Annotated in this window: 48 protein-coding genes and 1 pseudogene (1 of these 49 running past the window's edge); 25 read left to right on the forward strand and 24 right to left on the reverse strand. The window is 72.5% G+C overall.

The features are described 5' to 3' along the window. Positions 1–149: 149 nt before the first annotated feature. Positions 150–1808, reverse strand: coding sequence for an FAD-dependent oxidoreductase (locus tag ACIPFH_RS38600; protein WP_401834294.1), 1659 nt, complete (start codon positions 1806–1808; stop codon positions 150–152). Between the two features lie 248 nt (positions 1809–2056). Between ACIPFH_RS38600 and ACIPFH_RS38605 the strand changes: the two genes are divergently transcribed. Beyond that, a complete protein-coding gene (locus tag ACIPFH_RS38605; RefSeq protein ID WP_401834027.1) occupies positions 2057–3853 on the forward strand; it encodes a protein kinase in 1797 nt (598 codons plus the stop codon). A 79-nt stretch (positions 3854–3932) separates the two neighbouring features. Here the strand turns inward: ACIPFH_RS38605 and ACIPFH_RS38610 are convergent, their stop codons facing one another. Both ACIPFH_RS38610 and ACIPFH_RS38615 read right to left on the reverse strand, forming a co-directional pair. Next, entirely contained in the window at positions 3933–4865 is a 933-nt protein-coding gene (locus ACIPFH_RS38610) for an anti-sigma factor RsbA family regulatory protein (protein ID WP_401834028.1), read from the reverse strand. Next, entirely contained in the window at positions 4862–5215 is a 354-nt protein-coding gene (locus tag ACIPFH_RS38615) for an STAS domain-containing protein (RefSeq protein ID WP_401834031.1), read from the reverse strand. Before ACIPFH_RS38615 ends, ACIPFH_RS38610 begins: the two co-directional genes overlap by 4 nt. 285 nt (positions 5216–5500) lie before the next feature. On the opposite strand from ACIPFH_RS38615, the gene ACIPFH_RS38620 reads away from it, so the two are divergent. Beyond that, positions 5501–6160 carry a DUF6629 family protein gene (locus ACIPFH_RS38620; protein ID WP_401834296.1) on the forward strand — a complete coding sequence of 220 codons (660 nt, stop codon included), beginning with the start codon at positions 5501–5503 and terminating at the stop codon, positions 6158–6160. A gap of 25 nt (positions 6161–6185) precedes the next feature. On the opposite strand, the gene ACIPFH_RS38625 is transcribed toward ACIPFH_RS38620, so the two are convergent. Beyond that, positions 6186–6875: a polysaccharide lyase family 7 protein gene (locus tag ACIPFH_RS38625; protein WP_401834033.1), complete on the reverse strand. Its 690-nt coding sequence runs from the start codon at positions 6873–6875 to the stop codon at positions 6186–6188. Between the two features lie 173 nt (positions 6876–7048). Between ACIPFH_RS38625 and ACIPFH_RS38630 the strand changes: the two genes are divergently transcribed. Together ACIPFH_RS38630 and ACIPFH_RS38635 are read left to right on the forward strand one after the other, a co-directional pair. Beyond that, positions 7049–9385, forward strand: coding sequence for a glycosyl hydrolase family 95 catalytic domain-containing protein (locus ACIPFH_RS38630; protein ID WP_401834299.1), 2337 nt, complete (start codon positions 7049–7051; stop codon positions 9383–9385). Between the two features lie 36 nt (positions 9386–9421). After that, on the forward strand, positions 9422–11323 hold the full coding sequence (locus ACIPFH_RS38635; RefSeq protein WP_401834035.1) for a glycoside hydrolase family 97 catalytic domain-containing protein: 1902 nt from the start codon (positions 9422–9424) through the stop codon (positions 11321–11323). Between the two features lie 204 nt (positions 11324–11527). Here ACIPFH_RS38635 and ACIPFH_RS38640 read toward each other — a convergent pair whose 3' ends face one another. The 3 genes and pseudogenes from ACIPFH_RS38640 to ACIPFH_RS38650 form a co-directional block, all read right to left on the reverse strand. Beyond that, positions 11528–13864 (reverse strand): PQQ-binding-like beta-propeller repeat protein, encoded by a 2337-nt coding sequence (locus tag ACIPFH_RS38640; protein WP_401834036.1) that lies wholly within the window; start codon positions 13862–13864, stop codon positions 11528–11530. A 400-nt stretch (positions 13865–14264) separates the two neighbouring features. Beyond that, a complete protein-coding gene (locus ACIPFH_RS38645) occupies positions 14265–15974 on the reverse strand; it encodes a VanW family protein (protein WP_401834038.1) in 1710 nt (569 codons plus the stop codon). Between the two features lie 350 nt (positions 15975–16324). Beyond that, positions 16325–17226: pseudogene (locus ACIPFH_RS38650) on the reverse strand (PucR family transcriptional regulator); the annotation flags it as partial. A gap of 574 nt (positions 17227–17800) precedes the next feature. Between ACIPFH_RS38650 and ACIPFH_RS38655 the strand changes: the two are divergent. From ACIPFH_RS38655 to ACIPFH_RS38670, 4 genes are all read left to right on the forward strand, one after another. Further along, positions 17801–19081: a YhgE/Pip domain-containing protein gene (locus ACIPFH_RS38655; RefSeq protein WP_401834041.1), complete on the forward strand. Its 1281-nt coding sequence runs from the start codon at positions 17801–17803 to the stop codon at positions 19079–19081. Between the two features lie 131 nt (positions 19082–19212). Further along, positions 19213–19662 carry a carboxymuconolactone decarboxylase family protein gene (locus ACIPFH_RS38660; protein WP_401834042.1) on the forward strand — a complete coding sequence of 150 codons (450 nt, stop codon included), beginning with the start codon at positions 19213–19215 and terminating at the stop codon, positions 19660–19662. Between the two features lie 468 nt (positions 19663–20130). Further along, complete coding sequence (locus ACIPFH_RS38665; RefSeq protein ID WP_401834044.1) at positions 20131–21324, forward strand: bifunctional class I SAM-dependent methyltransferase/NUDIX hydrolase; 1194 nt, start codon at positions 20131–20133, stop codon at positions 21322–21324. Positions 21325–21622: 298 nt separating this feature from the next. Beyond that, a complete protein-coding gene (locus ACIPFH_RS38670; RefSeq protein WP_401834045.1) occupies positions 21623–22825 on the forward strand; it encodes a phosphodiester glycosidase family protein in 1203 nt (400 codons plus the stop codon). A 32-nt stretch (positions 22826–22857) separates the two neighbouring features. Here ACIPFH_RS38670 and ACIPFH_RS38675 read toward each other — a convergent pair whose 3' ends face one another. The 6 genes from ACIPFH_RS38675 to ACIPFH_RS38700 form a co-directional block, all read right to left on the reverse strand. Continuing rightward, entirely contained in the window at positions 22858–23052 is a 195-nt protein-coding gene (locus ACIPFH_RS38675) for a hypothetical protein (RefSeq protein ID WP_401834047.1), read from the reverse strand. 139 nt (positions 23053–23191) lie between these two features. Further along, positions 23192–24052 (reverse strand): phosphatidylinositol-specific phospholipase C/glycerophosphodiester phosphodiesterase family protein, encoded by an 861-nt coding sequence (locus tag ACIPFH_RS38680; RefSeq protein ID WP_401834049.1) that lies wholly within the window; start codon positions 24050–24052, stop codon positions 23192–23194. Positions 24053–24222: 170 nt separating this feature from the next. Beyond that, the gene (locus ACIPFH_RS38685; RefSeq protein WP_401834051.1) at positions 24223–25305 is read right to left on the reverse strand and encodes an acyl-CoA dehydrogenase family protein; all 1083 of its coding nucleotides are present in this window, start codon (positions 25303–25305) and stop codon (positions 24223–24225) included. Further along, positions 25302–26486 (reverse strand): acyl-CoA dehydrogenase family protein, encoded by a 1185-nt coding sequence (locus ACIPFH_RS38690; RefSeq protein WP_401834052.1) that lies wholly within the window; start codon positions 26484–26486, stop codon positions 25302–25304. Before ACIPFH_RS38690 ends, ACIPFH_RS38685 begins: the two co-directional genes overlap by 4 nt. Further along, a complete protein-coding gene (locus ACIPFH_RS38695) occupies positions 26483–27454 on the reverse strand; it encodes an NADPH:quinone oxidoreductase family protein (RefSeq protein WP_401834055.1) in 972 nt (323 codons plus the stop codon). Before ACIPFH_RS38695 ends, ACIPFH_RS38690 begins: the two co-directional genes overlap by 4 nt. A gap of 110 nt (positions 27455–27564) precedes the next feature. Further along, positions 27565–28137, reverse strand: coding sequence for an XRE family transcriptional regulator (locus ACIPFH_RS38700; protein WP_356248219.1), 573 nt, complete (start codon positions 28135–28137; stop codon positions 27565–27567). A 79-nt stretch (positions 28138–28216) separates the two neighbouring features. Between ACIPFH_RS38700 and ACIPFH_RS38705 the strand changes: the two genes are divergently transcribed. From ACIPFH_RS38705 to ACIPFH_RS38725, 5 genes are all read left to right on the forward strand, one after another. Further along, positions 28217–29203 carry an NAD(P)/FAD-dependent oxidoreductase gene (locus ACIPFH_RS38705; protein ID WP_401834058.1) on the forward strand — a complete coding sequence of 329 codons (987 nt, stop codon included), beginning with the start codon at positions 28217–28219 and terminating at the stop codon, positions 29201–29203. A 76-nt stretch (positions 29204–29279) separates the two neighbouring features. After that, on the forward strand, positions 29280–30818 hold the full coding sequence (locus ACIPFH_RS38710; protein ID WP_401834060.1) for an ATP-dependent DNA ligase: 1539 nt from the start codon (positions 29280–29282) through the stop codon (positions 30816–30818). Then, complete coding sequence (locus ACIPFH_RS38715) at positions 30815–31288, forward strand: NUDIX domain-containing protein (RefSeq protein WP_401834062.1); 474 nt, start codon at positions 30815–30817, stop codon at positions 31286–31288. The genes ACIPFH_RS38710 and ACIPFH_RS38715 overlap by 4 nt, the downstream gene beginning before the upstream one ends. 118 nt (positions 31289–31406) lie before the next feature. Further along, positions 31407–32792, forward strand: coding sequence for an NADP-dependent succinic semialdehyde dehydrogenase (locus ACIPFH_RS38720; RefSeq protein WP_401834064.1), 1386 nt, complete (start codon positions 31407–31409; stop codon positions 32790–32792). 25 nt (positions 32793–32817) lie between these two features. Next, the gene (locus ACIPFH_RS38725) at positions 32818–33054 is read left to right on the forward strand and encodes a DUF6213 family protein (RefSeq protein WP_054240463.1); all 237 of its coding nucleotides are present in this window, start codon (positions 32818–32820) and stop codon (positions 33052–33054) included. A 108-nt stretch (positions 33055–33162) separates the two neighbouring features. Here ACIPFH_RS38725 and ACIPFH_RS38730 read toward each other — a convergent pair whose 3' ends face one another. Then, a complete protein-coding gene (locus tag ACIPFH_RS38730; protein ID WP_054240462.1) occupies positions 33163–34389 on the reverse strand; it encodes an acyl-CoA dehydrogenase family protein in 1227 nt (408 codons plus the stop codon). A gap of 178 nt (positions 34390–34567) precedes the next feature. Here ACIPFH_RS38730 and ACIPFH_RS38735 point away from each other — a divergent pair, with 178 nt between their 5' ends. Continuing rightward, complete coding sequence (locus ACIPFH_RS38735) at positions 34568–35209, forward strand: TetR family transcriptional regulator (protein ID WP_356248230.1); 642 nt, start codon at positions 34568–34570, stop codon at positions 35207–35209. Between the two features lie 207 nt (positions 35210–35416). On the opposite strand, the gene def is transcribed toward ACIPFH_RS38735, so the two are convergent. Beyond that, on the reverse strand, positions 35417–35971 hold the full coding sequence (gene def, locus ACIPFH_RS38740; RefSeq protein WP_401834067.1) for a peptide deformylase: 555 nt from the start codon (positions 35969–35971) through the stop codon (positions 35417–35419). Positions 35972–36129: 158 nt separating this feature from the next. Here def and ACIPFH_RS38745 point away from each other — a divergent pair, with 158 nt between their 5' ends. The 5 genes from ACIPFH_RS38745 to ACIPFH_RS38765 all read left to right on the forward strand — a co-directional run bounded on the left by ACIPFH_RS38745 (position 36130) and on the right by ACIPFH_RS38765 (position 40850). After that, positions 36130–37368 carry a MurT ligase domain-containing protein gene (locus tag ACIPFH_RS38745; RefSeq protein ID WP_356248234.1) on the forward strand — a complete coding sequence of 413 codons (1239 nt, stop codon included), beginning with the start codon at positions 36130–36132 and terminating at the stop codon, positions 37366–37368. A 17-nt stretch (positions 37369–37385) separates the two neighbouring features. Continuing rightward, on the forward strand, positions 37386–38114 hold the full coding sequence (locus tag ACIPFH_RS38750) for a glutamine amidotransferase (protein ID WP_356248236.1): 729 nt from the start codon (positions 37386–37388) through the stop codon (positions 38112–38114). A 240-nt stretch (positions 38115–38354) separates the two neighbouring features. After that, positions 38355–39380, forward strand: a complete 1026-nt coding sequence (locus ACIPFH_RS38755) for a 6-phosphofructokinase (protein ID WP_401834069.1) — start codon at positions 38355–38357, stop codon at positions 39378–39380. 288 nt (positions 39381–39668) lie between these two features. Further along, positions 39669–40619: a cytochrome c oxidase assembly protein gene (locus ACIPFH_RS38760; protein ID WP_401834071.1), complete on the forward strand. Its 951-nt coding sequence runs from the start codon at positions 39669–39671 to the stop codon at positions 40617–40619. 60 nt (positions 40620–40679) lie between these two features. Further along, a complete protein-coding gene (locus ACIPFH_RS38765; RefSeq protein WP_356248242.1) occupies positions 40680–40850 on the forward strand; it encodes a hypothetical protein in 171 nt (56 codons plus the stop codon). A gap of 28 nt (positions 40851–40878) precedes the next feature. On the opposite strand, the gene ACIPFH_RS38770 is transcribed toward ACIPFH_RS38765, so the two are convergent. The 4 genes from ACIPFH_RS38770 to ACIPFH_RS38785 are packed head-to-tail and all read right to left on the reverse strand — an operon-like array spanning position 40879 to position 44937. Beyond that, the gene (locus ACIPFH_RS38770) at positions 40879–42084 is read right to left on the reverse strand and encodes a histidine kinase (RefSeq protein WP_356248244.1); all 1206 of its coding nucleotides are present in this window, start codon (positions 42082–42084) and stop codon (positions 40879–40881) included. Then, positions 42081–43811 (reverse strand): cation acetate symporter, encoded by a 1731-nt coding sequence (locus ACIPFH_RS38775; RefSeq protein WP_401834074.1) that lies wholly within the window; start codon positions 43809–43811, stop codon positions 42081–42083. The genes ACIPFH_RS38770 and ACIPFH_RS38775 overlap by 4 nt, the downstream gene beginning before the upstream one ends. Continuing rightward, positions 43808–44170 carry a hypothetical protein gene (locus ACIPFH_RS38780; protein ID WP_356248248.1) on the reverse strand — a complete coding sequence of 121 codons (363 nt, stop codon included), beginning with the start codon at positions 44168–44170 and terminating at the stop codon, positions 43808–43810. The genes ACIPFH_RS38775 and ACIPFH_RS38780 overlap by 4 nt, the downstream gene beginning before the upstream one ends. Positions 44171–44172: 2 nt before the next feature. Further along, positions 44173–44937 carry a LytTR family transcriptional regulator DNA-binding domain-containing protein gene (locus tag ACIPFH_RS38785; RefSeq protein WP_356248250.1) on the reverse strand — a complete coding sequence of 255 codons (765 nt, stop codon included), beginning with the start codon at positions 44935–44937 and terminating at the stop codon, positions 44173–44175. Positions 44938–45015: 78 nt separating this feature from the next. On the opposite strand from ACIPFH_RS38785, the gene ACIPFH_RS38790 reads away from it, so the two are divergent. From ACIPFH_RS38790 to ACIPFH_RS38815, 6 genes are all read left to right on the forward strand, one after another. Beyond that, positions 45016–45501, forward strand: a complete 486-nt coding sequence (locus ACIPFH_RS38790; RefSeq protein ID WP_356248252.1) for an Lrp/AsnC family transcriptional regulator — start codon at positions 45016–45018, stop codon at positions 45499–45501. Positions 45502–45666: 165 nt separating this feature from the next. Further along, positions 45667–46479 carry a dimethylargininase gene (gene ddaH / locus ACIPFH_RS38795; protein ID WP_401834078.1) on the forward strand — a complete coding sequence of 271 codons (813 nt, stop codon included), beginning with the start codon at positions 45667–45669 and terminating at the stop codon, positions 46477–46479. Next, a complete protein-coding gene (rocD, locus tag ACIPFH_RS38800; protein WP_401834080.1) occupies positions 46476–47705 on the forward strand; it encodes an ornithine--oxo-acid transaminase in 1230 nt (409 codons plus the stop codon). Before ddaH ends, rocD begins: the two co-directional genes overlap by 4 nt. Positions 47706–47839: 134 nt before the next feature. Continuing rightward, on the forward strand, positions 47840–50299 hold the full coding sequence (locus tag ACIPFH_RS38805; RefSeq protein WP_401834081.1) for a SpoIIE family protein phosphatase: 2460 nt from the start codon (positions 47840–47842) through the stop codon (positions 50297–50299). 82 nt (positions 50300–50381) lie between these two features. After that, positions 50382–51629, forward strand: coding sequence for a PP2C family protein-serine/threonine phosphatase (locus tag ACIPFH_RS38810; RefSeq protein WP_401834082.1), 1248 nt, complete (start codon positions 50382–50384; stop codon positions 51627–51629). Positions 51630–51769: 140 nt separating this feature from the next. Continuing rightward, positions 51770–52507 (forward strand): lysophospholipid acyltransferase family protein, encoded by a 738-nt coding sequence (locus ACIPFH_RS38815; protein WP_356248262.1) that lies wholly within the window; start codon positions 51770–51772, stop codon positions 52505–52507. Between the two features lie 103 nt (positions 52508–52610). On the opposite strand, the gene ACIPFH_RS38820 is transcribed toward ACIPFH_RS38815, so the two are convergent. From ACIPFH_RS38820 to ACIPFH_RS38840, 5 genes are all read right to left on the reverse strand, one after another. After that, positions 52611–54143 carry an alpha/beta hydrolase gene (locus ACIPFH_RS38820; protein ID WP_401834302.1) on the reverse strand — a complete coding sequence of 511 codons (1533 nt, stop codon included), beginning with the start codon at positions 54141–54143 and terminating at the stop codon, positions 52611–52613. Between the two features lie 186 nt (positions 54144–54329). Beyond that, positions 54330–55088 (reverse strand): urease accessory protein UreD, encoded by a 759-nt coding sequence (locus ACIPFH_RS38825; protein WP_401834085.1) that lies wholly within the window; start codon positions 55086–55088, stop codon positions 54330–54332. Between the two features lies 1 nt (position 55089). Beyond that, the gene (ureG, locus tag ACIPFH_RS38830) at positions 55090–55767 is read right to left on the reverse strand and encodes an urease accessory protein UreG (protein WP_356248268.1); all 678 of its coding nucleotides are present in this window, start codon (positions 55765–55767) and stop codon (positions 55090–55092) included. A gap of 255 nt (positions 55768–56022) precedes the next feature. Beyond that, on the reverse strand, positions 56023–56697 hold the full coding sequence (locus tag ACIPFH_RS38835; protein ID WP_401834087.1) for an urease accessory protein UreF: 675 nt from the start codon (positions 56695–56697) through the stop codon (positions 56023–56025). A gap of 32 nt (positions 56698–56729) precedes the next feature. Beyond that, on the reverse strand, positions 56730–57074 hold the end of the coding sequence (locus tag ACIPFH_RS38840; RefSeq protein WP_356248272.1) for an urease subunit alpha. 1377 nt of this gene lie beyond the right edge of the window; 345 of the gene's 1722 nt are visible here — the last part of the coding sequence; the start codon falls outside the window, past its right edge; the stop codon is at positions 56730–56732.

The following is a 57074-nucleotide window of genomic DNA, read 5'->3' on the forward strand; positions in this document are numbered from 1 at the left end:
TGCGAGCAGAACGCATCTGATGGTCCTTCCGTCACGACCGGGCAGCCGACACCTCGTCAGCTGACACGACCCGGCCCGACGTGATCCACCGTCAGCCGATCGTCGCCGCAGCACCACTCGGGGCGTTCACACGGGTGAAGCCGCTGGGGTCAGGCCACCGCCAGCCCGGTCTTCAGGACCCGGCGCAGCGCCGCCTCGGCATCCGCGTCGGGACCCGGCGACCGCCATACGACGAACCCGTCGGGGCGGACGAGTACGGCGCCCCCGCGTCCCGTGCCGTGGCGCTCCGCCCAGTCGACGTCGCCCTCCGGCACCAGGTCGGCCCCGGCGCCGGTGCCCACCCGGTACGACCTGAGCGGGAGGGTCAGCTTGTCGGCGAGGCGGGCGGCGGCCTCGTGCCATCCGTTGGGCTCACCGGCGTCGCTGAGCAGGACCAGGGACCGCTCGTAGAGGTCGAGGGTCGACAGCCGCCGGCCCCCCTGCCGGACCCAGAGGTGAGGCGCCCTGCTGCCGGGTGCTCCGGTCAGCTCGAGGCCCTCGGGCACGACCGGGACCTCGGGGTCGGCGCCGACGACGGCGCCCTTCGGGTAGCGGTAGCCGAGGGCCACGTTGAGGATGCCCCGCTGGGGACCGCCGCCGCCCGCTGCGGGCGGCGCGGCGAATCCGGGGTGGCTGTGCTCGGCCGACCGGACGGCGGCCCGCGCGCTGGTGGCCTCGGCGACCGGGCGGCGCTCGGCGTCGTAGGTGTCCAGCAGCCCCTCCCCCGCCCAGCCGTCGATCACCGCGGCGAGCTTCCAGGCGAGGTTGTGCGCGTCCTGGATACCGGTGTTGGAACCGAAGGCCCCGGTCGGGGACATCTCGTGGGCCGAGTCACCGGCCAGGAACACCCGTCCCGACCGGTAGCTGCGGGCGACCCGCTGAGCCGCGTGCCAGGGCGCCTTGCCGGTGATCTCCACGTCGAGGTCGGCTACCCCGACCGCCCGCCGGATGTGCTCGACGCACCGCTCGTCGGTGAACTCCTCCAGGGTTTCCCCGTGTTCGGGGTGCCAGGGGGCGTGGAAGACCCAGTTCTCGCGGTTGTCCACCGGCAGCAGGGCGCCGTCGGCTTCCGGGCTGGTCAGGTAGCAGACGATGAAGCGGCGGTCGCCCACGACGTCGGCGAGCCGGCGGGAGCGGAAGGTGAGGCTGACGTTGTGGAACAGGTCGCCGGGTCCGCTCTGGCCGATGCCGAGCTGCTCACGGACGGGACTGCGGGGGCCGTCGGCGGCGACCAGGTAGTCCGCGCGGATGGTGGTGTGCTCACCCGTCTCACGGCTCTTGACCACCACGGTGACGCCGGTGGCGTCGCTGTCGAACGACATCATCTCGGTGTGGAAGCGCAGGTCGCCGCCGTGCCTCCTGGCGTGGTCGAGGAGAACCGGCTCGAGGTCGTTCTGGCTGCACAGGCACCAGGAGCTGGGGCTGAAGCGGGCCAGTCCGCCGCCCGGGTCGATGTCCCTGAACAGCCACTCGCCCGCGTCGCCGACCAGGGTGGGCGCCTGGAGGATGCCGTGGTTGTCGGCCAGGGTGGCGGCGGCCTCCTGGATCGCCTTCTCGACACCCGCCACCCGGAACAGCTCCATCGTGCGGACGTTGTTGCCGCGGCCCCGCGGGTGGATGGAGGTGCCGGAGTGGCGCTCCACCAGTACGTGCGGTACCCCCAGCCGTCCCAGGAACAGCGAGGTCGCCAGGCCGACCAGGGAGCCGCCGACGATGAGGACCGGGACCCTGATGGTGTGGGGTCCGCTCTCTTCGGCTCTTCTGTTCATCACTCTCGCCTCCAGCGCGTCGATTCCGCCGACCCGGCCGGATGCGGCGGAGATCCTCATGCATGCCCCGTGAAGGTGACGGCGGCTCAGGCTTCACCCGCCTGCGTCGCGGTGCCGACGGGCCCGTCCCGGGCCCATGGCCGCAGGACGGAACCCGTGGAAACCCTGAGCACGGGCCGCGGCTCGGCTAGATTCGGTGTCCTGTTCAGGGCGAACTGACTTACGACGAACATCACTTCGGGAGCTACGTGTCCGACCACCTGCCGCCCCCACCGAACTCCGCGGACTCCGCGGCGGCCGAGGCCGCCGCGCTCCGGCAGACCGGGGCCGCACCACTGCGGGTCGGCGACCCGGCCCGCGTCGGCCCCTTCGTGCCGGTGGCGCTGCTCGGCAGCGGCGGGATGGGGCGGGTCTATCTGGCACGGGCCGCCGACGACGGTCCCGGGCTGTTCGCCGTGAAGGTGATCCGGCCGGAGTACGCCGAGGACGTCCGGTTCCAGCGCCGGTTCGTGCACGAGGCCCATGTGCACGCCCGGCTCGGTCCGCCGCACGCGCCGAGGTTATGCGGCACCGGCTGGGACGACCAACTGCTGTGGATGGCCACCGAGTACATACCGGGGCTCGACCTGGCCGACGTGGTACGCGAGGACGGGGCCCTGTCGACGGTCACCGTGTGGCGGCTGGTGGAGGAGCTGGGGCGGGCGCTCACCGCCCTCGCCGCCGCGGAGATCGTGCACCGGGACCTGAAGCCGTCCAACGTGCTGTTGTCGCTCCAGGGCGCTCATGTGATCGACTTCGGGATCTCGCAGGCCGCGGACGCCAGCGCGATCACCGGCACCGGCAACCGGGTCGGCACTCCGGCCTACATGTCACCGGAGTATCTGCGAACGGGCCACTGCGACACGGCCTCCGACGTCTTCTCGCTGGCCGGCACGCTGCTCTACGCGGCCACCGGACGGGCCCCGTTCGGCGACGGCACCGGCGTCGACGTGATGCACCGGGTGGCGTTCGAGGAGCCCAACCCGGAGGTCATGGGCTCGGTCTCGGCGGCCGACGCGGAGCTCGGGGCACTGCTGACGGCCTGCCTGGCCAAGGAGCCCGAACGGCGCCCCACCCCCGGTGAACTCATCGACACCGCCGGCCCGCGTGCCGGTACGCCCGGCTGGCCGGAGCCGCTGCACGGCAGGGTGCTGGCCCGGCAGCGGGCGTACGAGACACTGCACCGCCTCCCCGTCGAACGGGCGGCCCGGCTGCGCCCCTCGGACAACCGGGTGAGACCGGTGCCGCCCTCCCCGCCCGGGTGGAGCCCGGAGCAGGCGAGCCCGGCACCCGCCGGACCCGTGGCCGCGGCTCCCGCCGCCGAGGCGGCCTCGACGGCCCCCTCACGACCGGCGGCCGCCCGGCCCTGGGCGCGCCAGAAACGGGTTCTGGCCGTCGCCGCCGGTACGGCCCTGTGCGCGGTCGCCGCGGGCGTCTTCGTGTTCATGCGCGCCGACGGCTCCGTGGCCTCCGCCTCGCCACGGCCTGACCCCGTCACGCCGACGGTCGGCGCCGGGCCCGGCGCCACTTCGGCCACACCGGGCGCCTGGGACAAGGCCTCCGCGGCGGGCTCGGCCGACGGTCCCGCCGACGTCACCGACGACGAGGGCGCCCCGCCGCCCGCAACCGCCGTGTCCGCCTCCGCCTCCACTTCCCCGGGCGGATCGGAGGCCACCGTCTCCCCCGTCGGCGACACCAGTGCCTCCGCCGTGCCGAGCCAGTCCTCCGACGCCACACCGCCCACGTCGGCCGACCCGCCCTGGGTCACCGACTGCGCCTACTACGCGGGCAAGGCCCGCACCAGCCTGGGAGACAGCGGCAAGCGGGTACGGCAAGTGCAGTGCATGCTCGTCAAACGCGGTTACGACGTGGGCGCTTCCGGCGTGAGCGGCGACTTCGGCACGGACACGGAGACGGCGGTCGGCGGCTTCCAGAGCGTCAGAGGGCTGGCGGCCAACGGCATCGTCAACAAAGCCACCTGGGCGGCACTGCGCGACACCGTCTGACACCCCGGTCGTGGGGTGCGACGCCGTCGGTCCCCACACCCCTCCGGGTGAACGGGGACGGTTCGGCTCGGGCGGGCTCTCAGCGGCCGAGGTAGAAGCGGACGGTCGTGCCCTCGTCGCAGGTGTGCAGCCGCACCAGGTCGGCCACGTAGTGGACCAGCATCAGACCGCGGCCGCCGATCTGCCCGCGCGCCGGCGGCCTGCGGCCGGCCAGCGGATCGGACAGCCGGCCCGCGTCCCGGACCTCGCACACGACCTGGCCCGCCTGGGCCCAGACGGCGAGCGTTCCCCATCCGGCCCCGTGCACCACGCTGTTGGTCGTCAGCTCCGCCACCGCGAGTTCGGCGTCGTCCAGCCGCTGCCCCGCGAGGCCCAGCCGTTCGGCCTCCGCGACCGCGAAGGCGCGCGCCGCGTAGAGCTCGTCGGCGCCGAAGGAGAACACGGCGGCATCCGGCGCGGGGACCAGCACCTCGTTGTAGCGGGCGACGACGGAACGCCAGTCGTAGGCGTCGCTGACCCGCTCCCCGTCGCGGGCCACGACGGTCGGGTGGGTGAGCCTCGCGTCGGCCAGGACCTCCTCGTCCAAGCCCGCTTCGTCGTACGGGCACAGGATGGTCACCGGACGGCCCTCGAAGGCCGCGTTGATCAACGCCTCGTGCTGCGCGCACGCCGGGTACTCGACCGCGCTGCGGCCCGCCCAGATCGGCTCGCCGATGATCCGGACCCGCCCTCGCCGATGGGCGTCGGCGAACGCGCGTAGCACTCCGGGGATGATCCGGCCCGGGTTGCGGCCGGCCACGGTCATGTCCAGCAGGTGAACCGCCTGGGCGTCCTGGCCGAGGCCGGCCCTGATCAGCTCCAGGTTGGGGCCGGGCACCGCCACCGCCACCGGCTCGCCGAGGTCCAGGCCCTCCTGCACGAAGGACACGGTGTGGTCCACGTACTCCTGTTCGGTGCGGTAGAACAGCGCGGGGTGCTCGAACGCCTCGTGGGTCGCCACCGTGTTCGTCACGGCGCCACCTCGATTCTGCCCAGGCCGGGCCAGAACAGGCCCAGTACGCGCGGTACCTGGGGTGGCGGATGCTCGACCACCATCCGTCCGCCGGGCAGCGCCAGTGCCGTGACGGCGAGCGCCGCGACCCCGGCCACGTCCACGAACCCCACCTCCGACAGTTCCACATAGGAAACATCGGAGTGCCGCCGCGCCAGACCCGCCAGGGCCTCTTCCCAGGGCGAACGAGTGTCCTCGCTGATCTCGCCCCTGGCACGAATGCCGGGCCTACCGGACAACGGGCCCACCTCCAGCACGGCCACGCCGTGCACCAGCCCGAAGCCCTCGACTCCGTGCGAGGCGTCCACCACCCGCGGCCTCCTTCGATCCCTGCCGGTCACCCGCCGCCGAACGACTCGGGGCAGTCCACAGGCAGCCTTCCACTCACCGCGAACAGCCTAACGCGACCCCTCGCACGACCGGTGCGCCACTCGGACGGACGCCGGTGGGCGACCAGGACGGCGGAGCCGTTCGCCCTCCGCACGACGCCTCCGCCCCCCGGCCCGGCGGCCGGTGGATCCCCGGAGCGGGACGTAGCCTGGCACGCACAGCGCGGCGAGACGGATCCGGACGACGGTAGAACCCTTGGTGACGTGATGTGTTGGAGTGCGACGGCCGACCTGGTGGCGGGCGCCGGGGTGGCGGCGGTCGGGGTGGCCTGTGTGACGCGGGTGCGCGGCAGCCGGGATCTTCCCCTCGCGGCGCTGCCGCTGCTGCTCGGGGCTCATCAGATCGTGGAGGCGGCCGTCTGGGACGCGGGCGGGGGCGATGGACCCGCCACCGTCCTCTGGGCCGTGATCGCGCTGCCGCTGGTGGCCGTGTGGGTACCGGCCGGCGTGTGGTGTGCCGCCCCGTCACCGGCCCGGCGAAGACTGGCGTTCCCCCTCGCGCTCGGCGTCGCCACCGCCGCGGCGCTCGCGTCCGGCATCGCCGACGGGCCGGTGACGGCCGAGATCCGCGGCCACACGGTCGGGTACTCGGTGGACCTCACTCACCCGACCGTGCTGGTCGCGGGTTACCTCCTGGCCACCGTCGGCTCGCTGCTGCTCTCCGGCGACCGGCGGCTGCTGGCTTTGGGGGTGGTGGCCGGCGTGGGCGCGTCGGCCTGCTTCGCGCTGTGGCGGCTCGAGTTCGTCTCGACCTGGTGCGCGTTCGCCGCGGTGTGCTCGGTGATGCTGCTCGACTGGGTACGCCGGCGCCCGGGCTCCGCACGACCGCGGCGGGGCCGGACGCGGAACTCCGACGCCGCCCGGTGAGCCTGCGGCACCGCGGTGGTACGGGTCAGCGCGTCCAGTAGGCGATGTTGCGGAAACGGGCCTCGACGCGGCCGGAACCGTGGTTGTAGACGCCGTTCTTGAAGTAGCGCGTGGCGGGGCCCCGGTCGGCGACCGTCAGGACCAGGGAGTCGTCGAAGTAGACCTTGACGGTCCCGGTCCCGCTGCTCGCCCGGTGGGCGATCTTGACGTTGAACCAGGTGTCGTACGCGTTCGTTCTGAGCACGGTGCCGTCGTAGCGCCGCACGGTGCCGCCGCCCGTGTCGTAGACGTTGAGCATGATGTCGGTGGCCGGGGTGCCCGAGGGGTGGACGCTGCGCAGGATCTGGACGAAGGACGCGCCGTCGGTGCCCGACGGAAGGTAGACGTCGGCGTCCCACATGCGGTCACCCGTTTGGTAGTCGACCTTCCAGCGCATCTCGGTGCGCGGGTCGGTGGAGCTGCCCTCCTCGAACGGCTCGTCGGTGTCGTACACCCACATGCGGTGGACGCCGCCGCTGTAACTGTGCCGGTCGGCGAGGCCGAGGTTCCAGGGCTTCTGCCAGCTGTACGCGAACGAGGTCTGTGTCCAGCCGTCGGTCGGATCGGCGGCCCGCGCCGCCGTCGCGGCACCGGCCGACGGAGCCGGCGGCAGGGTGAGCGCGGCGCCGCCGGCCAGCAGGCCGGCCCCTGCCCGTAAGACGGATCTCCTGTTCATCACGTGTTTCCCTCCGGTGGGGGATGGACTTCAGAGAGTCAGGAACATGCCAGCAGGCAATCTCAATACATCGGAGGAGTCAAGGGTCATGCTCCATTGACAGGCACACAGCACCTGCCTAAGTTCCCGATACACCCGATGTATCGATGACCCGTCAGTTCTGGAGGACGATGATGACCTCGCAGTCGGGGAAGCGCTCCCCCCTGCCCCGCAGAGCCGTGATCGGCACCGCGCTGGGTGGTGCGGCAGCCGCGGCCCTGCCCGGAACGGCCCACGCGGAAGAGTCCTTACCGGCGGTGCGGTCCGCCGACGCCGGTGCGGCGACGGCCGCCCGGCCAAGCCCGTGGAAGCTCCGCTCCGACATGACCACCGACCGCGCCTGGTCCGGATTCCTGCGCGCCCAGGACCTGCTGTGGACGAGGCTGCCCACCCGCTGGTACGAGGGTCCGTTCCTCGGTGACGGGCTGCTCGGCAGCATGATCTACCAGGAGCCGGGCGCCAACCGGATCCGCTTCACCGTCCAGCACGGCCGGGTCCAGGACCACCGGCCCGAGTTCGGCAGCGGCTGGGGCACCTGCCGCCTGCCCGTCGGACACCTCACGCTCGAACCGGTCGGCGCCATCACCGCCGTCGACTGGCGGCTGAGCCTGTGGAACGCCGAACTCACCGGCACCGTCACCACGACCGCCGGGACCCTCACCCTCTCCGCCCTCATCGAGGACGAGGTCCTGGCCACCCGCGTGACGGCCACCGGCGGCGAGAAGGCCGCCTGGACCTTCCACCCCGAGGAGGCCCTCAGCCCCCGCCGCATCCAGGAGGCGCCGCCCGCCGACTACACCGCCAACCCGCCCTGGACCACCAAGGTCGCCGCCGACGGCACGAAGCAGGTGCTCCAGCCCCTCACCGGCGGTGGCCTGACCGCCACCGCGTACCGCCGCACCGGCGACGAGCTGCTGCTCAGCGTCGGACACAGCTTCCCCTCCGACACCGCCGCCGAGTCCGACTCGCTGCGCAACCTGCGGCGCGCGTCCTCGTACGCGACCCTCAGGCGACGCCATACCGACTGGTGGCACGCGTTCTACCCGAAGAGCTTCGTCTCGTTCCCCGACCAGCGGCTGCAGAGTTTCCACTGGATCCAGCTCTACAAGGTCGCCTCCGCCAGCCGCGCCGGCGGCCCCGTCATGGCCACCTCGGGCCCCTGGCTGGAGCCGACGCCCTGGCCCGCGGTGTGGTGGAACCTCAACGTCCAGCTGGAGTACTGGCTCATCCACGGGTTCAACCACCCGGAACTCGACTCGCTCGCCACGACGCTGCGCCAGAACCAGGAACAGCTCACCGCCAACGTGCCCGCCGCCTTCCGCGCGGACAGCTCCGGCGTCGGCCGCAGTTCCGACATGTTCGCCAACCGGACCGTGGGCCGGCCCGGCACCGGCGCCGAGACCGGCGACCTGACCTGGGCGCTGCACAACGTGTGGCTGTCCTACCGGCATTCCATGGACAAGGCCCTGCTGCGCGACACGGTCTACCCGGTGCTGCGCCGGGCGATCAACTACTACCTGCACTTCCTCACGCCGGGCAGCGACGGCAAGCTCCATCTGCCGAGCACGCTCTCACCCGAGTACCCCGTCGTGCCGCCGCAGGACACCAACTACGACCTGGCCCTCATCCGCTGGGGCTGCCAGACCCTCCTCGAGTCCGCGGAACTCCTGGGGTTCGACGACGAGTTGGCCCCGCGCTGGCACGAGGTGCTGGCCAAGCTCACGCCGTACCCGGTGGACGGCAACGGCTTCATGATCGGCGCCGACACCCCGTACGCGCAGTCCCACCGGCACTACTCACACCTGCTGATGGTGTACCCGCTGTACCTCGTCAACTGGGACCAGCCCGAGAGCCGCGACCTGATCACGAAGTCCCTCGTCCACTGGCACGCGCTGACCGGCGCCCACCGGGGCTACAGCTACACCGGGGCCGCCTCGATGTACGCGATGTCCGGCGACGGCGAGACCGCGATCACGTATCTGCGGAAGTTCTTCGACCCCACCACCCGCTTCCCCTGCCAGGCCAACACGCACTACACCGAGGCCGGTCCGGTCATCGAGACGCCGCTGTCCGCCTCGCAGTCCCTGCACGACATGTTCTGCCAGAGCTGGAACGGCGTGATCCGCGTCTTCCCGGCCGTCCCGGCCTCCTGGGCGGACGTCACCCTGCACGACTTCCGCACCCAGGGCGCCTTCCTGGTCAGCGCCGTCCGCAAGGCGGGGGCGACCCGCTTCATCCGGATCAGGAGTCTGGCGGGCGAGCCGCTGAAGCTGCGGCACGGTCTGAGCGGCCGGCTCACCGTGCTCCTCGACGACGGCAGCCCCGCCCGCACCCGGGACCTGGGCGGCGGCGTGCTCTCCATCGACCTGCCCCGGGGCCGCGAGGTGCTGATCCACTCCGGCTCCCGCCCCGACCTCGTCATCGCGCCGGTGGCCGTCAGCGAACCGGGCGCGGCCTGGGGCCTGCCGTAACGACCGCCCGCCCGGATCCCGACAGGAAAGGCTCACATGGCTGTTCCGATCAGAACCGCGGTCGCCACGCTCTGCGCCGGGCTGGTGGCCACACTCCTCACGACCGTGCCCGCGCGGGCCGAGCAGGACCTCGGCTCCCCCGACCGCGTCTGGGCCGTCTCGGCGGCGGCCCACGCGCCCCGTGCGCGGATCTCCCTGGACGACACCACCGGCACGCTGAGCCTCGCCGTGTCCCGCGACGGCCGTACGGTCGTCGAGCCGTCGCCCGTCGGCATCGTCACCGAACGGGCCGACTTCTCCAAGGACCTGCGCTTCCTGCGCCGCAAGGACCGGCTGGTCGACGAGCGGTACCGGGCGAAGTCCGGCAAACGGCTGGACCGCCGGGTCCGTATGAACGAGACCCGGCTGTCGTTCGCCACCGCCGCCGGCGCCCGGCTCGACCTCGTCGTCCGCGCCTCCGCCGACGGCGTCGCCTACCGGTACGTCCTGCCCGCCGGACAGGGCGACGTGCTCGGCGAGACCTCCGCCTTCAACCTGCCGCCGGACGCGGGCGTGTGGCTCAGCACCTACCGGGTCGACAACGAGGGCCAGTTCGCCCAGTACACCGCGGCGACCGCGCCCACCAACGCCTACTCTCCGCAGGCGCTCTTCTCCACCCCCGGCGGCTACACCCTGCTGGCCGAGTCCGACCTCACCGGCAGCTACTCGGGGGCCCGGCTCGCCCACACCCAGGGCAGCGGCACCTACCGCATCCAGCTCGCCGACGAACGGGTCCGCACCGACGGCCCGCTCGCCACCTCCTGGCGGGCCATGGTGACCGGCGACCTCGCCACCGTCACCAGGTCCACCTTCACCGACGACCTCGCCCCCGCCTCCAAGGTCGCCGACCCGCGGTGGATCCGGCCCGGCACCGTGCTGTGGACCTGGCTCGCCGGCGGCCGAGCGGCCGGCCAGAGTCTCGCGGCCCAGAAGGCCTACGTCGACTACGCCGCCGAACGGGACTGGCCCTACGAGGCCGTCGACTCGGGGTGGTACTTCAAGAAGGACGAGTGGGACGTCACCGACCCCGACTGGCAGACCAACAGCTGGATGCCGGAACTCGTCGAGTACGCGCGGGCCAAGGGCGTCGGGATCATCGTCTGGATCCATCAGCGCGACCTCGACACACCCGGAGAACGCGCGCAGTGGCTGCCCACCCTGGAGCGGTGGGGCGTCAAGGGCGTCAAGATCGACTTCATGAACTCCGAGGCGCAGTCCATGCTCCGGTGGTACGACGCCATCCTCCCGGAGACCGCCGCCCACCACCTCCTGGTCGACTTCCACGGCTCCACGATCCCCAAGGGCATCCAGCGCACCTGGCCGCAGGTGATGACCCTGGAGGGAGTCGGCGGTGAGGAGAAGCGGACGAACACCGCCGCCCACCTCACCACCCTGCCGTTCACCCGCAATGTCATCGGCTCCATGGACTTCACCCCGGGAGCCTTCCAGCGCGTCGGCCTGCGGCCCAACTCCGACGCGGCCGAGGTCGGGCTGACCGTCGCCTACGAGTCGGGGCTCCAGATGTTCGCCGGCACACCCGAGTCGTACGAGGTACGGCCGCTCGCGCGGGCCTACCTCGACCAGGTGCCGGCGGCATGGGACGACACCCGGCTGCTGGCCGGACAACCCGGGCAGGAGGCGGTGCTCGCCCGCCGCAGCGGCGACCGCTGGTTCGTGGGCGGGGTGTACGCCGGCCCGGCCCGCACGGCCGGGGTGCCGCTGTCCCTCGGGCCGGGTCGCTGGCTGGTGGAGACGGTCGGGGACGGCGCCGACGGCCTCGTCCAGGACCGGCGGGTGCTGCGCGGCGGGGACACGCTCACCGTCGACGTCGTCGCCAACGGCGGTTTCGCCGCCCTCGCCTGCCCCTGGCGGCCGGGCGTCACCACCTGCTACCGCTGAGCGCTCCGCCCTCACCGGGCGGCCGGGCGGCGCGCGTTCGGGGCCCCGACCGCGCGCCGTGCCGGTGGTGGTGCGGCCTCGCGCTCGAACGGCCGTGTCGGTCCTCGTCCGGAGGGCGGCGTGCGGCGATCGGCGCGCCGAAGGGCGCGCTGCCCGAGGACCGGGACCCGGCTGTCCGGGACCCGGCTGTCCGGATCACGGTCCTCAGGTGACGGGCAGTCCGTAGGCCCGGTCGAAGTGCTGGGCCACGAGGTGTCCGGCCCCGTCGCAGGAGAGCTGCCAGTCGTTGACGCCGGTCTCCCGGCCGTCGGTGAAGTTCCACAGCAGACGGCCGGAGGCGGCGTCGATCGCGTAGAAGCCGTTCCGGTTCTCGAAGGCCGGCACGTGGACGGCGTGCGCCCCCACCGCGATCGGGTGGTCGACGTTGAGGCGGGGGGTCTCGCAGAACCAGCGCCGGGCGCCGGTCGCCGCGTTGAAGGCGTGGACGCCGTAGGGATCGGTGCCCGTGGCGTAGATCGTGTTGCCGCCCGCCCCGAGGGAGGCGAACATGCCGCGTTCCGCCTTCGCCTTCCAGCGGAGCTTTCCGGTGGCGAGGTCCAGGGCGATGAACTCGGAGCCGATGGCGAAGACGGTTGCGCCGAGCACCGCGAGACCCGGCCGCAGGTCGTAGCCCACCGGGTGCCGCCAGCGCAGGCCACCGCCGTCGCGGGTGCTGCGGACCGTGACATTGCGCAGTCCGTCGGCGTAGACGAAGTAGTCGGACGTGATGACGGGTTTGAGGGGGACGCCGACGTCCTCGGGGTCGATCGGTATGACGACGGCCCGGCGGGCCCTGAGGTCGACGCCGAAGACCGCGCTGGTGGAGGTCGCGACGCCCTGCTCCTCCGACCGGCGTTCCAGCCTGGCGCCGAGGACCGAGACGACGTGGCCGTCGTAGCCGCCGAGGAGTTGGTCGAACTGGAAGTCCTGGCCGAAGTCGAGGGTGAACTTCTCGGCGCCGCCTGCCAGGTCGACGCCGATCAGAGTCGCTCCGGTGCCGAGGGCGACCGCGGCGTCGTTGGCCAGCAGGACGGGGCTGGGCGAGAGGCTGATGCCCTCGTAGACCCATGCGGGCTGGGAGCCGTTCTTCAGGTCGAGGCAGATCATGTTGCCCGGGCGGGCCTTCATCAGGGCCGTGCCGTCGTTGAAGACGGCCGGGGTCTGGAGCAGCGGGCCGCCGCGGTAGACCCAGGTCGGCTCGGGGGCGGGGCCGGGCCGACGCGCCCGCTGCCCGCCGTTCCTTCCTCGGGCGACGAGGGCCGCGCCCCCGACGAGGGCCGCGCCCGCGGTCACGGCGAGGAGGGTGCGCCGGCCGACACGGGAACGCTCGGGGGCACGGCGGTGCGCGGGCGCGGCGGAACGTTCCGCCGCCGGTTCCGCCGATGCGGCCGCGGCCGCCGGGGGTCTCCGCTCCGGCGGCTCGGCGGTGGGCGGCGCTCCACCGGGAGCGCCGGCTCCACAGGCGTCTTCGGCTCCGCCGGCGGCGCGGTTGTCGGCGTCCGCGGCCGGGAGGACGCGGTCGGGATCCGCGGCACCGTCTCCACCGTCGGTCCCGTGCGACGACGGTCCCACCGGCGTCCGGCCCGACCCGTACCCGCCGGACGCGGTGGGCGCCTCGGCGGCGTCGGCCGCGGGCCGTGCGGGGGTCAGGGTCCGCGCGAGGCGGTCGAGGTCCGTCGCGGCCGCCCGGCGGTCGTCGACCATGGCGGCCACCCGCGCGGGCAGCCAGCCTTCCGTCAGGACCTGCTCGGCGCCGCCGGGCGCGCAGGCCGCGGAGAGCCGGTCGGGGCTGATGCGAAGGGCCGGGTCCTTGGCGTGACAGAGGCTGATGATCTTGTCCAGCGGCTCGGGCACCAGGGTCAGATCGGCCGAACCGTGGACCACCTGGTAGAGCAGGGCGGCCGCGGCGGCCCCGCTGAACGGCGCGTGTCCCGACGCCGCGAACGCGAGCACCGAGCCGAGGCAGAAGACGTCTCCCTCCGGTCCCACCGGATCGCCGGTGGCCTGTTCGGGACAGACGTAGTCGAGCGAGCCGAAGAGACCGCCGGAGCCGGTGAGCTGGTAGCCGTCCCGGGCCCGGACGATGCCGAAGTCGATGACGCGCGGACCGTCCGCGGCGAGCAGCACGTTGGACGGCTTGAGGTCGCGGTGCACCAGCCCCTCGGCGTGAACCGCGATCAGCGCCTCGGCGATGCCCGCGCCCAGCGCGAGGACCGTCTCCACCGGCAGCGGCCCGTGTGCGGCGACCGCCTCGGCCAGTGTGGGGCCGGGTACGTAGGCGGTGGCGAGCCATGGCGTCTCGTCGTCCGGCGCGGCGTCCACCACGGATGCCGTGTACACGCCGCCGACCGCCGCCGCGGCCGCCACCTCGCGCCGGAAACGGATCCGGAAGTTCTTGTCCTCGGCCATCTCGGGACGGATGACCTTGACCGCGACGGTGCGGCCGGCCGGCGAGGTGGCCAGATAGACCCGGCCCATCCCGCCTGCTCCGAGGCGGGCCACCGGACGGTAGGGCCCTAGCTGCTCGGGATCTTCTGGGTGCAGTGGTTGCATGCCCTCGGCCGCCTGTTCTCGGTGGTACGGGCGGGAGTCCCGCCCACGCCGCGGGGGAAGGCCCTGTGGGGGGTCTGGCAGCAGACTAGAGCCTGAAACGGCCCATGAGCGTGCTTGCCGGCAACCGTCGCCGCTCACCCGGACGAAGGCGTTCCGCCCTACTCATGCCCGGGAACACCGATTTGACGTGGCGTCAGAGATCGGGTGACACGTGCCCGCGCTGCGGGAACAGTGCGCAGGGAGCAACAGACGGGGAACAAGTGCAGGATGAAACCACCGGCCCCGCGGAAGACCTCCGATGTGCCGAAGGTCACCCCCACGCTCTGGCCGTTCCCGCTCGCGCTTCCGCTCACTCGCCCGTTTCGCAGGTGATCTCGTCCCGCGGGGTGTAGTGGGTGCGGAACGGCTCCCGTCGCACTTCCCTGCCGTCGTCGAGGAAGACCCGGTCGACGGTGACGTCGAAGCCCTCGAGCGGGGTCTGCGGCACGCACTTCTCGTCCGTGCTCACCTTGCGCTCCGGCTGTTTCACCTGGGTGCGGGGCCCGGTGACGGACTTGATCTCGTCGTACTTCCTGGTGCCGAGGAAGCTGACGGTCACCGAGGTGTCGGTGGCCTCGGCCTGGATGTAGAGGGCGTGCCCGGAGTCGTTGGCGAACTTCAGGTCGAGGCTGCCCCAGGCGACCGTCGCCTCACGGCCCTCCGGGTAGCGCTCGATGTAGAAGGAGTGGGCGCCGTACTCCACGGGCTTGACGCCGGCGAAGAACATCGCGTTGAACATGGTCGTGGCCACGGTGGAGACGCCGCCGCCGGGGGCCTTGGTGAACTCGCCGTCGAGGATCATGATGCCCTCGCCGAACCCGTTGGCCTCGGTGCGCTGCCCCACGGTCCGGTTGAAGCTCCAGGTTTCGCCGGGCATCACGACGGAGCCGTTGATGAGCCGCGCGGCCCGCCCGATGTTCTGCGTGCGGTAGGCGGCCGGTTCGAAGTGGACGGTGAAGGAGGACATCTTCTCCGTCAGTCCCAGCCGGGCGGCACTGGCGCGGGTCACCTCCGGCTGGGTCCGGTGCGCGGCCACCTCACCGGTGCGGGCTCCGCCGGAGCGGGTCAGCAGCGGCAGCACGGCCTTGCCCAGTTCCTTGCCCGTGACCTGTACGCCGGTCCGGGCGTCGTGGGCCACCACGACCCGGTCGCCGTCCAGCCGCAGTGCGGCGTTCTCGGGGCTGGTGGTGACGCCGGCCAGGGGGCGGGCCACCGAGGGGGCGGCGCGCAGTCCCTTGCCGTCCAGTTGCGGGACCAGCCTGCCGGCGTCGTCCGGCCGCATCGTCAGGTGCTCGCCGAGAACGGTCCGGCCGATGGTGAACCGCTTGCCGCCCGCGGTGAGCGTGACGGGCTCCGACACGGCCGGCCGCGCGAAGTCGCGCACCGCCCGCCGCACCTCGTCCGCCGTGACCTTCGGCTGCGTCTCGCGGGCGGGCAGGTCCGTGACCTCGCCCGTCTCGCCGCGCAGGAAGGAGGTGCGCAGGGTTTCGACGGCGGCATCCACGTCCAGCGTGTAACCACGCCGGGGCTCGACCTGCTCGACCCGGCCGTCCACGAAGCCGACGGCGCCCTCGCGGACCTTCTGGTCGAGTGTCTTCGCCAGCTTCCCCAGAGCGGCGCGGGCCTTGGTCCCGTCGAGGCGGACGACCGGCTCCTGATCGCCTCCCGAGCGGAAGAAGCCGCGGAGCACGCCCGCCGGGTCGGAGCCGTTGCGGGTCGCCCGGTCGACCGTGCGCTCGGCGTCGAAGGACAGTCCGGCCCGGCGCGGGTCGACGCTCGCGCTGCGGTCACCGACCCGCACGGTCAGCTCCCGTGAGCCGGCCGCCGTCAGCCGCTTGTCCAGCTTGTGGATGGCCTCCGTACGGCTGAGGCCCCCGATGTCCACACCGCGCACCGTCGTGCCCGACTCGATCTCACCGCCCGTGATCAGCAGCCCGGTCAGATACAGAGCGCCGACGCCGACGGTCAGCGCACCGCCCGCCAGGGCGAGGGGCGGCACGGAGGCTGTTCGAGAGCGCATGGGTCTCCTGGACGGACGATCGGTGGGTGGCGTGCCCCGACACGCGACACCGCATACAGGGCAAGCACCCCAAGTTACCCATAGCGCGTGATGAGCTCATATGTCCCAGAACACGTGTGTTCCGGATCACGTCGGGGCGTCCGGCCCGGAGCCGCTGTCGGCGACGACGCCGGACTGCGGGCCCGGTCGCCGGGCAGGCCCGCAGTCCGGCGACCGGGCCCGCGTCCGCCTCCACTCGCGGGATGCGGGCCACCGTCCCCCCGTGTTCCGCGGGAGGCGCGGCGCTCGACCCGCCACCACTCCCGGTCGAGGAACGCCGCGGCCACCGGCCAGGCCCGCGCCGCCTACCGCCGGATCGCGGCAGAGGCGCCGATCCCGCCGGTGAGGGTGTCGAGCAGGGGCCGTGCCCCGCCGCGCGCCCGCTCCAGCGGCCCCAGGGCGCCCTGCACGAGGTCCACCAGTGCCTGCCGGTCCCGGGCCAGGACGGGGAAGACCAGCAGGTCGGAGGCGCGCAGCAACGGCTCGTCGAGGCCCATGCGCTGGGCCACGTCCAGGGTGTTCAGGGCCTCCTCGTAGCTGTGCCCGATCCCCACCGGGCCCGTCCTCGGCCGGCCGATGGCGACCTGGGCCCGGCCGGTGGCCGCGCCGACGTGCCGGGCGAAGAGGGTGAGGACCTCGTCCTGGTCGGCGGGGGCGATGCACACCATCCGGCCGTCCTTGGTGGTGAACAGGATGCGCCGGTTCTCGAAGCGGCCGAACAGCTCGTCCGCCACCTGCCGGGGAACGGGGTCGGTCTCGTCGTACTTCTCCGGCCCCTCGGCCACCGCGACCGCGTGGGCGCGGGACAGCCGTAACCCGAACCGCTCGGAACGCGCGGCGAGTTGACCCGCGGCCCCGCGCCCGTGCAGCAGGTCGTCGATGAACTCGCGGCGGGCCGCCTCCTCTTTGCGGATCAGGAGCCGCTGCGCGCGCTCGTAGCCGTCGGCGAAGGCGTCCACGGCCTGTTCGACGACGGATCGACGACGGAGAGCACGCTGTCGGGATCGGCCGCTCGTGGACGGCCCTCCCGGCCGGCCGCGATATGCGCGCGGCCGAGGCCGCGCCAGCCGCGGCCCGCCTCGGCCGCCTGTGCGCCGAGCGCCCGGCGGGACTCGACCTCGTCGCGGGTCAGCCGGCGGCCCGTGCTCGCGGCGTCCGCCAGGGTGCGGTCGAATCCGTCGAGGAACGGGTCGGACGGGTGCTGGCCGCTCATCGTCTCCCTGCTCGCGTCGGGCGCCGTCGGACACTCGTTCCCTCCGAACAGTACGACGACGACCATGGAGTGCGCCGGACATCTCCGGTGCGGCTCGCACGCACCGGTCCTCAGCGGCCGGCGTGGACGGCCTCGGCGGGCTCCGTCCGCGTCGTGGGCCGGACGACGAGCGCCGCGGGCGCCCCCCGGCGAGGCGGCGGGCCCGGGGGCCGGTCCGGCGGGCGGCGGGCGGCCCCGGACGACCGGTGTTCGACTCCGTCACCGAGCCGGCCCGCCATGCCGGGGCCCCACCGCGGCCGGGTACCGCGCGACCGTCGATCCCGATGACGAGCCGCCCGCAGATCCACTACTGAGGGATCATCAGGTGCGGTCCGCCGGCGCCTCATGAGGGGTGGGACGATGACCCCATCCGGCTGGTGCCGCGCCACCGAGCAGGCTTCCTGCGTTCCCTCCGGCCCTGAGTACGGCGAGACTTGGGAGTGCTCGCGCACCTCCCCCTCCCGACCGGCGACCCGCCGGCGACCGGCCCCGGAGCGGACACCCACCCGCCAGGTACCAGACACGACGGAGAACCATGACCGCCGACGGCACGACCCCCGACTCCGGCCCGCAGACACGCGCCGCCACGCTCCTGCGCCGCCCCAAGCTGTGGCTGATGCCCACCGTCCTCACCGGACTGCTCGCGCTCCTGCTGTCGCTGCTCTACATGGGCGGCGTCGTCAGCCCGCAGCGCGACCTGCACGACCTGCCGATCGCACTCGTCAACGGCGACACCGGCAAGCCGCCGACCGGGCAGCGACAGAACCTCGGCACCCAGATCGCCGCGGCCATCACCTCGGACACCTCGAGCGACACCGCCGACTGGCGGCAGTTGTCCCGGGCCCGGGCCCAGGACGAGCTCGACTCGGGCAAGGTCTACGGCGCCCTGGTCATCCCCGCGGACTTCACCGACTCGGTGACCGCGCTCACCAGCACGCACGCGACCGCGCGGCCGACGCTGACCGTGCTGACCAACCCCGCCAAGGGAAGCCTCGGTTCGTCCCTCGCGAGCAAGATCACCACCACGGCGGCCCAACAGGCCTCCCGGACCATCGGCGAGCGGCTGACGGCGGCCGCCACGGGAGCGGACTCCACGCAGAAACTCCTGCTGGCCGACCCCGTCGTCGTCACCACCCAGGCCGGTCACGCGCTCGGCGACGACAGCGGTCTCGGTCTGAGCGCCTTCTACTACACCCTGCTGCTCGTACTGGCCGGCTTCATGGGCGGCAACGTCATCAGCAACGGCGTGGACACCGCGCTCGGTTACGCCGACAACGAGATCGGTCCCTGGCACACCCGGTTCCCCACGGTGCCCGTCAACCGCACCCAGACGCTGCTGCTGAAGATGGTCATGACGGCCGGCATCACGGTCGTCAGCGTCTCCCTCGTGCTGCTCGCCTGTGTCGGCGTCCTGGGCATGGACGCGACCCACATTCCGCTGCTGTGGATCTACTCCTACTGCGCGGCCCTCGCGGTCGGTCTCGGCGTCCAGGCCATCAACGCGGCCTTCGGCGGGATCGGCCAGTTGGTGTCCATGTTCGTCTTCATCGTGCTGGGCCTGCCCTCCTCGGGCGCCACCGTCCCGCTCCAGGCCGTCCCGGGCTTCTACCGCTTCCTGTCCTACTTCGAGCCCATGCGTCAGCTCAGCGACGGCGTCCGGGCGATCCTCTACTTCGACGCACGCGGCGACGCGGGGCTGACCCGGGCCTGGATCATGATCGCGGTCGGTGCGGTCGCCGGCCTGCTCTTCGGCTTCGCGATGACCACGTACTACGACCGTACGGGCCATCGGCGCCTCACCCCGCAGCGCGCCTGAGCGACGGGTTCGAAACCCACTCCCGAACCCCGTCCGGCGGCACGTCCCGCCGGGTGGGAACCTCGGCCTTGCTCACCGCGGGCACCTCTCGTCACCGCGGTCCCGACCCATGAATGGTTTGATCTTCAACTATGACTCGACGGATCTTCATAGACAAGCAGAGCCCCAAGGCCTACCACGCGCTGGTCCAGACGTCCGAGGCCGTGCGGACGACCGCCGCCGACGCCGGTCTGGAGCGCACCGTCGTGGAACTGATCAACCTGCGCGTCTCGCAGCTCAACGGCTGCGCGTTCTGCCTCGACCTGCACACCAGGGCCGCCCTGCGCGCGGGCGAGGAAACCCGGCGGCTGGGTGTCCTCGCGGCCTGGCGGGACACCGACCTCTTCACTCCTGCGGAGCGCGCCGCCCTGGCGCTGGCGGAGGCGACCACCGTGCCGCGCGACGCCGCCGCTCAGGAGGCCGCGTACGCCGACGCCCTGGAGGTGCTCACCGAGGACCAGATCTCGGCGGTGATCTGGGTGGCCGTCACCATCAACGCCTTCAACCGGGTGTCGATCCTCAGCAAGCATCCCGTGCGCTGAGCGGACGGGGCCCAGCGCGGGGGCGGCCTGCGCGGGGGCCAGGGCACGGTGGAACGTCGGGCACGTGTAGATCACCTGCGGCAGCCGTTCCACCGGGACCTCCGCGTGGCCGGCGACGTTCAGGCCGTACAGCGGCCCGCCGCCGGCCGGACCCGCCGAGGTCGCACCGAGGTCGCACCGAGGTCGCACCGAGGTCGCACCGACCAGGATCCCCGGTCGGCGTCGAGTACGTCGCGGGGACGCCGGCCGGGGCGGGACCGGACGTCGTGGGCGTCGAGGCGGAACCCGTCGCGGGCGCCGGTCCCCCCAGCGCACCGGCCGCTCGCGGGCCGAACCGCCCGCGCCGTCGGCCGACCGGCCGGAGGCCACTGGGGAACGGAGCGGGAGGGCCGCGATTGCCCGGCGCCGAGGCCGGTAAGAATCGTCTGGCCCGGTGAGCACCGACCGTTCCCCTCTGGAGGCCCGCCCATGCCCCGTCCCGTCGCCCCCGACGGCCCGGAGTCCGTCAACGCCGACGCCTGGCAGGCCTACGCGAGGCACCACCTGCGGCGCGGCACGGTGCTCGCGGAGGCGGAGCGGATCGACTGGGGGTTCCCGGACGCGGGGCCGGACGAGGCGTTCCTCGGGGAGCTGGCGGGCCGTCGGGTCCTGGACCTCGGCTGCGGACCGGCCCGGCACGCCGCCCGGCTCGTCCGCGCCCACGGCGCCATCGTCGACGCGGTCGATCTGGCGCCGGGTCAGATCGAGCGGGCCCGGGACCGGTACGGGTCGCTGCCCGGGCTGCGGCTGCTGAGCGCCGACGCCGTCGAGCACCTTCGGACCGCGCGGCCGTACGACCTGATCTACTCCGTCAACGCCGTCCCGTACGTCGATCCGCGGCGGCTGTTCCCCGCCCTGGCGACCGCGCTGAAGCCCGGCGGAACGCTGTGCTTCTCCGTGCTGCACACCAACTCCCGTGGCGAAGGGCCGACCTCGGAACCGGTGGCCCGCCCGGAGACCCTGCGGTTCGCGGGCGGCGGCGAGACGACGGTTCGGATGTGGGTGCCCGCCACCGAGGTGTGGGAGGAGCTGCTCACCGAGCACGGGCTGCGCGTGGAGGACGTGGTGCCGGTGACCTCGCCCGACCCCGTCAACCTCGCGAGCTACCGCGTCTTCCGGGCCCGGCGCCTCCTGCGCGTCTCCGCCCGCCCCCGCACCGGCCTGCCGCCCGTCGCGCACGCGGCACTCGGCGTCGGCGCCATCCTGCACGGACCCAGGGGACTGCTGCTGGGCCGTCACCGCCGGGGCACCTGGGAGCTGCCCGGCGGCACGGTGGAACCCGGGGAGTCGCTCCGGGAGACGGTCGTGCGGGAGCTGCGGGAGGAGACCGGACTGCGGGCCGACCCGTCGAAGGTGCGTCTGCTGGGCACCCTGCTCGACCGGGTCGGGGGTGTCGTGCGGATGACCGTCGGCGCCGTCGTCACCGACTGGGAGGGCGAGCCGGCCGACCAGCCCGGCGAGAGTGTCGGCGACTGGCGCTGGTACTCCCTCGACCACCTGCCGCCGTCCCTGTTCGTGTGCAGCGCCCAGTCCCTCACCGCCTGGCGCCCGGACCTGCCGATCGACCACGCCCCGGCCCACTTCACCCCGTACGACGACCGGGCGGGCGGCGCCGACGGCTGACGCCGCGGCGTACCCCGAGCGGCTCTTCCGGCGGTTCCTCGGCACCGGCGAACAGCGGTGGGACGGACGGTGTCCCCGTGCTGCCGCGCGGCACCCGGCACTCCCACCGCGTGGCAGCAGCACAGACGGTCGGACGGCGTGGTCGAATCCGGTGCGGGCCACCCGGAACAGTGCGTTCTGTCACCCGTTCCCGTGGCCGTCGCGCCCATCCCCTGGCGGGAGTTCCCACAGGTCATGAGAAAGTTGCGGACCAAACTACCCAGGGGGGTCTGTGACACGACATCAGAAGCGGTCCGGGGTGCGCAGAAAGTCTCTGACGCTGCTCGTCGCGCTCGGCACAGTGGCCGGTGCGGCGCTCGCGGGGGCGGCCTCCGCCGAAGCCGCGACCTGGACCACCGTGGCGGCAGGAGTGGCGTACCAGCAGTACGACCTCCAGGCGGCCGCCGGAAAGACGCATGTGCACGTGCTCAGCGTCGATCTCACCAACACCCACGTGCGCCTCGGGCTGTTGTACCCGGGGGCGGTCGCGTCGCGCGCGTCCATCTCCTCGCTGGCGAACAGCCAGAAGGCCGTCGCCGGCATCAACGGCGACTTCTTCAACATCAGCGAGACGCAGCACCCGGGCGTCGCGGCGACCGGGGCGAGCGTGGGGCCGGCGGTCGTGAACGGGAAGGCGCTCAAGGGCGCGGTCCCGACGGCCCAGCGCTTCGGGCCCGAACTGCCGCCGGGCACCGACACCAGGGCCGTGGTCGGCGTCGGTACCGACGGCAAGGCCCGGCTGGACAGCCTGTCCCTCAACGCGACGTACAGCACCTTGGGGCGGCGGCTGGCGTTGGGCGGCGTCAACCAGTACGCACTGCCGGAGAACTCCGTCGGCGCGTACACCTCGGACTGGGGCAGCGTCTCGCGCAAGCGGGCCACCTGCGGCACGGACACCCAACGGGCCGCGGCGTGCAGCACCAGCACGTACGAGGTGACGCTCAAGAAGGGCCGGGTCGTGTCGACGTCGACCACGCCCGGCAGTGGCACCATCGCGACCGGCACCACGGTCCTCGTCGGGCGGGAGGCGGGCGCGCTGCGCCTGAAGAAGCTCGTCAAGGGCCAGGCGGTGGCGGTGCGGTACGGACTGAAGTCCGCGTCGAAGTCGGCGTACAGCTTCGCCGTCGGCGGCTACCCGATCCTGTCGGGCGGCAAGTCGTCGGCCGGTCTGGACACGTCGGTCTCGGCGGTGCGCACGGCCGTGGGGATCGGCAACGGCGGCAAGCGCGTGTTCCTGTTCGCGCTGGACGGGGCCACCGCGTACCGCAAGGGCCTGACGATCGCCGAGGTCGCCACCGCCCTGAAGAACCTCGGCGCGACCGAGGGCTTCAGCCTGGACGGCGGCGGCTCCTCGACTCTCGTGGCCCGCCCCGCGGGTTCGGCCGAGGTCACGGTCCGCAACCACCCGTCCGACGGGTACGAGCGCCCGGTGTCCAACGGCATCGGGGTCTTCACCAAGTAGCCGCCCAGGTCATGGGTGACCCCGCAGTGGCCTCACGGTCGAAGGCCGCCGACGATGTCGGCCGTCGCCGTGAGGCCACTGTGGATGGTGGGAGCCATGCTGGTGCCGGCCAGCAGGAACCCGAGCAGCAGGCAGACCAGCGCGTGCGAGACCTTCAGCCCGCCGTTGCGCATGAAGATCACCGCCAGGACCAGCAGCAGCAGCACCGCGGAAATCGAAACGGCCACCGTCAACCTCCTCCGCCACGTCCGTTTTGATAGTTTTCGGAGTTGAGTGTGACGTAAACGGTGGTTCGTCCGTGCGGCTGATCCGTCCGCCGAACGAGTGGTGTCGGACGTGGTCCGTGCGAGGCGCCTCAGGAGGTGACTACGCCGTCCGGCGGGCGTCCAGGAAGGCTTCCAGGCCGGCCAGGTCGTCGGTGTTGAGGTGGTCGACCCCGGCGGCGAGGAGTTCGGCCCACAGCGCGTCCCGGGCGGGACCCGCGAGGTCCGGCGTCGCCCAGAACCGCACCTGCTGCCCGCGTGCGTGGGCCGCCCGCACGACACCCCGCAGCTTCTGCCGTTCCGCTTCGGGGAAGGCTCCGACACCGGACCAGGTGAAGTTGAGCGTCCAGTTGTCACTGATCAGCGAGGCGAACGACGCCTGAGAAGTGCCGAGGTCGCTGAGCCGGCCGTCGTAGAAGGCCCGGCGGACCGCCTGCGCCTCCATGGGCGTACGGGCCGCGCGGTCGCCGGAGATGACGGCGGTGACCGGACCGGAGTGGACACGGCCGTACGCGTACGTCGTGAACAGGCCCTTGTGTCGCTTGAGTCGACGGTCGAGTTCGAGGTACGTCGAGGAGCCCTCGGTCTTGATGTCGATGAGCAGTTGCAGCGGCCGCCGGTACCCCGGGTACACGGACCCGTGACCGGCCCTCACGCGGGCGGCGAGCGGGGCGAGGTAGAGGGACTCCAGGGTGCGGGCGGGGTCGAGTCGGTCCGCCGAGTGGGCGACGAGCAGTTCGCCGTCGACCAGGAAGACGTCCGCCTCGACGCTGCCGAAACGGTGGTCGAGGGCGTCGAGCAGGGGGCGCGGGTGCTCGTAGTCGTTGTGGGCGTGGGTGCGCCACAGAGGGCGGGGGCCGCGCCCGTGCCCGTCGGCGAACGCGCTGCCGGCGGGCGGGGCGAGCACCGCGGCGGCGGTGGCGCCGAGGCCGGTGAGAACTCTGCGGCGAGTGACGAGGGCCATGCTGTTCCTCCCTGCGGGGCGGGTCCGGACCACAGGGAGTATGGGCTGCCCGAAGGCCAACGAACCTGCACATGACAGGAGTTGGCCGGACCGCCGTCGCTTGTTCACTCCTTCCGCCCAGGAGCGCGAAAAAGCCCGCCCCAGGTGGGGCGGGCTTCACCGGGTGAGGGTCAGGGGGCCCGCAGATCGACGAGTTCGGCCACGGCGGTCCGGTGGGCACCCGCGGTGCCGTAGGCGATCGAGTCGGCCTTGGCCCGCTTGAGGTTGAGGTGGATCGGGTGTTCCCAGGTCATGCCGATCCCGGCGTGCAGTTGCAGCGCCTCCTCGGCGGCGTGAACGGCGACCCCTGCCGCGTAGGCCTGGGCGACGGCCACCGCGATGTCGACGTCCTCGCCGCTCGCCAGCGCGTCGGCCGCCCCCCGGGCCACGGCCCGGAGATTGACGACCTCGAGCCAGAGCTGCGCCAGCCGGTGCTTGATCGCCTGGAAGCCGCCGACGGGCCGGTTGAACTGCTTGCGCTCCTTCAGGTAACGCACGGTCTCGGTCAGCGCCCAGTCCGCGAGCCCGAGCTGCTCGGAGGCCAGCAGTCCGGCGCCGGCCCCCAGGGCACGCCGCACGGCGGGTTCGGCGTCGCCGAGGCGACGGCCGGGGGCGCCGGTGAGGGTGACGGTCGCGAGCGGGCGGGTGAGGTCGAAGGACACCTGCGGGGTGATGGTCGCTGCCGAGGCGTCGACCGCGTACAGGCCGCCGTCGTCCGCGGGCACGAGCAGCACGTCGGCGACGGCGGCGTCCGCGATGCCGGACAACTCCCCCTGAAGAAGGTCTCCTTGGACGTGCACGGCCTTCAGGGCGGCCCCGGGCGCGGTGTGCAGCCCGACCGCCAGGGCGCCGATCGTCCGCCCGGACGCCAGCCGGCCGAGCAGTTCCTCGTCCCCGGCGACCAGCAGTGCCTCCGTGGCGACCACGGCACTGGTCAGATACGGCACGGGGGCGACGGCGCGCCCCAACTCCTCCAGGACCACGGCGACTTCGCGGTGGGTGGCGCCCTGGCCACCCAGCTCCTCGGGCACCAGCAGGCCCGCGAGGCCCATACCGTCGGAGAGCGCCTTCCAGGCCGCGAGATCGTGCGGTGCGTCCGACTCCGTACGCACGATGACCCCGGGCGCGTCGCAGTGGTCGGCGAGCAGGTCGCGGACGGCGGCGCGCAGCGCCTCTTCCTCCTCGGAGTAGAGGAGATCGGGCTGTGCGCTCATCGGGCCAGGTCCTTCCAGGCGACGTCCTTGTCGGTGCGCGGCTCGGACGGCAGGCCCAGCACGCGCTCGGCGACGATGTTCAGCAGGACCTCACTGGTCCCGCCCTCGATGCTGTTGCCCTTGGACCGCAGGTAGCGGTATCCGGCGTCGCGGCCGGTGAAGTCCACCAGCTCCGGGCGGCGCATCGTCCAGTCGTCGTACAACAGGCCTTCCTCACCTCGGAGTTCGACCTCCAGGCCGCTGATCTCCTGGTTGAGGCGGGCGAACGCGAGCTTCATGCCGGAGCCCTCGTAGCCGGGCTGGCCGGCCACGAGCTGCTGGCGCAGACGTTCACCGGTGAGGCGGGCGGCCTCGGCCTCGACCCAGAGCCTCAGCAGCCGCTGGTGCAGATCATGGGTGCGCAGCTCGGGCCGCTCGCGCCAGGTCTTCGAGACCGGGCCGATCATGCCGCCCTCGCGGGGCAGCCGCATGCCGCCGATGGACACGCGTTCGTTCATGAGGGTGGTCTGCGCGACCCGCCAGCCGTCGCCGACGTCACCGAGGCGGTGCGAGTCGGGGATGCGGACGTCGGTGAGGAACACCTCGTTGAACTCGGCCTCGCCGGTGATCTGGCGCAGGGGCCGGACCTCGACCCCCGGGTCGGTCATGTCGCAGACGAAGTAGGTGATGCCCGCGTGCTTGGGCAGGTCCGGGTCGGTGCGGGCGATGAGGATGGCCCAGCGGGCGACGTGGGCACTGGACGTCCACACCTTCTGCCCGTTCACGACCCACCCTCCGCCGCTCTCCCGGACGGCGCGGGTGCCGAGCGCGGCCAGGTCGGAGCCGGCGCCGGGCTCGCTGAACAGCTGGCACCAGACCTCCTCGCCCACCCACAGGGGCCGCAGGAACCGCTGCTTCTGCTCCTCGGTGCCGTAGCGCAGGATCGTCGGCGCGGCCATGCCGAGGCCGATGCCGATGCGCCGGGGGTCGTTGTCGGGGGCGCCCGCGGCCGCCAGCTCGGCGTCCACGACGGCCTGGAGCGACCGGGGCGCGCCCAGCCCGCCGAGACCCTCGGGGTAGTGGACCCAGGCCAGCCCCGCGTCGAAGCGGGCCTTGAGGAAGTCCGCCGGCCCGGTGTCGGCGGGCGGGTGCGCGGCCAGCAACTCAGCTGTGCGGCGCTTCAGTTCGGCTGCGTCGGTCATGCGGCGGCTCCGTTCTGCGGTACGACCGCGACCCGGCCGGTGGTGACGCCGTCGCCGACCCGCTGCACGGCGGCCGCGGCCCCGTCGAGCGGTACGCGCTCACTCACCAGCGGACGGATCGCGCCCCGGGCGGCCAGCTCGGTGAGCTGCTCGTGGCAGTGCTGGACCAGCTTCGGGTTCTTGGTGTTGTACAGGCCCCAGTGCAGGCCGAGGATCGAGTAGTTCTTGACGAGCGCGTGGTTCAGCGCGGGATTCGGAATCGTTCCGCTCGCGAAGCCGACGACCACGATCCGGCCCTCGAAGGCGACGGCCTTCGCGGACTGGGTGTAGGCCTCGCCGCCGACGGGGTCGTAGATCACGTCCGCGCCCCGGCCACCGGTGGCCTGCTTCACGGCGCCGACGACGTCCTCGGTCCGCCGGTCGATCACCACGTCGCAGCCCAGTTCCCGGGCCACGGCGGCCTTCTCGGCGCCGCCCACGACACCGATGACGGTCGCGCCCGCCGCCTTCCCGAGCTGCACGGCCGCGCTGCCGACCCCTCCGGCGGCAGCGTGGACGAGCAGCGTCTCGCCGGCCTCCAGGCGCGCCCTGCGGTGCAGGCCGAACCAGCCCGTCTGGTAGCCGATGTGCAGGGCGGCGGCCTCGGCGTCGTCCAGCGACTCGGGGGCGGGAAGCAGAGCGGCCGCGTCGGCGACGGCGTACTCGGCGAAGCCCCCGTACGGCAGGGCCGGGTTGGCGATCACGCGGCGGCCGTCCTCGGTCTCGCCGCAGATCTCCACGCCCGGCGTGAACGGCAGCGGGGGCCGCACCTGGTAGTGCCCCCGGACCATCAGCACGTCCGGGAAGTTGATGTTCGCGGCGCGCACCCTGAGCAGGACCTGGCCGTCGCCGGGGGTGGGCCGCTCCACCTCCTCGAGCCGCATCACCTCGCTCGGCTCGCCGTTCTCGTGCACCTGCCATGCCTGCATGCGGAGCCTCCACGGGACTGCGTCGTCCGACCGGCGTTCGGACCGATCGCTCGCATACTAAGCGGTCGCTTGCCACGAGGGAACAGGCCACGGCCGAAGAGTCGCCTCCGTCACCCCTGCCGGGGCCTCGCCCGAACATGCATCCGCTCCCCTTGCGGCCCGAACAGGCTCAGGAACTCGGCCGGGCCCTCCCCCGTCGATCCGAACCAGTGCGGCACCCGCGTGTCGAACTCGGCGGCCTCTCCCGCCGCCATCACCACGTCGTGTTCTCCCAGCACGACCCGCAGCCGCCCGGACATCACGTACAGCCATTCGTAGCCCTCGTGCGTGCGCAGCTCGGGCTGCTCATCGCTGCGCGGCACCAGCACCTTGAACGCCTGGAGGCCGCCGGGCTGGCGGGTGAGCGGCCAGAAGGTCCGCCCGTGCCGCACGATCGGCTTGGCCCGCACCCGCGGATCGCCCACGGGCGGCGCCCCGACCAGCTCGTCCAGCGGCACCTGGTGGGCCTGGGCGATCGGCAGCAGCAGCTCCAGACTGGGCTTGCGCAGCCCGGACTCCAGCCGCGAGAGGGTGCTGACGGAGATCCCGGTCGACTCGGACAGCGCCGCGAGCGTCACCTCCCGCTCCTTCCTGAGCCGGCGCAGCCTCGGGCCGACCTCCGCGAGTACGTCATCGGTAGTCATGCCTCCATATTGCCGAACCGGCAAAGATGTTTGTCAATCCCGCGGCCGCCCGGCGACGGTGGTCGCGGAGGTGGTCACCATGACCGAGAAGGCCGATGAGTACGAAGTGATCGTCGTCGGCGGCGGCGCCGCCGGCCTGTCCGCGGCGCTCGTGCTGGGCCGGGCCCGGCGCCGCACGCTGGTCGTCGACGCGGGCGAGCCACGCAACGCGCCCGCGGCCCATATGCAGGGCTATCTGTCGCGGGACGGCATGTCGCCCGCCGAGTTCCTCGCCGCCGGCCGCGAGGAGATCGCGCGCTACGGCGTGGAGCTGGTCCGCGACCGGGCGGTGGACGCCACCGTGGGCGAGGGCTTCGCCGTACGGCTCGCCGGCGGTACCCCCTCCTCCGGGGGTAGCCGGACGGTGCACGCACGCCAGCTCGTCGTCGCGACCGGCCTGAAGGACGAGCTGCCACCGGTCGCGGGTCTCGCCGAGCGCTTCGGCCGGGACGTGCTCCACTGCCCGTACTGCCACGGCTGGGAGGTCCGCGACCAGGCCTTCGGCGTGCTCGCGACCACCCCGATGGGGGTCCACCAGGCGCTGATGGTGTCCCAGTGGTCGAAGGACGTGACCTTCTTCCTGCACACGGTCGCCGAGGCGGAGCTGACCGACGAGGACCGGCGCAGGCTGGCCGCGGCCGGCGTGCGGGTCCTCCCCGGCGAGGTGGCCGGGCTGGTCGTCGAGGACGACCGGCTCACCGGGGTCCGGCTCGAGGACGGGCGGGTGCACGACCGCGACGTGGTCTTCGTCGCGCCCCGGGCGGTGCCGCGGACGGATCTGCTCTCCCGGCTGGGCGCCGAGATGAGCGAGACGCCCTTCGGCGCGTACCCCGTGGTCGACGGACGCGGCCTGACGACCGTGCCCGGCCTGTGGGCGGCGGGCAACGCGTCGGGCTTCGCCGAGCAGGTCGTGAACGCGGCGAGCCGCGGCTACCGGGCCGGGGCCGCGATCAACGGGGAGCTGCTGATGGGGGACCTCGACGCGGCTGTCGCGGCTGCCGCAGCCGGCCAGGCGGTGCGGGTGTAGCGACGGCGGGTGTGGCGGCGGTGGGTGTGGCGGCGGTGCGGATGTAGTGGGGCCTTCGGCGTAGCACCATGGCTGCATGCTGCTGACCCGGCTCGCCGACGTGTCCCGGGAGGTCGCCGCCACCTCGGCGCGCTCCCGCAAGATCGCCCTGCTCGCCGAACTCTTCCGGGACGCGGAGGCGGACGACGTACCGATCGTCATCCCCTACCTGGCCGGACGCCTCCCCCAGGGACGCCTGGGCGTCGGCTGGAAGGTGCTGAGCCCGCCGGTGGCCCCGGCCGGCGAACCGACTCTCTCCGTGCGGGAGGTGGACGCCCTGCTCAGCGAGCTCGGCGAGGTGTCGGGCCCAGGTTCGCAGGCCGAACGGGCGCGCCTGGTAGGTGAGTTGATGGGCGCGGCCACCGCCGACGAACAGCGCTTCCTGCTCGGCCTCATCACCGGCGAGGTCCGGCAGGGTGCGCTGGACGCCGTCGCCGTGGAGGGTCTGGCACAGGCGACCGGGGCGCCCGCCACGGACGTACGGCGGGCGGTGATGCTGGCCGGATCGCTGCAGACGGTGGCACAGGCGCTGCTCGCGGACGGGCCCGCGGCGCTGGAGGCGTTCCGGCTGACCGTCGGCCGCCCGGTGCTGCCGATGCTCGCGCACACCGCGTCCTCCGTCACCGAGGCGGTCGGCAAGCTCGGCGTCTGCGCGGTGGAGGAGAAGCTGGACGGTATCCGCGTCCAGGTGCACCGCGACGGCGACGACGTCCGCCTCTACACCCGCACCCTGGACGACATCACCGACCGGCTGCCCGAAGTGACGGACGCGGCCCGGCGATTGGCGGGGTCGCGGTTCATCCTGGACGGCGAGGTCATCGCGTTCGACGAGGCGGGGCGCCCCCGCTCCTTCCAGGAGACGGCCGGCCGGGTCGGCTCCCGGGTGGACGTGACGGCGGCCGCCGAGGCGGTCCCGGTCTCCCCCGTGTTCTTCGACGCGCTGTCCGTGGACGGCCGGGACCTGCTCGACCTGCCGTTCGCCGAACGGCACGCGGAACTTGCCCGGCTGGTGCCCGAGCCGATGCGGGTGCGCCGCACGGTCGTGTCCGGCCCCGAGGACGCCGAAACGGCGGAGCGGTTCTCGAGGGAGACGTTGCTGCGCGGGCACGAGGGAGTCGTGGTGAAGGCCCTCGACGCGCCCTACAGCGCGGGCCGGCGCGGCGCGTCCTGGCTCAAGGTCAAGCCCGTGCACACGCTCGACCTGGTGGTGCTGGCCGCCGAGTGGGGCCACGGGCGGCGCACCGGCAAGCTCTCCAACCTGCACCTCGGCGCCCGCACCGCGGACGGCGGCTTCGCCATGCTCGGCAAGACCTTCAAGGGGCTGACCGACACGATGCTCACCTGGCAGACGGAACGGCTGCGGGAACTGGCCGTCGACGAGAGCGGGCAGGTGGTGACCGTACGCCCCGAACTCGTCGTGGAGATCGCCTACGACGGTCTGCAACGCTCCACCCGCTACCCGGCCGGCGTCACGCTCCGCTTCGCCCGGGTGCTCCGCTACCGCGAGGACAAGCGCCCGCAGGAGGCGGACACGGTGGAGACCCTGCTCGCCGCCCACCCGGAGGTGCGCCCATGACACCCGCGCCGAAGAAGCGCAGCGCGGGCCTGCTGTTGTTCCGCCACACCGACGACGGCCCACAGGTGCTGCTGGGCCATATGGGCGGCCCGTTCTTCGCGAAGAAGGACGCCGGCGCGTGGACCGTCCCGAAGGGCGAGTACGAGCCCGACGAGCCCGCCTGGGACGCGGCCCGCCGCGAGTTCCAGGAGGAACTGGGCCTGCCGCCGCCCGACGGCGAGGCCATCGATCTCGGGGAGGTCCGCCAGACGAACGGCAAGCTCGTGACCGTCTGGGCGATCGAGGCCGATCTCGACCCGGCCGCCATCGATCCCGGCACGTTCACGATGGAATGGCCGCCGAGGTCCGGGCGGACCCAGGAGTTCCCGGAGCTGGACCGGGTGGCCTGGTTCGGGCTCGACCGGGCCCGCGACGTGATCGTCACGGCACAGGCCGCGTTTCTCGACCGCCTGGCGGAGCACTCGGGCTAGGAACGCGCCTTTCGGATCGTCCCGGGGCCGCCGGGTCCGGCACGCACTTCCGCCGCGTTGCGGCCCCGGGTCCGGCGCGGGAAAGTCGAAGCACAGTCAGCTCTTCAGGAGGTCGGTCATGCCCATCGCGACGGTGAATCCGGCGAACGGCGAGACGCTCAAGACGTACGAGGCCATGGACGAGGAGGAGCTGCAGCGCCGGCTCCAGCTGGCCGAGGCCACGTTCCGTACGTACCGGACCACGACGTTCGCCGAACGCGCCCGCCTGCTGAACCGGGCCGCCGACCTCCTGGACGAGGACCAGCGGGAGATCGGCCGGGTGATGACCACCGAGATGGGCAAGCCGGTGAAGCAGGCCCGCGCGGAGGCCGCGAAGTGCGCCCGGGCGATGCGCTGGTACGCCGAGCACGCGGCCGAACTGCTCGCCGACGAGGAGCCGGCCGCCGCCGACGTGAAGGACTCCGGAGGCGCACGCGCCCTGGTCCGCTACCGGCCGCTGGGGCCGGTGCTCGCGGTGATGCCGTGGAACTTCCCGCTGTGGCAGGTGGTCCGGTTCGCCGCGCCGGCGCTGATGGCGGGCAACGTGGGGCTGCTCAAGCACGCCTCGAACGTCCCGCAGACCGCCCTCTACCTGGAGGACCTGTTCCACCGGGCCGGCTTCACCGAGGGCTGTTTCCAGACGCTGCTCGTGGGCTCCGGCGCGATCGACGACATCCTGCGGGACGAGCGCGTGAAGGCGGCGACCCTGACCGGGAGCGAGCCGGCCGGCCGGGCGGTCGCCTCCACCGCCGGGGAGATGATCAAGAAGACGGTGCTGGAGCTGGGCGGCAGCGACCCGTACGTGGTCATGCCGTCGGCGGACGTGGACCGGGCCGCGCAGACGGCGGTGACGGCGCGGGTGCAGAACAACGGGCAGTCGTGCATCGCGGCCAAGCGGTTCATCGTTCACACGGACGTGTACGACGCGTTCACCGAGCGCTTCGTGGCGGGCATGGCGGCGCTGAAGGTCGGCGACCCGCTGGCGGAGGAGACGGAGGTCGGGCCGCTGGCGAGCGAACAGGGACGGTCGGACCTGGAGGAGCTGGTGGACGACGCCCGACGCGGCGGCGCCGCAGTGCTGTGCGGGGGCGAACGTCCCGACGGGCCCGGCTGGTACTACCCGCCGACCGTCCTCGCCGGCATCACCCGCCGGATGCGCATCCACCGGGAGGAGGCGTTCGGGCCGGTCGCGACGCTGTACCGGGCCGCCGACCTGGACGAGGCGGTGCTCATCGCCAACGACTCGCCGTTCGGACTGAGTTCCAACGTGTGGACGCGGGACGAGGCCGAGGTCGACCGTTTCGTACGGGATCTCGAGGCCGGCGGGGTGTACGTCAACGGGATGACCGCGTCCCATCCGGGGTTCCCCTTCGGCGGGGTGAAGCGGTCCGGATACGGCCGTGAGCTGTCCGGGCACGGAATCCGGGAGTTCTGCAACATCACCACGGTTTGGCACGGTGCGTGAGCGTCGCGCGGTTACGATCCCGGATGTGAACCGCGAAGTGACTCTGCCGCTGATCGTCGACGACCGCGGGACCTTGCAGGTGTCCGCGGCCGACGTGAGCAAGCTGCTCCGCACGCTGGGAGGGCGGTGGCTGCATCTTGTCGAGGCCGGGGCGGACGGGCTGGACGAGGACACCGTCGCCGCGCTGACGATCGAGCTCGCGAAGCTGGCCGACCGGATCGACGTGGCGTGCATCGCGCACAGCAGCGGGGGTGCGCCCTGAGGGCTGTCTCAGGACAGCCCTCGGGCCGTTGCCGCTGATCGCGCCCAGGCCCCGGGGGTGGTTCCCTCGGGGCCGTGTCACGTCGGCACGCGGTGTCCTCGGGCCTGTCTAGCGGATCGGCATCCCCGACAGCGTGCGGGCGATCACCAGGCGCTGGATCTCGCTCGTCCCCTCGAAGATCGTATAAATGGCCGCGTCGCGGTGCATGCGCTCCACCGGGTACTCGCGGGTGTAGCCGTTGCCGCCGAGGATCTGGATCGCCTGTGCGGTGACCTGCTTGGCGGTCTCACTGGCGTAGAGCTTCGACATCGAGCCCTCTGCGGCGGTGAACGGCTTTCCGTTGATCGCCATCCAGGAGGCGCGCCAGACCAGCAGCCGCGCGGCGTCGATCTGGGTGCGCATGTCCGCGAGCTGGAAGGCGACGCCCTGGTTGTCGATGATCGGGCGGCCGAACTGCTCACGCGTCTTGGCGTAGTCGAGGGCCACCTCGTACGCCGCGCGGGCCGTGCCGACGGCCATGGCGCCGACCGCCGGCCGAGAGGCCTCGAAGGTCGCCATCGCCGCGTTCTTCACCCGCTCGCCGCCCGTCCTGGCCCGCTCGCGGGCGCGCGCCAGCCGTTCGTCCAGCTTCTCCTTGCCGCCGAGGAGGCAGGAGCCGGGGATCCGCACGTTGTCGAGGATCACCTCGGCGGTGTGCGAGGCGCGGATGCCGTGCTTCTTGAACTTCTGCCCCTGGGCGAGACCCGGGGTGCCCGGCGGCACGATGAAGGAGGCGTGCCCCTTGGAGCCGAGTTCGGTGTCCACGGCCGCGACGACGACGTGGACGTTGGCGATGCCGCCGTTGGTCGCCCAGGTCTTCGTGCCGTTGAGCACCCACTCGTCCTTGGCCTCGTCGTACACGGCACGCGTGCGCAGCGAGGCGACGTCGGAGCCGGCGTCGGGCTCGGAGGAGCAGAAGGCGGCCACCTTGACATCGCTCGCGTCGCCGTACATCTGGGGGATCCAGGTGCCGATCTGCTCCTCGGTTCCGTTGGCGAGAACGCCCACGGCGGCCAGTCCGGTGCCTACGATCGACAGGGCGATGCCCGCGTCGCCCCAGAACAGCTCCTCCATGGCCATCGGGATGCCGAGGCCGGTGGGGTCGAAGTACTGCTGCGCATAGAAATCGAGGGAGTAGATGCCGACCTTCGCGGCCTCCTGGATGACCGGCCAGGGAGTCTCCTCACGCTCGTCCCATTCGGCGGCCGCGGGGCGGATGACGTCGGCCGCGAATCCGTGCAGCCAGTCCCGGACCTCCTTCTGTTCGTCGTTGAGCTCCATGGTGAACTCGGCCATGTCCCCTCCAGCGGCGGAACGTGCATGTTACTAGCGGTAACGCGAGTCTGTTACCGGTCGGTAGGAAAAGTCAACTCCTGTCGGCAGCCCGGGAGCCCCCTGGCCCGTTCGGTGTCAGGCTGCTGCCAGGTGTTAGTTTGCGCAGGCGTCACCGAAACAGCACGGGTGGGGAGAGATCATGGACACCACGCAGCGGACCGAGCAACAGCGGTCCGCCGACCGCCGACGGCGCGAGCTGCTGGAAGCCGCCGACCGGGTGGTGCTGCGCGACGGCCCGCAGGCCTCGATGAACGCGATCGCGGCGGAGGCGGGCATCACGAAGCCGATCCTCTACCGGCACTTCGGCGACAAGGGCGGACTGTACGCCGCCCTCGCCAAGCGGCACACCGACGCGCTGCTGGATTCGCTGCGGGCCGCGCTGGACGCCCCCGCCGAGCGACGGGAGCGGGTGGAAGCCACGTTGGACACCTACCTCTTCGCGATCGAGGCCCGGCCTCAGGTCTATCGGTTCCTGATGCATCCGTCGGACGGATCGCCGGGCGAACAGGGCTTCGACGTGGGTAAGCACTCGGCTCCTCTGCTTCGGCGGATGGGTGAGGAGTTGGCCCAGGTCATCGAGGACCGGGTGGACCTCGGACCCGGAAGCCAGCAGCTGGCTCGGGTGTGGGGGCACGGGATCGTCGGCATGATGCACGCGGCCGGGGACTGGTGGCTGGGTGAGCGGCCCTGTTCGCGGGCCGAGCTGGTACGAAGTCTGGCAGACCTGCTGTGGGGCCGCCTCGCGGCCGCGGGCGACAAGCTCGGCGGTCCCGGCTTCTGACGGTTGCTCCACGAGCCCGGCGGGTTCGGGGCGCGCGGCTCCGGGTTCGGGGCGGCTTCGGGTTCGGGGCACGGGGCTCCGGGTTCGGGACGGGGGGCGCACAGCTCCGGGTTCGGGGCGGGGGCGCACAGCTCCGGGTTCGGGGCGGGGGCGCGCGGCTCAGGATTCGGGCGGGGGCCCGCGGCTGCTGGTTCGGGGCCCGCGTGCCTACGCGGGACCGGTCCCCCGGCTCCAGGGGGCTCGCGAGGCCTGACGCATCAGCCTGCTTCTGCGCGGGCCCGTCACGCGGTCCGCGTACACCACGCCCTCCAGATGGTCCGCCTCGTGCTGCAGGCATCTGGCGAAGAATCCCGTGCCGTGCACGGTGACCGGCTCGCCCGTGACCGTGAACCCCTCGACCACCGCGCGGTCGTGGCGCTCCGTCCCCGCCTCCAGACCCGGCAGGGACAGACAGCCCTCCGGGCCGCGCAGGACGATGCCGTCCGCCTCCACCAGCCGGGCGTTCACCACATGGCCCAGGTGGCGGACGTCCTCGTCGTCGGGGCAGTCGTAGACGAAGACCCTCAGCGGCTCGCCCACCTGGTTGGCGGCGAGGCCCACCCCCTGGGCCGCGTACATCGTGGCGAACATGTCCTCGACCAGGCGGGCGAGTTCGGGGCCGAAGTCGGTGACGTCCTCGCAGCGGGTGTGCAGGACGCGATCGCCGAGCAGGGAGAGGGGCCGAACGCGCCCGTGGGCGCCCGGGATGGAGCGGTGTCGCATGGCGGCAAGGGTACGGTCCTTTCTGACACGCGCATGCCGCACGCGGGCGTGAGGTGGTGCCGGGATTCGGGAGTGCGAATGGATCTCGATAGGCTGACCACCTACCACGTTGCCGTACGGCAGAGGCGCGGCGCGTACGCAAGGAGGATCGAGAACTGATGGCAGGCAACTCGGACCCGCTCACGCCGCGGGCCAAGATCGCCGTGACCGCCGGCAAGGCGGTCGCGGCGGCGTCGCGCGCCGCGGGGCGCGGCAGCGGTTCGGTGATCGGCGGCCGGGTGGCGCTCAAACTCGACCCCGACCTCCTCGCCCGGCTCGCCCAGAACCTGGACGTCATCCTCGTCTCGGCGACCAACGGCAAGACCACGACCACGCGGCTGATCGCCGAGGCGCTGCGCGCCGCCGGGCCCGTCGTGTCCAACGCGCTGGGCGCCAACATGCCGGCCGGCATCACCTCGGCCCTCGCCGGCGGCTCCGAGGCCCGCTACGGCGTGATCGAGGTCGACGAGAAGTACCTGGCGGGCGTGGCCCGGGACACCGCCCCCAAGTGCATCGCGCTGCTCAACCTCTCCCGCGACCAGCTGGACCGCGCCGCCGAGACCCGCATGCTCGCGGAGAACTGGCGTGAGGGGCTTGCCGGTTCGAAGGCCGTCGTCGTCGCGAACGCCGACGACCCGCTGGTGGTGTGGGCCGCCTCCTCCTCCCCCAACGTGATCTGGGTCGCCGCCGGGCAGATGTGGAAGGACGACGCCTGGTCGTGCCCGTCCTGCGGCGGCGTCATGCAGCGGCCGGGCGACGACTGGTTCTGCGGCGAGTGCGGCTTCCGGCGTCCGACGCCGAGCTGGGCGCTCTCCGGCGACCACGTCCTCGACCCGCACGGGTCCGCCTGGCCGATCCACCTCCAGCTGCCGGGCCGCGCCAACAAGGCCAACGCCGCCTCCTCGGCCGCCGTGGTCGCCGTCTTCGGGGTGCCTCCGCAGGTGGCGCTGGAGCGGATGTACCAGGTGCAGGCCGTCGCCGGGCGCTATGACGTCGTCCAGTTCCAGGGCCGTGACCTGCGGCTGCTGCTCGCGAAGAACCCGGCGGGCTGGCTCGAGACGTTCAGCCTGATCGATCCGCCGCCCACCCCGGTGATCCTCTCGGTGAACGCGCGCGGCGCCGACGGCACCGACACCTCCTGGCTGTGGGACGTCGACTACACGCGTCTGACCGGCCACCCGATCTTCGTCGTCGGTGACCGCAAGCTGGACCTCGCGGTGCGTCTGGAGGTCGCCAACCAGCACTTCCAGGTGTGCGAGAACCTCGATCAGGCCGTGCAGCAGGCGCCGCCGGGCCGCATCGAGGTCATCGCGAACTACACCGCGTTCCAGGACCTTCGCCGCCGCGTCGGCAACTGACCCCGAAGGACGTTTCCATGAGCGACAACCAACTGCGGCTGGTGTGGATCTACCCGGACCTGCTGAGCACCTACGGCGACCAGGGCAACGCCCTCGTCGTCGAGCGTCGTGCCCGGCAGCGCGGCCTCGACGTGGCGCGGCTCGACGTACGCAGCGACCAGCCGATCCCGACCTCCGGCGACATCTACCTGATCGGTGGCGGTGAGGACCGGCCGCAGCGGCTCGCGGCGGAGCGGCTGCGCCGGGACGCGCACCTGTACCAGGCGGTGAACAACGGCGCGATCGTGTTCGCGGTCTGCGCCGGCTACCAGATCCTGGGCCACGAGTTCGTCAACGACCTCGGCCAGCGCGAGCCCGGTCTCGGTCTGCTGGACGTGACGACGACGCGCGGCGAGGGCGAGCGGTGCGTCGGCGACGTCCTCGGGGACATCGACCCGCGGCTCGGCCTGCCCCCGCTGACCGGCTTCGAGAACCACCAGGGCGTCACCCACCTCGGCCCGACCGCCCGCCCCCTCGCCCGTGTTCAGCTCGGCAAGGGCAACGGCACCGGTGACGGCACCGAGGGCGCGTACAACGACACCGTCTTCGGCACGTACATGCACGGCCCGGTGCTCGCGCGTAACCCACTGATCGCGGACCTGCTGCTGAAGCTGGCGCTCGACGTGAACGCGCTGCCGCCGATCGACGACCACTGGTACGAGGCGCTCCGCAACGAGCGCATCGCGGCCGCGCAGCAGCCTGCGTAAGTACAGCCGCGCGGCAGCCTGCCTGACGCTGCCGGGCGGCCGCCCGCGCGGTCGTGTGTTCACCTGTTTGTCAGGGTGCCGTCAGCAGCCCGTCTGACGGTACATCCGCACAGGTGAGCAGGCACGTCCAGCAGGCGGACGCGTGCTTCGGCCCCGCCCCCTCCTGCCGCTAGGGTGGCGGGGATTCGAGCCGGACAGAGTGGTCCGGACCCGGCCCACGTGGAGAAGGTTGTTCGGGCTATGCGCATTGGTGTCCTCACGTCCGGCGGCGACTGCCCCGGCCTGAACGCCGTCATCCGGTCCGTCGTGCACCGTGCCGTCGCCGACCACGGCGACGAGGTCATCGGCTTCCGGGACGGCTGGAAGGGCCTCCTGGAGTGCGACTACCTCAAGCTCGACCTGGACGCGGTGGGCGGCATCCTCGCCCGCGGCGGCACGATCCTCGGCTCCTCCCGGGTCCAGCCCTCGCATCTGCGGGACGGCGTGGAGCGGGCTCGGGGCCATGTCGAGGAGCTCGGTCTCGACGCGATCATCCCCATCGGCGGTGAGGGCACGCTCAAGGCCGCGCGCCTGATGTCGGACAGCGGCCTGCCGATCGTGGGCGTGCCGAAGACCATCGACAACGACATCGCCGGCACCGACGTCACCTTCGGCTTCGACACGGCGGTCGGTGTCGCGACCGAGGCGCTGGACCGGCTGAAGACCACCGCCGAGTCCCACCAGCGGGTGCTCGTCGTCGAGGTCATGGGACGGCACACCGGCTGGATAGCGCTTCAGTCCGGCATGGCGGCCGGCGCCCACGCCATCGTCGTGCCGGAGCGGCCCTTCGACATCGAGGAGCTGGCCCGCCGGGTCGGCGAGCGGTTCGAGGCGGGCAAGCGGTTCGCGATCGTCGTCGCGGCCGAGGGCGCGAAGCCGAAGGCCGGCAGCATGGCCTTCGACGAGGGCGCGAAGGACATCTACGGGCACGAGCGGTTCGCCGGCATCGCCCGGCAGCTCTCCATCGAGCTGGAGTCGCGGCTCGGGAAGGAAGCACGGCCGGTCATCCTCGGGCATGTGCAGCGGGGCGGTACGCCGACCGCGTACGACCGGGTCCTCGCCACGCGGTTCGGCTGGCACGCGGTGGAGGCCGTGCACCGGCAGGAGTTCGGGAAGATGACGGCCCTGCGCGGGACGGACATCGTGATGGTGCCGCTGGCGGAGGCCGTCGCGACGCTCAAGACCGTTCCCGAGGACCGGTACACGGAAGCGGAGACCGTGCTCTAGGTCTTTCGTCCGGATCAGGGCGGATCAGGGAGCGGGGTCCTGCGTCGCAGGGCGGAGGAGTGAGTCGGGGCGGAGCCCTGGCGACCGACGACAACGCGGCGAGGTGCGGCGCCGGGGCTCGCGAGCCCGGCCTGATCCACGTACCGAGAGGCCCTGGCCGTCCGGTGGGCGCCGCTCCGCGCCCGCGGCCGGGACCACTCGCCCCCGGTGACGGAGATCGCCGGGGGCTTCTCTACTCTTGTGGGCGGCAGGAAACGTACAACCCCCCACGAATCAGGAGCCGGCGGCATGGGACACAGCGGGCACGGCATGACCATGGATCTGCCGCCGTTCACGCTGGGCCGGGGACTTCAGTGGTCGCCGGACCCGTTCTTCCTCGTCGCCTGTCTGGTGGGACTCGGGCTGTACGGGTGGGGGGTCCTGCGGCTGCGCAGGCGCGGCGACGCGTGGCCGGTGGGACGGACCGTGTCGTTCGTCGTCGGTGTGCTGACCATCGGGCTCGTCATGTGCACCGGGCTGAACGACTACGGAATGGTCATGTTCAGCGTGCACATGGTGCAGCACATGGTGATCAGCATGCTGTCGCCGATCCTGCTCCTGCTGGGCGCGCCCATGACGCTGGCGCTGCGCGCGCTGCCGGCGGCCGGACGGGGCCGGAAGGGGCCGCGTGAGCTGCTGCTGATGCTTCTGCACAGCCGTTACATGCGGATCATCACCCATCCCGCGTTCACGATCCCGCTGTTCATCGCGAGTCTCTACGCGCTGTACTTCACGCCGCTGTTCGACTTCCTGATGGGCTCCAGGGCGGGGCACCTCGCGATGATGGTGCACTTCCTCGCCGTCGGGGTGGTGTTCTTCTGGCCGATCATCGGCCTGGACCCGGGGCCGAACCGCCCGGGCTATCTGATGCGGATGCTGGAACTGTTCGCGGGCATGCCGTTCCACGCGTTCTTCGGCATCGCGCTGATGATGGCGTCGCAGCCGATGGTCGAGACGTTCGAGAACCCGCCCGCCTCGCTCGGCATCGACGCGCTCACCGACCAGAACGCGGCCGGCGGCATCGCCTGGGCGTTCAGCGAGATCCCGTCGGTGCTGGTCCTGATCGCGCTGCTGTTCCAGTGGTATGGCTCCGAGCAGCGCCAGGCGAAGCGCAAGGACCGGGCCGCCGACCGCGACGGCGACCGGGAGCTGGAGGCGTACAACGCCTATCTTGCGTCGCTCGACACACACGGGCGCTGATCCCGGGGCACCATGGAGGGAACGCGCCCTGCGGAGGGCGGCCCTGAGGAGGGTGTCGCGATGGCAGGTACGACGGACAGTTCCACGAAGACCATGGGGGTGCTCACCGTCGGCGGGCTCGTCATGGTGACCGCCTACTCGGTGGCGCTGGGCAGCAACGGCTGGCTGTGGTTCGGCTGGGTGGTGCTGGGACTGATCACGCTCACCATGGTCGTGACGCGCACGAGCTGAGGTCCGGGGCCTGTCCGCCGGGCAGGCCCTACCCGCCGGTGAGGCGGGCCGCCGAGTGCACGCCCGGCTGGTACTTCGGCAGCCTGGCGGTGATCTTCATGCCCGCCCCGAGGGCCGTCTCGATGACCAGGCCGTAGTCGTCGCCGTACACCTGGCGGAGCCGGTCGTCCACGTTGGACAGCCCGATGCCCCCGGACGGGCTGACCTCGCCGGCCAGGATGCGGCGCAGCGCGACCGGGTCCATGCCGGCGCCGTCGTCCTCGATGACGACCAGGGCTTCGGCGCCGGCGTCCTGCGCGGTGATCTGGATATGGCATTTGTCGGCCTTGCCCTCCAGACCGTGCTTGACGGCGTTCTCGACGAGCGGCTGGAGGCAGAGGAAGGGCAGGGCCACCGGAAGGACCTCGGGGGCTATCTGCAGGGTGACGGCGAGGCGGTCGCCGAAGCGGGCCCGGACCAGCGCCAGATAGTGGTCTATGGCGTGCAGTTCGTCGGCGAGGGTGGTGAAGTCGCCGTGCCTGCGGAACGAGTAGCGGGTGAAGTCGGCGAACTCCAGCAGCAGCTCGCGGGCGCGTTCGGGGTCGGTGCGGACGAACGACGCGATCACGGCGAGCGAGTTGAAGACGAAGTGCGGGGAGATCTGGGCGCGCAGGGCCTTGATCTCCGCCTCGATCAGTTTCGTGCGGGACTGGTCCAGGTCGGCCAGCTCCAGCTGGACGCTCACCCAGCGGGCCACCTCGCCGGCCGCCCGGACCAGGACGGCGGACTCGCGGGGCGCGCAGGCCACGAGGACCCCGTGCACCCGGTCGTCGACGGTGAGCGGCGCGAGCACGGCCCAGCGGACGGGACAGTCGGCGTGCTCGCAGGTGAGGCGGAAGGCCTCGCCGCGGCCGCTCTCCAGGGGGCCGGCCAGCCGCTGGACGATCTCGGCGCGGTGGTGCGACCCCACGCCGTCCCAGGCCAGCACCTCCTTCTCGTCGGTCAGGCACAGCGCGTCCGTGCCGAGCAGCGTGCGCAGCCTGCGGGCCGATCTGCGGGCCGTCTCCTCCGTGAGGCCCGCCCGGAGCGGGGGTGCGGCGAGTGAGGCGGTGTGCAGGGTCTCGAAGGTGGCGTGTTCCACGGGGGTGCCCAGGCCGCCCAGGTTCTCCGGGCGGGTCGTGCGGCGGCCCAGCCAGAAGCCCGCGGCGAGGAAGGGGAGGATCGCGATGCAGACGCCCGCGAGGAAGCCGCTCATCCCTTCGCCTCCGCCGCCCGCAGTTCCCCCGTGCTCAGTTCCTCGGGCAGGTGGAACCGGGCCAGGATCGCCGCCGTGCCGGCCGGCACCCGGCCCGGGGTGGCCAGGGACACCAGGATCATGGTGAGGAAGCCGAGCGGTACGGACCACAGCGCGGGCCAGGCGAGCAGCGCGTGCAGGCCGCCCGTGCCGGGGAACCCCGCCATGGTCGCGGCGACGGCGACGAACGCCGAACCGCCGCCCACCAGCATCCCGGCGGCCGCGCCGGGCGGGGTCAGCCGTCGCCACCAGATGCCGAGGACCAGGAGCGGGCAGAAGGACGACGCCGACACCGCGAAGGCCAGCCCGACCGCGTCGGCCACCGGCAGCCCGCCCACCAGCAGGCTCGCGGCGAGGGGTACGGCCATGGCCAGCCCGGTGCCGAGCCGGAAGTGCCGTACGCCGCGGGTCGGCAGGACGTCCTGGGTGAGCACGCCCGCGACGGCCAGTGTCAGGCCGGACGCCGTGGACAGGAAGGCGGCGAAGGCTCCCCCGGCGACCAGCGCGCCCAGCAGGTCGCCGCCGAGGCCGCCGATCACCCGGTCGGGCAGCAGCAGGACGGCCGCGTCGGCGTCGCCGCTGAGGGCCAGTTCGGGGGCGTAGAGGCGGCCGAGGGCGCCGTAGACGGGCGGCAGCAGGTAGAAGGCGCCGATCAGGGCGAGGACGGCGACGGTGGTGCGGCGGGCGGCGACCCCGTTCGGGCTGGTGTAGAAGCGGACGACGACGTGCGGCAGGCCCATGGTGCCGAGGAAGGTCGCGAGGATCAGGCCGTAGGTGGCGTACAGGGGCCGTTCCTCGCGGCCGGCGGCGAGGGAGGTGGACATGCCGCCGTTGCTGCCGCGCTCGGCGACGGGGACCGCGGTGCCCTCGGCGAAGGTGAGGCGGGTGCCCCGGTCGATGTGGTGCGTGCCGGCGGGGAGGCTGAGCACGGCGTCCTGGTGCGGGCGGCCGTCGATCGTGCCGTTCACCGTCACGGTCAGCGGGCGCTCCAGTCTGAGGTCGAGGCTGTCGTCGACGCGGACGACCCGCTGGTCGCGGAAGGTGGCCGGTTCCCCGAAGGCGTCGCGGGGCGCTCCGTCACCCTGCCAGGCGAGGACCAGGAAGAGCGCGGGGACGAGGAGTGCGGTGAGCTTGAGCCAGTACTGGAAGGCCTGCACGAAGGTGATGCTGCGCATGCCGCCCGCGGCGACGGTCGCGGTGACGACGACCGCGACGATCAGTCCGCCGAGCGAGTCGGGGGCGCCGGTCAGGACCGTCAACGTCAGTCCCGCGCCCTGGAGTTGGGGCAGCAGATAGAGCCATCCCACGCCGACGACGAAGGCGCCCGCGAGCCGCCGGGCCGACTGGGAGGCGAGGCGGGCCTCGGCGAAGTCGGGGAGCGTGTAGGCGCCCGAGCGGCGCAGCGGGGCGGCGACGAAGAGGAGCAGCACCAGATAGCCCGCGGTGTAGCCGACCGGGTACCAGAGCATGTCCGGCCCCTGGACCAGGACCAGGCCCGCGATCCCCAGGAAGGAGGCGGCGGAGAGGTACTCGCCGCTGATGGCCGCCGCGTTGAGGCGGGGGCCGACGGTGCGGGAGGCGACGTAGAAGTCGGAGGTGGTGCGGGAGATGCGCAGGCCGAAGGCGCCGACGAGAACGGTCGCGACGACGACGAGGGCGACGGCGGGGACGGCGAAGGCCGAGTTCACCGGTCCTCGACCAGGCGTATGAGGTCCCGTTCGTTGCGTTCGGCCCGGCGCACGTACCAGCGGGCGAGCAGGACGAGCGGGGCGTAGAGGCAGAAGCCGAGGACCGCCCATTCGAGGCGGTGCGCGTCGGGCATCGCCGCGAAGAGGAGGGGCAGCGGGCCCACGAGGAGGGCGAGGACGGCGAACACCGCGAGGGCGGCGCGCAGTTGGGAGCGCATCAGGGAGCGGACGTAGGTGTGGCCGAGGGTGGTCTGCTCGTCGATCTCGGTACGCGGGCGGTAGTACCCGGAGGCCCGCCGGACCCGGCGGGCGGGACCGGTGACGACGACACGCCGTTCCACGGGGTCCTGGTTCGGCATGGTCAGGGCCTCCTCATCAGCAGGTCGCGCAGTTCGCGCGCGTGGCGGCGGCTGACCTGGAGCTCCTCGCCGCCGACCAGGACGCTCACCGTGCCGGCGTCCAGGCGGAGTTCGCCTATGTGGCGCAGGGCGACGAGATGGCGGCGGTGGATGCGGACGAAACCGCGGGCGCGCCAGCGCTCCTCCAGGGTGGACAGCGGGATCCGTACCAGGTGGCTGCCGCGGTCGGTGTGCAGCCGGGCGTAGTCGCCCTGTGCCTCGACGTGGGTGATGTCGTCGACGGTGACGAAGCGGGTCACGCCGCCGAGCTCGACGGGTATGTGGTCCGGGTCGGGCTCGTGCACGGGGATGCGCGGAGCGGCGCCGCGCCGGTCGGCGGCTCCGAGCTCGACGGCGCGACGGACCGCCTCGGCGAGCCGTTCCTTGCGGACGGGTTTGAGGACGTAGTCGACGGCCTTGAGGTCGAAGGCCTGGACGGCGAAGTCCTCGTGGGCGGTGACGAACACGACCAGGGGCGGCCGCGCGAAGCCGGTGAGGAGGCGGGCCAGGTCGAGTCCGTCGAGGCCGGGCATCTGGATGTCCAGGAAGACCACGTCGATGGCCTCGGGGCCGTCCGGGCCGGACTCCAGGGCACGGTTGATGCGGCGGAGCGCCTCGGTCGCGTCGCCGGCGCCCTCCACGGTCCCGATCCGGGGATCGGCGGTGAGCAGGTACAGCAGCTCCTCCAGCGAGGGGCGTTCGTCGTCGACGGCGAGGGCGCGCAGCATGAGGGTGGAGTGTAGGGGCGATCCGCACGCCTGGACATGTACCGGGGTGTGGACGTATGTGCTGGATACAGTGCGCGCATGAACAGCGCGCCTGCCTCTTTCGACGACCTCGACCGGAAGATCATCACCGCTCTGATGGCGAACGCCAGGACGAGCTTCGCCGAGATCGGTACGGCCGTGGGTCTGTCCTCGACGGCCGTCAAGCGCCGGGTGGACCGGCTGCGGGACACGGGGGTGATCACCGGGTTCACGGCCACCGTGCGGCCGTCGGCGCTGGGCTGGCGCACGGAGGCGTACGTGGAGGTGTACTGCGAGGGCGCCGCGCCGCCGCGCCGCCTCGCGGAGGTGGCGCGCAACCATCCGGAGATCACCGCGGCGATGACGGTGACGGGCGGGGCGGACGCGCTGCTGCATGTGCGGGCGCGGGACGTGGAGCACTTCGAGAACGTGCTGGAGCGCATCAGGGCCGAGCCGTTCATCCGCAAGACGATCAGCGTGATGGTGCTGTCGCATCTGCTGCCGGACAGCCCGGAGGCGGGTGCGAGTCAACCCGCTCCCGAATAAACCTCCGCATACGCAGCGAACCTGCGTAGTCCCCCGACAGCACGCAGCATTCCTGCGTGAACACGCAACGCATGTTCCTTGTCGGGCGTACCGGTCAGTTCCTACCTTGGTGTCAACCCCCCAGTCGGTACCGTAGGAAATGCGGAAAGGTGGAGGTACCTCACCGTGACCGAAAGCCGTGTGCGGCGCCCCCGGCGCTTCCTCGTCTGTGAACCCAGACACTTCGCCGTGCAGTACGCGATCAACCCCTGGATGCGTCCCGACACCCCGGTCGACGTCGACCTCGCCCAGGAGCAGTGGCAGTCACTGATCCGCGCCTACCGTGCCCACGGCCACACCGTGGACACCGTGGAGCCGGCCCCCGGTCTTCCCGACATGGTGTTCGCCGCGAACTCGGCGGTCGTGGTGGCCGGCCGTGTCTTCGGCTCGCTCTTCCACGCTCCCGAGCGGCGGCCCGAGTCCGTCCACTACGACACCTGGTTCACGGCGGCGGGCTACGACGTCCACCGGCCGGAGTCCGTCTGCGAGGGCGAGGGCGACCTGGTGTGGACGGGCCGGTACGTGCTGGCCGGCACCGGGTTCCGCACGACCCGCGAGGCGCACCGGGAGGTGCAGGAGTTCTTCGGCCACCCGGTGATCAGCCTGACCCTGGTGGACCCGCACTTCTACCACCTGGACACGGCGCTGTTCGTCCTGGACGACGACAACATCTCGTACTACCCGGAGGCGTTCTCCGCCGGCAGCCGGGAGGTGCTCGCCCGGCTGTACCCGGACGCGGTGCTCGCCACCCGTGACGACGCCATGGCGTTCGGCCTGAACTCGGTCTCCGACGGCCGTCATGTCTTCATCGCACCCCGGGCCGAGGCCCTCGCCTCCCGTCTCACCGAGCGCGGCTATGTCCCCGTCCCCGTCGACCTCTCCGAGTTCCAGAAGGCCGGCGGTGGCATCAAGTGCTGCACCCAGGAGATCCGTTCATGACCGCACCCGTCGTCCGTACGCACACCTCCGCCGAGCTGATCCGTGCCGAGGAGCCCGTGCTCGCGCACAACTACCATCCGCTGCCCGTGGTCGTCGCGAGCGCCGAGGGCACCTGGGTGCGGGACGTCGAGGGCCGCCGCTACCTCGACATGCTGGCCGGCTACTCGGCCCTCAACTTCGGCCATCGGCACCCCCTGCTGATCGAGGCGGCCCACCGCCAGCTGGACCGTCTCACCCTCACTTCCCGCGCCTTCCACAACGACCGCCTCGCCGGGTTCGCCGAGCGACTCGCGATGCTGACCGGCCTGGACATGGTCCTGCCGATGAACACCGGCGCCGAGGCGGTCGAGAGCGGCATCAAGGTGGCCCGCAAGTGGGCGTACGAGGTGAAGGGCGTGCCCGCCGACCGGGCGACGATCGTGGTCGCCGCCGACAACTTCCACGGCCGTACGACGACGATCGTCAGCTTCTCGACGGACGAGACCGCGCGGGCGGGCTTCGGGCCGTTCACGCCGGGCTTCCGGATCGTCCCGTACAACGACCTGGCAGCGCTGGAGGAGGCCGTCGACGAGACGACGGCGGCGGTGCTGATCGAGCCCATCCAGGGCGAGGCGGGTGTCGTCATCCCCGACGACGGCTATCTGGCCGGGGTGCGGGAGCTGACCCGCCGCAGGAACTGCCTGTTCATCGCGGACGAGATCCAGTCCGGGCTCGGCCGGACCGGGCGGACGCTGGCCGTGGAGCACGAGGGGGTGGTGCCCGACGTGTTGCTGCTCGGCAAGGCGCTGGGCGGCGGGATCGTGCCGGTGTCCGCGGTGGTGGCCCGGCGGGAGGTGCTGTCGGTGCTGCGGCCGGGCGAGCACGGGTCGACCTTCGGCGGCAATCCACTCGCCGCCGCGGTCGGCACGGCGGTCGTGGAGCTGCTGGAGACGGGTGAGTTCCAGCGCCGGGCGACCGAGCTGGGCGTCGCCCTGCGGGACGGGCTGACCGGGCTGGTCGGCAAGGGCGTCGTCGGGTTCCGGGCGCGCGGGCTGTGGGCGGGCGTCGACATCGACCCGGCACTGGGCACCGGGCGCGAGGTGAGCGAGCGTCTCATGCGGGAGGGCGTCCTGGTCAAGGACACCCACGGCTCGACCGTCCGGCTGGCGCCGCCCCTGACCATCACGGGTGAGGAACTGGCCTCGGCGCTGGCCGCTCTGGAGCGGGTGCTGTCGCAGCGGGGCTGACTGCCCCCGGCGGTCCCATCACCGCTCTTGTGGCGGAGCGTTCGGCTCCCGGGTGGCTCAGCCGCAGTCGTGCAGGCAGGGTGAAGATTGAGTCGGGAGGTGGTAGACCACTCTCAGCGACAGAGAGGTCGGCCGTGGGCACATACGACGAGGACGACGTTGCCCGCCGGCGGTTCGGCGTGGCGGACACCGCACCCCTGCTGCTCGACACGCGGGGCGTGGTGACCAGCTGGACCAGGGACGCCGAACGCCTGCTGGGGTATCCGGCCGCCGAGGTGGTGGGCATGGACCTGGCGGGGCTGCTCGCCCATGGGGACGCGGTACGGGTGCCGCACGTCCTCGAGCGGTGCGGACGGGCCGGCGGCTGGGCGGGGCTGCTGTCGGCCCGCCGCAAGGACGGGCGGCCGGTGCCCGTCATGGCGCGGATCACCTCGGCCGACGAGCCGGGTGGCCGCCCCCGCTGGCTGGTCCTGCTGAACGAGATGGCCGACGCCCACGGCTGGAACATGAGCCGCTCGGTGCTGGAGAAGATGGTCGGCGGCTCCCCGATCGGCATAGCGATGGTCAACACCGACCTGCGCTTCGTGTGGTCGAACGAGGCCCTGTCCAGGTTCGGCGGCGGCCCGCCCGAGCGTCGGCTGGGGCTGCGGCTGGCGGACGTCCAACCCGGTCTGGACGCCGAGGCGATCGAGGCGCAGATGCGGCGGGTGCTGGAGACCGGGGAGCCCGTCATCGGGTACGAGCTCGTGGGGCGGGTGCGGGCCGCTCCGCATCGCGAGACGGCGCACATGCTGTCGTTCACCCGGCTGGACGACGACCTCGGCGGCCCGATGGGCGTCTACTACACGGTCGTGGACATGACCGAGCGGCACCGCGCCCGGCAGCGGCTCGCCCTGCTGGACCGGGCCGGCCGGCGCATCGGCCGCACCCTGGACATCGTCCGGACCGCTCAGGAGCTGGCGGACGTGGCGGTGCCGGGCTTCGCCGACGTCGTCACCGTCGATCTGCTGGAGCCCGTGCTGCGGGGCGCGGAGCCCGCGCCGGCACAGACGGCGGACGGCCCGGACGACTCCGTCACCCTGCGCCGGGCAGGGCGGCGGACGGCCGACGACCCCGGGGAAGCGACCGGCGCCCCCGCCGTCGTGTACCGGGCCGGCTCGCCCGCGGTGCGCTGTCTGGTCGGCGGGCGGCCCTTGCGGGTCGAGCGGCTCGACCCGCTGGACCCGCTCGATGCGCTCACCCAGGAGGGGGTCGCGGGGCTGCTCGCCGGGTCCGAGCCGACCAGTGCCCTGATCGTGCCGGTCCGGGCGCGCGGCGCCACCCTCGGCGTCACCACCTTCCTGCGCCGCCACCGGCACGACCCCTTCGACGAGGACGACCTGGCGCTCGCCGAGGACCTCGTCTCCCGGGCGGCCGTCTGCGTGGACAACGCCCGCCGCTACACGCGCGAGCGCGACGCGGCCCTGGTGCTCCAGCGCAACCTCCTCCCCCGACGGCTGCCCGAGCAGGACGCGGTCGAGGTGGCCGCCTGCTACCGGCCGGCCGACGAGCTGACCGGCCTCGGCGGCGACTGGTACGACCTGATTCCGCTGTCGGGGGCGCGGGTGGCCCTGGTGGTCGGCGAGGTGCCCGGGCACGGCATCGACGCCGCCGCGGCCATGGGGCGCGTGCGGACCGCCGTGCGCACCCTCGCCGCCCTGGACCTGCCGCCCGAGGAGATCCTGGCGCACCTCGACGACCTGGTCACCCGCATGGACGACGAGGAGGGCGCGGCCGAGGCGGAGGCCGGGCCCCGGACGGACGGCACCCGGACCGTGGGTTCCGCGTGCGTGTACGCCGTCTACGACCCCGTCGACGGGCGGTGCGCGATGGCCGCCGCCGGGCATCCCGCCCCGGCCGTCGTCCTGCCCGACGGCACCGTCACGTTCGTCGAGCTGCCCAAGGGACCGCCGCTCGGCGCGGGCGGGCCGCCGTTCGAGTCGGCCGTGGTGACATTGCCGGAGGGCAGCACGCTCGCGCTGCACACGGACGGTCTGCTGGCCCGTGGCGAGCGGTGGGCGCTGGACACCGACCGGGAACGGCTGCGGCACGCCCTGGAGCAGTCGGCCGAGACGCTCGACCTGCGCTGCCGGGCCGTGATCGACGCCCTCGTCCCCGCCCGTCCGTACGACGACGTGGCGCTGCTGATGGCCAGGACCCGCCGCCTGCCCGCCGACCGGGTCGCCGACTGGGAGCTGCCCGCCGACCCGGCGGCGGTGGCCGTGGCCCGCAAGACCGCGAGCCGCCGGCTGGCGGAGTGGGGGCTCGCGGAGCAGTCGTTCACCACCGAACTGGTCGTCAGCGAACTCGTCACCAACGCCATCCGGTACGCCACCGGACCGATCCGGCTGCGGTTGATCCGCGAGCGCACGCTGGTCTGCGAGGTCTTCGACGGCGGCGCCACCGCACCGCACCTGCGCCATCCGCGCGCCACCGACGAGGGCGGCCGCGGGCTGCTGCTGGTCTCGCAGGTCAGTCAGCGCTGGGGCACCCGCTTCCTGCCCGAGGGCAAGATCATCTGGGCCGAGCAGCCGCTCGCGGATCCCGGCGTGTGAACGGTCCCGCGAGACGCCCGGCCGACCCCATTCGTCACATGACATGAGAAAATGACGCAAGACCGGCGGATGGGGCGCGTCCATGAACGACTCGGCGATCGACTACACGGCGGTGTTCCAGGCGCTGCCGGGCATGGTGGCGCTGCTGACGCCCGAGCTGGTGTACGCGGACGCCAACGCCGAGTTCCTGCGCGTGAGCGGCCGCAAGCGCGAGCAGCTGGTCGGCCGGCACGTCTTCGAGGTCTTCCCCGACAACCCGAACGACGGGGCCGCGAGCGGTCTGCGCAACCTCCAGGCCTCACTGCACCGGGTGCTGGCCACCGGCGAGCGGGACGCCATGGCGCTGCAACGCTACGACGTCGAGTCGACCGAGCGGCCCGGCGAGTGGGACGAGCGCTACTGGAGCCCGGTCAACGCGCCGGTGTACGGACCCGACGGCTCGGTGGTGCTGCTGGTGCACCGGGTCGAGGAGGTCACCGAGCTGATCCGGGCCCGCGGCGGCCGCGGGACGGGTGGGGACACCGCGGGCAGCCGGGCCCGCGTCCTGGAGGCCGAGTTGTACACCCGCGCCCGTGAGCTCCAGGAACTGAACGAACGGCTGCGCCTGGCCCACGCCCGTGAGCGCGAGGTGGCCCTCGCTTTGCAGAAGGCGATGCTGCCCGCCGGCCGGCAGGTCGGACACCACCGGGCCGCCGTGCGCTACCGGCCGGCGGTCGGCGCGCTCAACGTGTGCGGGGACTGGTACGACCTGGTGGACCTGGTCGGCGGCAATCGCATCGGGGTGTCGGTCGGTGACGTCGTCGGCCACGGTCTGGAGGCCGCCGGGGTGATGGGCCAGCTGCGCAGCGCGCTCAGCGCCGCCTCCCGGGTCGCCGAGGGCCCGGCCGAGGCCCTGAACGTCCTCGGACGGTACGCGCACGTGGTGGACGGCGCCGAGTCGGCCACCGCGGTCACCACGTTCATCGACTTCGACCACCGCACCATCACCTACAGCAGCGCCGGACACCCCCCGCCCGTACTCGTCCACGCCGACGGCCGGGTGGAGTTCCTCGACCGGGCCACCGATCCCCCGCTCGACGCCCACCCCACCCCGATGCGGCGGCCCCAGGCGCGCACCACCTACGAAAGCGGCTCCACCCTCGCCCTGTACACCGACGGACTGGTCGAACGGCGGCACGAGGACATCGACACCGGCCTCGACCGGCTCGCCGACGCCCTGACCCGGCACCGGGACGCCGACCCCGAAAGCCTCGCGGACGCCGTCCTGTTGGAGCTTCTGCCGCCCGGCGGCGCAACAGACGACACGGCCCTGGTCGTCGTACGGCTGTGATGGCCTGGTCGGGTGAGCGGGGCCGGATCGCCCGGTACCGGGCACGGCCGCCTGCCCCTACACTGACACCCCACACCATGCCGGTTGACCTGCTGGAACACGACGGCGCGCCGATCCGCCGGACACGAGGAGCGACTCCCTTGTTCTACTACCTCCTGAAGTACGTGGTGTTGGGGCCGCTGCTGAGACTGCTCTTCCGCCCACGCATAGAGGGTCTGGAGCATGTGCCGGACTCGGGAGCGGCCATCATCGCGGGCAACCACCTGTCGTTCTCGGACCACTTCCTGATGCCCGCGATCCTCAAGCGCCGCATCACGTTCCTCGCGAAGGCCGAGTACTTCACGGGTCCCGGCCTCAAGGGCCGGCTGACCGCGGCCTTCTTCCGCAGCGCCGGCCAGATCCCGGTCGACCGCTCCGGCAAGGAAGCCGGCCAGGCCGCGATCCGCGAGGGCCTCGGCGTGCTGAGCAAGGACGAACTGCTCGGCATCTACCCGGAGGGCACCCGCTCGCACGACGGCCGCCTGTACAAGGGCAAGGTCGGGGTGGCCGTGATGGCGCTCCGGGCTCAGGTGCCCGTCGTCCCCTGTGCCATGATCGGCACCTTCGAGGCACAGCCGCCCGGCAAGGTGGTCCCGACCCTGCACCCGGTGGCGATCCGCTTCGGCAAGCCGCTCGACTTCTCCCGCTACCTCGGCATGGAGAACGAGAAGGCGGTGCTGCGCGCGATCACCGACGAGATCATGTACGCGATCCTGACGCTGTCCGAGCAGGAGTACGTGGACCAGTACGCCGCCGTCGCCAAGGCGGAGGAGCAGGCGGCGGCGAAGGCGGCCAAGGCGGAGAGGGAGCGCAGGTTCCCGAGGCTGCCGTCGCGTTGACGTCGCCGCGGCGGGTCGATGTCCCGTCGAGACGCCCGAGGGGCGGCCGGAGTGATCCGGCCGCCCCTCGTCGTTGTCGTTGTCGCTGTCGCGCAGGCGGTGCCTACGGCTTGGGGGTGGCGTGCGGCGCGCAGGTCACGTCCGCGGTGTCCAGCTTGCCGGTGAGGAGATAGGAGTCCACCCGGGAGTTGATGCAGGTGTTCACCAGACCGGTCACGCCGTGGGAGCCGGCGTCCTTCTCGGTGATCAGACGGGAGCCCTTGAAGCGCTTGTGCAGCTCGACGGCGCCCTCGTACGGGGTGGCCGCGTCATTCGTGGACTGCACGATGAGCACCTGCGGCAGGCCCTTGTGGGTCTTGACGTCCACCGGCGTCTGCTGCTTGGCCGGCCAGAAGGCGCACGGCAGGTTCATCCACGCGTTGGCCCAGGTCATGAACGGGTAGTCCTTGTTGAGCCGCGTGTTGTCCGTGTTCCACTTCCGCCAGCTGGTGGGCCACTTGGCGTCGGTGCACTCGACGGCGGTGTAGACGGCGTTGCCGTTCTCCGAGGAGATGTTGCCGTCCGTGTCGGTCAGGTCCGGTGCGGCCGCGTCCACGAGCGCCTGGGTGTCTCCCGCGACGTACTTGCTGAAGACCGTGGCGACCGGGACCCACGAGGAGTCGTAGTACGGGGCGCTCTGGAAGAAGGAGATCAGCTCCGCCGGGCCGACGAGACCGCCGAGGGGGTTCTTCTTCGCGGTGGCGCGCAGCTCGAGCCACTTGGCCTGGACGGCGGCGCGGGTGGTGCCGAGGTGGAAGGTGGCGTCGTTCTTGGCGACCCAGTCCTCCCAGTCCTTCCAGCGTCCCTCGAAGGCGACGTCCTGGTCGAGGTTGGCCTCGTACCAGATCTTCTCGCGGGACGGGTTGACCACGCTGTCGACGATCATGCGGCGCAGGTGACCCGGGAACATGGTGCCGTAGACGGCGCCGATGTAGGTGCCGTACGAGACGCCCAGGTAGTTGAGCTTCTTCTCACCGAGGGCGGCACGGATGACGTCCAGGTCGCGGACGGTGTTCGGGGTGGTCATCTGCGCCAGTACGGCCTTGCCGCTGCGCTCGGCGCACCCGTCCGCGTACTCACGGGCGAGCTTGATCTGGCCGAGCTTGTCGGCCTCGCTGTCCGGGACCGGGTCGGCCTTCGGCGCCTTGACGAACTCCTGCGGGTCGATGCAGGAGATGGGCGCGGAGTGGCCGACACCGCGCGGGTCGAAGCCCACGAAGTCGTAGGCCTTCGCCACGTTGGTCCAGACGGGTGCCTTGGTGGTGACGCGGCGCGGGAAGCGCAGCCCCGAGCCGCCGGGGCCGCCGGGGTTGTAGACGAGCGCGCCCTGGCGCTCCTGGGCCGTGCCCGTGTTGCCGATGCGGTCGACGGCGAGCTTGATCTGCTTGCCGTTGGGCTTGGCGTAGTCGAGCGGCACGCTGACCCAGCCGCACTGGATCGGCTTCTCCAGACCCCAGTCGGCAGGGCAGTCCTGCCAGTCGATGCCGGCCTTGGCGGCGCGCTCGGCGGCGATCGTGGCGCCTCGCGTCTCCCGGTCCTGACCCTGACGGCCGCTGCTCGCGCTCGCCGTGGGCGCCGCGAAAGCGCCGGCGAGCATCGTCGCGGCGACGAGCACGCCGGCCGAGCCGAGCGCCGTGGTGCGCTTGTTCGGTCGTATGTCCTTCAAGTGGGAACTCCCCTACCTGGTGATGGCGGCAGGGGGATCCTCGCGGCTGTGAGGCACCTGAGAAAAGGTGTAGTTGACCTTCTTTGCCAATCCGATAACCGGAAAGTGATGTACCGCTCACCGGATGTCGACATCGGCGAGCGCCTCGTCCAACGCCCGCCGCAGCCGCAGCGCGTCGGGCGCGACGGCGGTGACGAGAGCCGCGGGCCCGGCCAGTGGCATGACACGGGCGTGCTCGCCGACGCTCCGGGCCTCCGTCGGGGACTCGCGGAACTCCGGCCGTACGAGGACGAGTTGGCCCACTGCACGATACTCCGCCAGGACGGCGGGGCCGTCCCAGCCGCCGGGCGCGCCGGGCCCGCAGGCCAGTTCCTGATCGAGGACGACCCGCCCGGCGACCCGCACCGTGAGCCGGCTGGTCAGCCTTCCCGGCTCCTCCCCCACCCGGCCGAGCACCTGCTCCTCGCGCAGCACGAGCCGGGCGCCGGTCCCAAGCTCGGCCCGCGTGGTGACGAACAGATCGCTCCCCTTCGCCGAGATCAACTGCTCGGGGAGCCAGCGCAGTTCGCCACCGTCGGCGACGGTGAGGCGTACGTCGTAGTGTGCCTCGTCCTTCGCCTGCCCGGGCAGGGCGATGGTGGCGGCGGCCGAACCGACGTGCAGCCGGGCGCCGTTCCCGACGTCCGCCTCGACGGCGAAGCGGTCACCGCCGAGGGGGCCGCTCATCGCGCCGACGAGGAGGACGCGCGCCTCCCGGCCGCTGCCCCGGGTGCGCCGCAGAGCGAGCGGTCCGTCGCTCTCGAGGACGGGCAGGGAGGTTCCTCCGCGCCCGTCGTCCCTCGCCCCGATCCGCGCGGTGGCGTGCACACCGCTCATGTCACGCCGTCCAGGCGGAGAACCGCGCCCGCACCCACGCGGCCACGTCGGCGACACCGCCCTCGCCGCGCAACGACTGGAAGACGACGGGCAGTTCGGCCCGTTGGGCCTTGGCGTCGGCGGCCATGCGGGCGAGGTCGGAGCCGACGTACGGCGCCAGGTCGGTCTTGTTGACGACGAGGAGATCGGCGGTGGTGACGCCGGGCCCGCCCTTGCGGGGGATGTCGTCCCCGCCCGCGACGTCGATGACGAAGATCTGCGCGTCCACGAGGCCCTTGGAGAAGGTGGCGGTGAGGTTGTCCCCGCCGGACTCGACGAGGATCAGGTCCAGCGGCCCGGCCTCGTCCTCCAGATCCTCCACGGCCTCCAGGTTGGCGGAGATGTCGTCCCGGATCGCGGTGTGCGGGCAGGCGCCCGTCTCGACGGCCGTGATCCGCTCGGGCGGCAGCACGGCCTCCCGCAGCAGGAACTCGGCGTCCTCGCGCGTGTAGATGTCGTTGGTGACGACGGCGAGGGACAGTTCGTCACGCAGGGCCCGGCACAGCGCGGCGACGGTGGCGGTCTTGCCGGACCCGACGGGACCGCCGAGCCCGATACGCAGGGCGCGCCGCGAGCCGTCGGGCCGACGGGCGTCGGCGCTGACGGCGGCGGGACCGTGAGGGGAGTGACCAAGATGCACAACGGCTCCTATTCAGCCGGGTTGGGGTGACTCAGCCCGTCCGGCACGTGAGGACGAGGCCCTTTCAGAGCCACAGGAATTGTCGGAGCTCCAAGGGCTGTCCCGTGATCCCCGGCGGGCGCACGACGACAGCTACGGCACCTCGCCGCGTTGCCGGAACGCTCGAATACATCCAGTATGCGGAGGTGCCTCCGTCTTGCGATGCACCGCATCCGACGCCGCGCGCCGATCCACCAGGGATTACGGGGACGACCCTCAGGAGGCGAACAGGCGTACCGGCCAGGCCGCATGCACCTCCGCCCCGATCTCCAGCAGCGGCGCGGACGCCGCGGGAAGCACGTCGACGCCCGCCGTCGGCACCGCCGTCCCGGCGGACACGGCCCGGTCGACCACCCGGTCCAGCTCCGGCGCCAGCCTGGCCAGCACCGCCGTCGCCTCGAACGGGTCGAGGCCCAGCAACCGCACCACGGCGGTGGCCGGTCCGCTCACGCTCTCGTAGACCGCGCAGAACGCCGCGTCCGCCACCTCCAGGCCGGCCGCCCGCGCCGTCAGCCCCAGCACCACCGGCTGATGCGCCCCCTTGGGGAACTCCCGGGCCAGGGAGTCGAGTTCGGTGCTCGGCCAGGCCGTCCGGGCGGCCCGCATCAGCTGCCGGCCCAGCTTCCTGGCGGTCAGCCGCAGCGCCGGGGACGGGGTGCGGGCGTCCGCGGCCGCGTCCAGCTCCGCCGGGTCCGCCCCGGCCGCGGCGGCGGCCGCCAGTGCCGCCGCCACCAGTCCGGCCGTGTGCAGCCTCCCGCGGCAGAACGCCTCCAGGCTGGTCGCGCCGGTGATCCGTCCCGCCTTGACGGCCTGCTCCGCCCCGCCGGAGTGCGCGTGCCCTCCGGCGGGGAAGCGGCCGTCCGCCAGGACGAGCAGTGCTGCCCTTGTCACGTCGATGTCCTCAGAACCGGATCAGAACCGCATCAGAACAGGAAGTAGCGCTGTGCCATGGGCAGTTCGGCGGCCGGCGTCGCCTCGACGAGTTCCCCGTCGATGTGCACGGCGAAGCTGTCGGGGTCGACCTGGACGCGCGGCCGGGCGTCGTTCTCCCGCATGTGCGCCTTGGTCACCCCGCGCGTCGAGTCGATGGCGACGAACTTCTTGCCCAGTTGCAGCCGCTCCGGCAGCCCGTCCTCGATCGCGAGCGGCGCAACGAAGTTGAACGAGTTCGACGCGGGGGCCCGGCCGATCGCGCCGTACATCGGACGTGGCAGGATCGGCTGCGGCGTCGGGATCGAGGCGTTGGCGTCGCCCATCTGCGCGTACGC

Source organism: Streptomyces sp. NPDC088157 (assembly GCF_044741545.1).
Lineage (GTDB): Bacteria > Actinomycetota > Actinomycetes > Streptomycetales > Streptomycetaceae > Streptomyces.

What these genes read in the sequence shown, in the direction of transcription:
- ACIPFH_RS38600 (WP_401834294.1), bottom strand. Translation starts at nt 1,808, where the DNA reads ATGAACAGAAGAGCCGAAGAGAGCGGACCCCACACCATCAGGGTCCCG.
- ACIPFH_RS38620 (WP_401834296.1), top strand. Translation starts at nt 5,501, where the DNA reads ATGTGTTGGAGTGCGACGGCCGACCTGGTGGCGGGCGCCGGGGTGGCG.
- ACIPFH_RS38625 (WP_401834033.1), bottom strand. Translation starts at nt 6,875, where the DNA reads ATGAACAGGAGATCCGTCTTACGGGCAGGGGCCGGCCTGCTGGCCGGC.
- ACIPFH_RS38630 (WP_401834299.1), top strand. Translation starts at nt 7,049, where the DNA reads ATGACCTCGCAGTCGGGGAAGCGCTCCCCCCTGCCCCGCAGAGCCGTG.
- ACIPFH_RS38635 (WP_401834035.1), top strand. Translation starts at nt 9,422, where the DNA reads ATGGCTGTTCCGATCAGAACCGCGGTCGCCACGCTCTGCGCCGGGCTG.
- ACIPFH_RS38645 (WP_401834038.1), bottom strand. Translation starts at nt 15,974, where the DNA reads ATGCGCTCTCGAACAGCCTCCGTGCCGCCCCTCGCCCTGGCGGGCGGT.
- ACIPFH_RS38655 (WP_401834041.1), top strand. Translation starts at nt 17,801, where the DNA reads ATGACCGCCGACGGCACGACCCCCGACTCCGGCCCGCAGACACGCGCC.
- ACIPFH_RS38660 (WP_401834042.1), top strand. Translation starts at nt 19,213, where the DNA reads ATGACTCGACGGATCTTCATAGACAAGCAGAGCCCCAAGGCCTACCAC.
- ACIPFH_RS38665 (WP_401834044.1), top strand. Translation starts at nt 20,131, where the DNA reads ATGCCCCGTCCCGTCGCCCCCGACGGCCCGGAGTCCGTCAACGCCGAC.
- ACIPFH_RS38680 (WP_401834049.1), bottom strand. Translation starts at nt 24,052, where the DNA reads ATGGCCCTCGTCACTCGCCGCAGAGTTCTCACCGGCCTCGGCGCCACC.
- ACIPFH_RS38685 (WP_401834051.1), bottom strand. Translation starts at nt 25,305, where the DNA reads ATGAGCGCACAGCCCGATCTCCTCTACTCCGAGGAGGAAGAGGCGCTG.
- ACIPFH_RS38690 (WP_401834052.1), bottom strand. Translation starts at nt 26,486, where the DNA reads ATGACCGACGCAGCCGAACTGAAGCGCCGCACAGCTGAGTTGCTGGCC.
- ACIPFH_RS38695 (WP_401834055.1), bottom strand. Translation starts at nt 27,454, where the DNA reads ATGCAGGCATGGCAGGTGCACGAGAACGGCGAGCCGAGCGAGGTGATG.
- ACIPFH_RS38700 (WP_356248219.1), bottom strand. Translation starts at nt 28,137, where the DNA reads ATGACTACCGATGACGTACTCGCGGAGGTCGGCCCGAGGCTGCGCCGG.
- ACIPFH_RS38705 (WP_401834058.1), top strand. Translation starts at nt 28,217, where the DNA reads ATGACCGAGAAGGCCGATGAGTACGAAGTGATCGTCGTCGGCGGCGGC.
- ACIPFH_RS38710 (WP_401834060.1), top strand. Translation starts at nt 29,280, where the DNA reads ATGCTGCTGACCCGGCTCGCCGACGTGTCCCGGGAGGTCGCCGCCACC.
- ACIPFH_RS38715 (WP_401834062.1), top strand. Translation starts at nt 30,815, where the DNA reads ATGACACCCGCGCCGAAGAAGCGCAGCGCGGGCCTGCTGTTGTTCCGC.
- ACIPFH_RS38720 (WP_401834064.1), top strand. Translation starts at nt 31,407, where the DNA reads ATGCCCATCGCGACGGTGAATCCGGCGAACGGCGAGACGCTCAAGACG.
- ACIPFH_RS38730 (WP_054240462.1), bottom strand. Translation starts at nt 34,389, where the DNA reads ATGGCCGAGTTCACCATGGAGCTCAACGACGAACAGAAGGAGGTCCGG.
- ACIPFH_RS38735 (WP_356248230.1), top strand. Translation starts at nt 34,568, where the DNA reads ATGGACACCACGCAGCGGACCGAGCAACAGCGGTCCGCCGACCGCCGA.
- def (WP_401834067.1), bottom strand. Translation starts at nt 35,971, where the DNA reads ATGCGACACCGCTCCATCCCGGGCGCCCACGGGCGCGTTCGGCCCCTC.
- ACIPFH_RS38745 (WP_356248234.1), top strand. Translation starts at nt 36,130, where the DNA reads ATGGCAGGCAACTCGGACCCGCTCACGCCGCGGGCCAAGATCGCCGTG.
- ACIPFH_RS38750 (WP_356248236.1), top strand. Translation starts at nt 37,386, where the DNA reads ATGAGCGACAACCAACTGCGGCTGGTGTGGATCTACCCGGACCTGCTG.
- ACIPFH_RS38755 (WP_401834069.1), top strand. Translation starts at nt 38,355, where the DNA reads ATGCGCATTGGTGTCCTCACGTCCGGCGGCGACTGCCCCGGCCTGAAC.
- ACIPFH_RS38760 (WP_401834071.1), top strand. Translation starts at nt 39,669, where the DNA reads ATGGGACACAGCGGGCACGGCATGACCATGGATCTGCCGCCGTTCACG.
- ACIPFH_RS38765 (WP_356248242.1), top strand. Translation starts at nt 40,680, where the DNA reads ATGGCAGGTACGACGGACAGTTCCACGAAGACCATGGGGGTGCTCACC.
- ACIPFH_RS38770 (WP_356248244.1), bottom strand. Translation starts at nt 42,084, where the DNA reads ATGAGCGGCTTCCTCGCGGGCGTCTGCATCGCGATCCTCCCCTTCCTC.
- ACIPFH_RS38780 (WP_356248248.1), bottom strand. Translation starts at nt 44,170, where the DNA reads ATGCCGAACCAGGACCCCGTGGAACGGCGTGTCGTCGTCACCGGTCCC.
- ACIPFH_RS38785 (WP_356248250.1), bottom strand. Translation starts at nt 44,937, where the DNA reads ATGCTGCGCGCCCTCGCCGTCGACGACGAACGCCCCTCGCTGGAGGAG.
- ACIPFH_RS38790 (WP_356248252.1), top strand. Translation starts at nt 45,016, where the DNA reads ATGAACAGCGCGCCTGCCTCTTTCGACGACCTCGACCGGAAGATCATC.
- rocD (WP_401834080.1), top strand. Translation starts at nt 46,476, where the DNA reads ATGACCGCACCCGTCGTCCGTACGCACACCTCCGCCGAGCTGATCCGT.
- ACIPFH_RS38810 (WP_401834082.1), top strand. Translation starts at nt 50,382, where the DNA reads ATGAACGACTCGGCGATCGACTACACGGCGGTGTTCCAGGCGCTGCCG.
- ACIPFH_RS38820 (WP_401834302.1), bottom strand. Translation starts at nt 54,143, where the DNA reads ATGCTCGCCGGCGCTTTCGCGGCGCCCACGGCGAGCGCGAGCAGCGGC.
- ACIPFH_RS38825 (WP_401834085.1), bottom strand. Translation starts at nt 55,088, where the DNA reads ATGAGCGGTGTGCACGCCACCGCGCGGATCGGGGCGAGGGACGACGGG.